Origin of the sequence: Janthinobacterium violaceinigrum (assembly GCF_009208555.1) — a bacterium.
GTDB classification, from domain to species: Bacteria; Pseudomonadota; Gammaproteobacteria; order Burkholderiales; family Burkholderiaceae_D; genus Janthinobacterium; species Janthinobacterium violaceinigrum.
Genome location: NZ_WFLI01000032.1, coordinates 1 through 56392, shown reverse-complemented (window position 1 = coordinate 56392; position 56392 = coordinate 1). Strand labels below are relative to the sequence as shown.

The 56392-nt window shown below is 62.5% G+C and carries 55 protein-coding genes and 1 riboswitch (1 of these 56 cut by a window edge); of the genes, 17 read left to right on the top strand and 38 right to left on the bottom strand.

Annotation, left to right across the window (positions count from 1 at the left end):
- Positions 1-130 carry the start of a DNA polymerase I gene (gene polA / locus GCN75_RS22275; protein ID WP_152284333.1) on the bottom strand. 2636 nt of this gene lie to the left of the window's left edge, so only the first 130 of its 2766 coding nucleotides appear in the window; the start codon lies at positions 128-130; the stop codon falls past the left edge of the window.
- Positions 131-432: 302 nt separating this feature from the next.
- On the opposite strand from polA, the gene GCN75_RS22270 reads away from it, so the two are divergent.
- The 3 genes from GCN75_RS22270 to GCN75_RS22260 all read left to right on the top strand — a co-directional run bounded on the left by GCN75_RS22270 (position 433) and on the right by GCN75_RS22260 (position 2662).
- On the top strand, positions 433-828 hold the full coding sequence (locus GCN75_RS22270; RefSeq protein WP_152284332.1) for a hypothetical protein: 396 nt from the start codon (positions 433-435) through the stop codon (positions 826-828).
- An 83-nt stretch (positions 829-911) separates the two neighbouring features.
- Positions 912-1868, top strand: coding sequence for a homoserine kinase (locus tag GCN75_RS22265; RefSeq protein ID WP_152284331.1), 957 nt, complete (start codon positions 912-914; stop codon positions 1866-1868).
- Positions 1869-1906: 38 nt separating this feature from the next.
- On the top strand, positions 1907-2662 hold the full coding sequence (locus GCN75_RS22260; RefSeq protein ID WP_405002833.1) for a BPSS1780 family membrane protein: 756 nt from the start codon (positions 1907-1909) through the stop codon (positions 2660-2662).
- Positions 2663-2726: 64 nt separating this feature from the next.
- Here GCN75_RS22260 and GCN75_RS22255 read toward each other — a convergent pair whose 3' ends face one another.
- Positions 2727-5036, bottom strand: coding sequence for a UvrD-helicase domain-containing protein (locus GCN75_RS22255; RefSeq protein ID WP_152284329.1), 2310 nt, complete (start codon positions 5034-5036; stop codon positions 2727-2729).
- Positions 5037-5148: 112 nt separating this feature from the next.
- Between GCN75_RS22255 and GCN75_RS22250 the strand changes: the two genes are divergently transcribed.
- Together GCN75_RS22250 and GCN75_RS22245 are read left to right on the top strand one after the other, a co-directional pair.
- On the top strand, positions 5149-5424 hold the full coding sequence (locus tag GCN75_RS22250) for a hypothetical protein (protein ID WP_152284328.1): 276 nt from the start codon (positions 5149-5151) through the stop codon (positions 5422-5424).
- Positions 5421-5942 (top strand): GNAT family N-acetyltransferase, encoded by a 522-nt coding sequence (locus tag GCN75_RS22245; protein WP_152284327.1) that lies wholly within the window; start codon positions 5421-5423, stop codon positions 5940-5942. Before GCN75_RS22250 ends, GCN75_RS22245 begins: the two co-directional genes overlap by 4 nt.
- A 4-nt stretch (positions 5943-5946) precedes the next feature.
- Here the strand turns inward: GCN75_RS22245 and GCN75_RS22240 are convergent, their stop codons facing one another.
- From GCN75_RS22240 to GCN75_RS22185, 12 genes are all read right to left on the bottom strand, one after another.
- Positions 5947-6792 (bottom strand): hypothetical protein, encoded by an 846-nt coding sequence (locus GCN75_RS22240; protein WP_152284326.1) that lies wholly within the window; start codon positions 6790-6792, stop codon positions 5947-5949.
- A 199-nt stretch (positions 6793-6991) separates the two neighbouring features.
- Positions 6992-8098 (bottom strand): S-(hydroxymethyl)glutathione dehydrogenase/class III alcohol dehydrogenase, encoded by a 1107-nt coding sequence (locus tag GCN75_RS22235; RefSeq protein WP_152284325.1) that lies wholly within the window; start codon positions 8096-8098, stop codon positions 6992-6994.
- 111 nt (positions 8099-8209) lie between these two features.
- Positions 8210-8842, bottom strand: a complete 633-nt coding sequence (locus GCN75_RS22230; RefSeq protein WP_152256208.1) for an ANTAR domain-containing response regulator — start codon at positions 8840-8842, stop codon at positions 8210-8212.
- A 67-nt stretch (positions 8843-8909) separates the two neighbouring features.
- The gene (gene thiE / locus GCN75_RS22225; RefSeq protein WP_152284324.1) at positions 8910-9545 is read right to left on the bottom strand and encodes a thiamine phosphate synthase; all 636 of its coding nucleotides are present in this window, start codon (positions 9543-9545) and stop codon (positions 8910-8912) included.
- A gap of 10 nt (positions 9546-9555) precedes the next feature.
- Positions 9556-10320, bottom strand: a complete 765-nt coding sequence (gene thiD / locus GCN75_RS22220; protein ID WP_152284323.1) for a bifunctional hydroxymethylpyrimidine kinase/phosphomethylpyrimidine kinase — start codon at positions 10318-10320, stop codon at positions 9556-9558.
- Positions 10320-11114 (bottom strand): thiazole synthase, encoded by a 795-nt coding sequence (locus tag GCN75_RS22215; protein WP_152284322.1) that lies wholly within the window; start codon positions 11112-11114, stop codon positions 10320-10322. The genes thiD and GCN75_RS22215 overlap by 1 nt, the downstream gene beginning before the upstream one ends.
- A 143-nt stretch (positions 11115-11257) precedes the next feature.
- Positions 11258-11461, bottom strand: a complete 204-nt coding sequence (gene thiS / locus GCN75_RS22210) for a sulfur carrier protein ThiS (RefSeq protein WP_152284344.1) — start codon at positions 11459-11461, stop codon at positions 11258-11260.
- A 20-nt stretch (positions 11462-11481) separates the two neighbouring features.
- Positions 11482-13395, bottom strand: coding sequence for a phosphomethylpyrimidine synthase ThiC (thiC, locus tag GCN75_RS22205; protein WP_152256204.1), 1914 nt, complete (start codon positions 13393-13395; stop codon positions 11482-11484).
- Positions 13396-13474: 79 nt separating this feature from the next.
- Positions 13475-13590: riboswitch (TPP riboswitch) on the bottom strand.
- A 108-nt stretch (positions 13591-13698) separates the two neighbouring features.
- Complete coding sequence (locus GCN75_RS22200) at positions 13699-13953, bottom strand: hypothetical protein (RefSeq protein WP_077399591.1); 255 nt, start codon at positions 13951-13953, stop codon at positions 13699-13701.
- A 47-nt stretch (positions 13954-14000) separates the two neighbouring features.
- Positions 14001-14807 (bottom strand): response regulator, encoded by an 807-nt coding sequence (locus GCN75_RS22195; protein ID WP_152284321.1) that lies wholly within the window; start codon positions 14805-14807, stop codon positions 14001-14003.
- A 28-nt stretch (positions 14808-14835) separates the two neighbouring features.
- On the bottom strand, positions 14836-16740 hold the full coding sequence (locus GCN75_RS22190) for a PAS domain-containing hybrid sensor histidine kinase/response regulator (RefSeq protein ID WP_152284320.1): 1905 nt from the start codon (positions 16738-16740) through the stop codon (positions 14836-14838).
- A gap of 45 nt (positions 16741-16785) precedes the next feature.
- The gene (locus GCN75_RS22185; protein WP_152284319.1) at positions 16786-17526 is read right to left on the bottom strand and encodes a Crp/Fnr family transcriptional regulator; all 741 of its coding nucleotides are present in this window, start codon (positions 17524-17526) and stop codon (positions 16786-16788) included.
- Between the two features lie 244 nt (positions 17527-17770).
- Here GCN75_RS22185 and GCN75_RS22180 point away from each other — a divergent pair, with 244 nt between their 5' ends.
- Positions 17771-19852 (top strand): putative bifunctional diguanylate cyclase/phosphodiesterase, encoded by a 2082-nt coding sequence (locus GCN75_RS22180; RefSeq protein ID WP_226941517.1) that lies wholly within the window; start codon positions 17771-17773, stop codon positions 19850-19852.
- Here the strand turns inward: GCN75_RS22180 and GCN75_RS22175 are convergent.
- On the bottom strand, positions 19849-20895 hold the full coding sequence (locus GCN75_RS22175; RefSeq protein ID WP_152284317.1) for a porin: 1047 nt from the start codon (positions 20893-20895) through the stop codon (positions 19849-19851). The two genes, GCN75_RS22180 and GCN75_RS22175, sit on opposite strands and share 4 nt — an antisense overlap.
- A 492-nt stretch (positions 20896-21387) precedes the next feature.
- Between GCN75_RS22175 and GCN75_RS22170 the strand changes: the two genes are divergently transcribed.
- The 4 genes from GCN75_RS22170 to GCN75_RS22155 all read left to right on the top strand — a co-directional run bounded on the left by GCN75_RS22170 (position 21388) and on the right by GCN75_RS22155 (position 27968).
- Positions 21388-24195 carry a valine--tRNA ligase gene (locus tag GCN75_RS22170; protein WP_152284316.1) on the top strand — a complete coding sequence of 936 codons (2808 nt, stop codon included), beginning with the start codon at positions 21388-21390 and terminating at the stop codon, positions 24193-24195.
- 115 nt (positions 24196-24310) lie between these two features.
- Positions 24311-24766, top strand: a complete 456-nt coding sequence (locus tag GCN75_RS22165) for a DUF2147 domain-containing protein (RefSeq protein WP_152284315.1) — start codon at positions 24311-24313, stop codon at positions 24764-24766.
- Between the two features lie 274 nt (positions 24767-25040).
- Positions 25041-26816, top strand: a complete 1776-nt coding sequence (locus GCN75_RS22160; RefSeq protein ID WP_226941516.1) for an Ig-like domain-containing protein — start codon at positions 25041-25043, stop codon at positions 26814-26816.
- A gap of 12 nt (positions 26817-26828) precedes the next feature.
- Positions 26829-27968, top strand: coding sequence for an OmpA family protein (locus tag GCN75_RS22155; protein ID WP_152284314.1), 1140 nt, complete (start codon positions 26829-26831; stop codon positions 27966-27968).
- A 55-nt stretch (positions 27969-28023) separates the two neighbouring features.
- On the opposite strand, the gene GCN75_RS22150 is transcribed toward GCN75_RS22155, so the two are convergent.
- From GCN75_RS22150 to tyrS, 11 genes are all read right to left on the bottom strand, one after another.
- Positions 28024-28482 carry a YaiI/YqxD family protein gene (locus tag GCN75_RS22150; RefSeq protein WP_152284342.1) on the bottom strand — a complete coding sequence of 153 codons (459 nt, stop codon included), beginning with the start codon at positions 28480-28482 and terminating at the stop codon, positions 28024-28026.
- A 32-nt stretch (positions 28483-28514) separates the two neighbouring features.
- Positions 28515-29570: a Holliday junction branch migration DNA helicase RuvB gene (gene ruvB / locus GCN75_RS22145; protein ID WP_071325394.1), complete on the bottom strand. Its 1056-nt coding sequence runs from the start codon at positions 29568-29570 to the stop codon at positions 28515-28517.
- A gap of 6 nt (positions 29571-29576) precedes the next feature.
- Positions 29577-30155: a Holliday junction branch migration protein RuvA gene (ruvA, locus tag GCN75_RS22140; protein ID WP_070222695.1), complete on the bottom strand. Its 579-nt coding sequence runs from the start codon at positions 30153-30155 to the stop codon at positions 29577-29579.
- Positions 30156-30308: 153 nt separating this feature from the next.
- Positions 30309-30848, bottom strand: a complete 540-nt coding sequence (ruvC, locus tag GCN75_RS22135; RefSeq protein ID WP_152256198.1) for a crossover junction endodeoxyribonuclease RuvC — start codon at positions 30846-30848, stop codon at positions 30309-30311.
- 190 nt (positions 30849-31038) lie between these two features.
- Complete coding sequence (gene purH, locus GCN75_RS22130; RefSeq protein ID WP_152284313.1) at positions 31039-32625, bottom strand: bifunctional phosphoribosylaminoimidazolecarboxamide formyltransferase/IMP cyclohydrolase; 1587 nt, start codon at positions 32623-32625, stop codon at positions 31039-31041.
- Positions 32626-32720: 95 nt separating this feature from the next.
- Positions 32721-32954 (bottom strand): helix-turn-helix domain-containing protein, encoded by a 234-nt coding sequence (locus GCN75_RS22125; RefSeq protein ID WP_008445162.1) that lies wholly within the window; start codon positions 32952-32954, stop codon positions 32721-32723.
- A gap of 179 nt (positions 32955-33133) precedes the next feature.
- Positions 33134-34186 (bottom strand): tRNA dihydrouridine synthase DusB, encoded by a 1053-nt coding sequence (gene dusB, locus GCN75_RS22120; RefSeq protein ID WP_152284312.1) that lies wholly within the window; start codon positions 34184-34186, stop codon positions 33134-33136.
- A gap of 162 nt (positions 34187-34348) precedes the next feature.
- Positions 34349-34993: a histidine phosphatase family protein gene (locus GCN75_RS22115; protein ID WP_152284311.1), complete on the bottom strand. Its 645-nt coding sequence runs from the start codon at positions 34991-34993 to the stop codon at positions 34349-34351.
- Between the two features lie 3 nt (positions 34994-34996).
- Positions 34997-35659, bottom strand: coding sequence for a YbhB/YbcL family Raf kinase inhibitor-like protein (locus GCN75_RS22110; RefSeq protein ID WP_152284310.1), 663 nt, complete (start codon positions 35657-35659; stop codon positions 34997-34999).
- A 44-nt stretch (positions 35660-35703) separates the two neighbouring features.
- On the bottom strand, positions 35704-36150 hold the full coding sequence (dtd, locus tag GCN75_RS22105) for a D-aminoacyl-tRNA deacylase (protein WP_152284309.1): 447 nt from the start codon (positions 36148-36150) through the stop codon (positions 35704-35706).
- Positions 36147-37412, bottom strand: a complete 1266-nt coding sequence (gene tyrS / locus GCN75_RS22100; protein WP_152284308.1) for a tyrosine--tRNA ligase — start codon at positions 37410-37412, stop codon at positions 36147-36149. The genes dtd and tyrS overlap by 4 nt, the downstream gene beginning before the upstream one ends.
- Positions 37413-37566: 154 nt before the next feature.
- Between tyrS and GCN75_RS22095 the strand changes: the two genes are divergently transcribed.
- Both GCN75_RS22095 and GCN75_RS22090 read left to right on the top strand, forming a co-directional pair.
- A complete protein-coding gene (locus GCN75_RS22095; RefSeq protein WP_152284307.1) occupies positions 37567-38934 on the top strand; it encodes a M23 family metallopeptidase in 1368 nt (455 codons plus the stop codon).
- Between the two features lie 157 nt (positions 38935-39091).
- Entirely contained in the window at positions 39092-40183 is a 1092-nt protein-coding gene (locus tag GCN75_RS22090; RefSeq protein ID WP_152284306.1) for an anhydro-N-acetylmuramic acid kinase, read from the top strand.
- A gap of 65 nt (positions 40184-40248) precedes the next feature.
- Here GCN75_RS22090 and erpA read toward each other — a convergent pair whose 3' ends face one another.
- From erpA to rplM, 5 genes are all read right to left on the bottom strand, one after another.
- Positions 40249-40611 carry an iron-sulfur cluster insertion protein ErpA gene (gene erpA / locus GCN75_RS22085; RefSeq protein WP_029496047.1) on the bottom strand — a complete coding sequence of 121 codons (363 nt, stop codon included), beginning with the start codon at positions 40609-40611 and terminating at the stop codon, positions 40249-40251.
- Between the two features lie 94 nt (positions 40612-40705).
- The gene (locus GCN75_RS22080) at positions 40706-41095 is read right to left on the bottom strand and encodes a bactofilin family protein (protein ID WP_131376556.1); all 390 of its coding nucleotides are present in this window, start codon (positions 41093-41095) and stop codon (positions 40706-40708) included.
- Positions 41096-41185: 90 nt separating this feature from the next.
- Positions 41186-42223, bottom strand: coding sequence for an N-acetyl-gamma-glutamyl-phosphate reductase (argC, locus tag GCN75_RS22075; protein ID WP_152284305.1), 1038 nt, complete (start codon positions 42221-42223; stop codon positions 41186-41188).
- 168 nt (positions 42224-42391) lie between these two features.
- Positions 42392-42784: a 30S ribosomal protein S9 gene (gene rpsI, locus GCN75_RS22070; RefSeq protein ID WP_010393285.1), complete on the bottom strand. Its 393-nt coding sequence runs from the start codon at positions 42782-42784 to the stop codon at positions 42392-42394.
- A gap of 9 nt (positions 42785-42793) precedes the next feature.
- The gene (gene rplM, locus GCN75_RS22065; RefSeq protein ID WP_010393282.1) at positions 42794-43222 is read right to left on the bottom strand and encodes a 50S ribosomal protein L13; all 429 of its coding nucleotides are present in this window, start codon (positions 43220-43222) and stop codon (positions 42794-42796) included.
- A 225-nt stretch (positions 43223-43447) separates the two neighbouring features.
- Between rplM and GCN75_RS22060 the strand changes: the two genes are divergently transcribed.
- A complete protein-coding gene (locus tag GCN75_RS22060; protein ID WP_071325403.1) occupies positions 43448-43876 on the top strand; it encodes an OsmC family protein in 429 nt (142 codons plus the stop codon).
- 160 nt (positions 43877-44036) lie between these two features.
- On the opposite strand, the gene coq7 is transcribed toward GCN75_RS22060, so the two are convergent.
- Both coq7 and GCN75_RS22050 read right to left on the bottom strand, forming a co-directional pair.
- A complete protein-coding gene (gene coq7 / locus GCN75_RS22055) occupies positions 44037-44681 on the bottom strand; it encodes a 2-polyprenyl-3-methyl-6-methoxy-1,4-benzoquinone monooxygenase (protein ID WP_152284304.1) in 645 nt (214 codons plus the stop codon).
- 85 nt (positions 44682-44766) lie between these two features.
- Positions 44767-45198 carry a hypothetical protein gene (locus GCN75_RS22050; RefSeq protein WP_152284303.1) on the bottom strand — a complete coding sequence of 144 codons (432 nt, stop codon included), beginning with the start codon at positions 45196-45198 and terminating at the stop codon, positions 44767-44769.
- 147 nt (positions 45199-45345) lie between these two features.
- Here GCN75_RS22050 and GCN75_RS22045 point away from each other — a divergent pair, with 147 nt between their 5' ends.
- The 4 genes from GCN75_RS22045 to GCN75_RS22030 all read left to right on the top strand — a co-directional run bounded on the left by GCN75_RS22045 (position 45346) and on the right by GCN75_RS22030 (position 52011).
- A complete protein-coding gene (locus GCN75_RS22045) occupies positions 45346-46125 on the top strand; it encodes an ABC transporter ATP-binding protein (protein WP_152284302.1) in 780 nt (259 codons plus the stop codon).
- A 3-nt stretch (positions 46126-46128) separates the two neighbouring features.
- Entirely contained in the window at positions 46129-47325 is a 1197-nt protein-coding gene (locus GCN75_RS22040) for an ABC transporter permease (RefSeq protein ID WP_152284301.1), read from the top strand.
- Positions 47326-47528: 203 nt separating this feature from the next.
- Positions 47529-48422: an ABC transporter ATP-binding protein gene (locus tag GCN75_RS22035; protein WP_152256184.1), complete on the top strand. Its 894-nt coding sequence runs from the start codon at positions 47529-47531 to the stop codon at positions 48420-48422.
- 10 nt (positions 48423-48432) lie between these two features.
- Positions 48433-52011 (top strand): ABC transporter permease/M1 family aminopeptidase, encoded by a 3579-nt coding sequence (locus GCN75_RS22030; RefSeq protein ID WP_152284300.1) that lies wholly within the window; start codon positions 48433-48435, stop codon positions 52009-52011.
- Between the two features lie 57 nt (positions 52012-52068).
- On the opposite strand, the gene GCN75_RS22025 is transcribed toward GCN75_RS22030, so the two are convergent.
- From GCN75_RS22025 to GCN75_RS22005, 5 genes are all read right to left on the bottom strand, one after another.
- Positions 52069-52452 (bottom strand): hypothetical protein, encoded by a 384-nt coding sequence (locus tag GCN75_RS22025; RefSeq protein WP_152284299.1) that lies wholly within the window; start codon positions 52450-52452, stop codon positions 52069-52071.
- Positions 52453-52620: 168 nt separating this feature from the next.
- On the bottom strand, positions 52621-54084 hold the full coding sequence (locus GCN75_RS22020) for a catalase (protein WP_152284298.1): 1464 nt from the start codon (positions 54082-54084) through the stop codon (positions 52621-52623).
- 93 nt (positions 54085-54177) lie between these two features.
- The gene (locus GCN75_RS22015) at positions 54178-54840 is read right to left on the bottom strand and encodes a DsbA family protein (RefSeq protein WP_152284297.1); all 663 of its coding nucleotides are present in this window, start codon (positions 54838-54840) and stop codon (positions 54178-54180) included.
- 82 nt (positions 54841-54922) lie between these two features.
- A complete protein-coding gene (locus GCN75_RS22010; RefSeq protein ID WP_193317603.1) occupies positions 54923-55792 on the bottom strand; it encodes an MBL fold metallo-hydrolase in 870 nt (289 codons plus the stop codon).
- 88 nt (positions 55793-55880) lie between these two features.
- Positions 55881-56392 (bottom strand): LysR substrate-binding domain-containing protein (locus tag GCN75_RS22005; protein WP_264372556.1); only part of this gene is annotated, 512 nt, incomplete at its 5' end.

Genomic DNA, 56392 nt, shown 5'->3' with positions numbered 1-56392 from the left:
GGCGCAGCATGTTGACCATGCCGTGCATGGCGCCCGTGGGATAGCCATCCGGGCTGCGCAGGTCGGGCAGCGCATGGAAGGCACGATAAAGGTAACTGGAACCGTCGACTAACAGCAGGGTGTTTTGCATAATGCCAATAAAATAAGGTGAGCCGCGTCCGCCGGGGAAAGCGCGGCGGGCGGGCGGAATATCGCCCAATTATCGCAGAGTTTGGGGCCGCGCCACCGGCCGCAATGCGTGCCGTTCCTGGCGTTTTGAGCACCCTGGCGGCCCCGTGCGGGCGCGCGGGCTGCCGCCGCCAGCCATTTCGGCACATTAATCAGCCGTATTAAACAGCATTGCCTACCAGTTTGTTACAATGCCTTATAGATAAATTGACGGCATTACACCACTGCACGCGCTGCAGTCCCACACATGGAAGCGAACCCATCATGATGCGTACATCGACACTCTGGACATTCCTCGCCCTGCCCCTGCTGGCATGTTCGGCCATCGCCAGCGCCCAGACGCCGGCCAAACCGAGCGACGCGCCGCCACAGCTCGAACGTATCGAGGAAATGGGCGAAGCGCCGATCACCGTGGCGCCGGCCGCAGCCAAGCAACAGATCACCGAGAAACGCGAAGCGGGCGTGACGTCCGAAGTGAAAGTCACCACGGGCGGCAGCACCTATTACATGAAGCCGGCCACGGGCGCCGACCAGGCCAACGGCGGCGCCCTGCGCGGCCCCCAATGGAAAGTACTGGAATTCGACCTGGGCAAGAAGAAACAGAAACAACGCGATGAAGAGGCCGCGGAAGCGCCAGCACCGCCCGCAGCAACGAAGTAAGCAGCCACTCTCTTCTGCCCTGCCCCGGCCATCTGCGGGGCAGCCGGCTTTTTTTGACCTTTTAGACCATTCCCCTCTTTCCCATGGCAGTATTTACCGCGCTACACCTGGACGATATCGGCCAGTGGATCACGCAATTTCCACTCGGCAAACCTCTGGCGCTCAAGGGCATCGCATCCGGCATTGAAAACAGCAATTTCTTTCTGAGCACGGAGCGCGGCGAGTACGTGCTGACGATCTTTGAAAACCTCAGCTTCGAGCAATTGCCGTTCTATCTGCAGCTGATGCGCCATTTGGCGGACCGGGGCGTGCTGGTGCCCGCCCCCATCGCCAATGCCGATGGCGAACTGGTGACGGCCCTGCAAGGCAAGCCGGCCGCCATCGTCAGCAAACTCGACGGCAGCTCGCAGATGGCGCCGCAAGCCGTGCATTGCGCGGCCGTGGGCGCCATGCTGGCGAAGATGCACCTGGCAGCGCAGGATTTCCCCCTGCAGCAGCCGAATTTGCGGGGACTGGACTGGTGGAACACCACCACGCCGCTGGTCTTGCCCCACCTCGACGATGCCAAGGCCCATTTGCTGCGCGCGGAAATCCACTTCCAGGATGCCTTTGCTGCCTGCGATACCTATAAAGCCATCCCGCGCGGTCCCGTGCATGCCGACTTGTTCCGTAACAACGTCATGTTTGACGGCGAACAACTGACGGGCTTTTTCGACTTTTACTTTGCCGGCTGCGACACCTGGCTGTTCGACGTGGCCGTCACCGTCAACGACTGGTGCGTGGACCTGGCCACGGGCGTGCTCGACACGGTGCGCGTGCGCGCCCTGCTGGACGCCTACCAGGCCGTGCGCCCGTTCACGCATGAAGAACAGACGGCATGGCAGCCGATGCTGCGCGCCGCCGCGCTGCGCTTCTGGCTGTCGCGCCTGTACGATTATTACCAGCCGCGCGAAGCGGAAATGCTGACCCCGCACGATCCCTCGCATTTCGAACGCATTCTGCGCGAACGTATTGCCACACCTGCACCGGAACTGTTTTAAACATGGAAAAATTACCTGCAAGTACAGGCTGGCTTTGGGTGAAACAAGGATTTGGCCTGTTTCGCAAGCAACCTGGCGGCATGTCGATGCTGTTTCTCGGCTATATGTTCTGCATGCTGGCTGTCAGCATCGTGCCCGTACTGGGCCAGATGCTGCCCGTCATCCTCGTCCCCGTGTTTTCCGTGGCCTTCGTGCAAGGCTGCCTGCATATCGACCAGGGCAAGCGCGTCTTGCCCAGCCTGCTGATCTCGGGCTTCCGCAAACCGGCGTTTCCCGCGCTGTTCGGCCTGGGCGTGCTGTACATCCTGATGGCCATCCTTGCCATCGGCGCGTCCACCCTGGTGGACGACGGCTTGCTGTGGCAGCTGGTCACGGGACAACTGACGGAAGAAGCGGCGCGCGCCGCCATCCCCGAATCGCGCCTGGGCCTCGGCATCCTGCTGGCCATCGTGCTGTACGTGCCGGCCGCCATGGCGTTCTGCTTTGCGGCGCCGCTGATCTACTGGCAAAAAACCGGCCTGGGCAAGTCGCTGTTCTTCAGCTTTTTCGCCGTCTGGCGCTCGCTGTCGGCCTTCATCGTCTTTGCCGCCACGTGGTTCGCCATCAGCATCGTCACCAGCCAGTTGCTGGCCGTCATCTTTGGCCGCACGCCACTGATGATGCAGCTGATGATGCCGCTGTCGATGATACTCACCATCATCATGCATTGCTCGTTCTACGCGGCCTACCGCCAGATCTTCGGCGTGCCTGTCGATGAGAGCAAGACCGTGTCGCTGGACAAGCCGAACGACTGATTTTCACGCCACATACAAAAAGGGCAGCCTGCGCAGGCTGCCCTTTTTTATGGCCGCTCGTGTCTCAACGCCCCAATCGCTCCAGCTTGGCGATGCCCAGGTCCAGCACCTTCATGCCGTGCTGGCCGAAGTTGATCTGCGCGCGCGCATTGCCGCCGCCGCCTTCGATATTGACGATCACGCCTTCGCCGAACTTGGCGTGCGCCACCGATTCGCCGATGCGCCAGCCGCCGCCCGTGGCTTTTTGCGCGATCTTTTGCGCAATCGCATTGTCCGAACCCAGGCTAGCCACCTTGGGCGCCTCGTCCCAGGCCGATTTGCGGTTGCCGAACCAGTTCGCCTGTACTTTCGGCGACAGCCATTTCAAGGATTCTTCCGGCAATTCGTCGAAGAAGCGCGACTTCATGTTGTAGCGCGTCTGGCCATGCAGCATGCGCGTCTGCGAAAAACTCATGTACAGCCGCTTGCGCGCGCGCGTGATGGCCACGTACATCAGCCGGCGTTCCTCTTCCACGCCGTTGTCTTCCTTCGAGCTGCTTTCGTGCGGGAACAGGCCCTCTTCCAGGCCGGTAATAAAGACGTTGTCGAATTCCAGGCCCTTGGCCGAGTGCACGGTCATCATCTGCAGCGCATCCTGGCCCGCCTGCGCCTGGTTGTCGCCCGCTTCCAGCGACGCGTGCGACAAGAACGCGGAGAGCGGCGACATCACGGCCGGCAGCGGCGCGTCCGCGTCCAGGATTTCGATGCCGTCCTGGTTCACCACGGGCGCAGCGGACTGCGCCTGGGCGCTTGGTCCCAGGTGGGCGGGCGCGCCCTGGCCAAAACCTTCCTCGGAAATGAACTGGCTGGCCGCGCTGACCATCTGCTCCAGGTTCTCGATGCGGTCGGCGCCTTCCTTTTCATTCTGGTAATGTTGCAGCAAGGTACTCGCTTCCAGCACCACGCGCACCATTTCCGGCAACGACAATTGCTGCGTTTCAAAACGCACGCCTTCGACCAGCTTGACGAAGCCGGCCAGCACGCTGCCCGCCTTGCCCGCCACATACGGCACGGCCGCGTACAGCGAGATGCCGTACTGCTCCGACGCGGCCTGCAATTGCTCGATCGAGCGCATGCCGATGCCCCGCGTGGGGAAATTGACCACGCGCAAGAAGGCGGAATCGTTGTGCGGATTGTCCATCAATTGCAAATATGCAATTGCGTGCTTGACCTCGGCGCGCTGGAAATAGCGCTGGCCGCCATACACGTGATATGGAATCGCGGCCGAAAACAGCGCATGTTCGATCACGCGCGACTGCGCGTTCGAGCGGTACAAGATGGCGATTTCGCTGCGCGAGGCGCCATCGGCGATCAGGCTTTTCGCCTCTTCGATGATCCACTGCGCTTCCTGCAGGTCGGAACTGGCTTCATACACGCGCACCTGCTCGCCATGGCCCGCGTCCGTGCGCAGATTCTTGCCCAGGCGCTTGCTATTGTTCGCGATCAACACGTTGGCGCTGTCGAGGATGTGGCCGTGCGAACGGTAGTTCTGCTCCAGCTTGATCAAGTTCTTCACCTGGAACTCGTGCTCGAAGGCGCTCATATTGCCCACGTTGGCGCCGCGGAACGCGTAGATGCTCTGGTCATCGTCACCGACGGCAAACAAGGCGCCGCCATCGCGGCTGCCGTGGCCGGCCAGCAATTTCAACCAGTTGTATTGCAGGTTATTCGTATCCTGGAACTCGTCCACGAGAATGTGGCGGAAGCGCGCCTGGTAATGTTCGCGCAAGGGCTGGTTGCGGCTCAGCAATTCGTACGTGCGCAGCAGCAGTTCGGCAAAATCCACGACGCCTTCGCGCTGGCACTGGTCGTCGTACATCTGGTACAGCTCGACCATCTTGCGCTCGTGCGCGTCGTACGCTTCCACGTCCGTGGCGCGCAAGCCCTGGTCCTTGGCATTGTTGATGAAATACATCACCGTCTTCGGCGGGAATTTTTCATCGTCAATATTGTTCGCCTTCAACAAACGCTTGATCACCGACAACTGATCCTGGGAATCGAGGATCTGGAACGTCTGCGGCAAGGCCGCGTCGCGGTAGTGCGTGCGCAGCAAGCGGTTGCACAGGCCGTGGAAGGTGCCGATCCACATGCCGCGCGTATTGATCGGCAGCATGGCCGACAGGCGCGTGAGCATTTCCTTGGCGGCTTTGTTGGTAAACGTCACGGCCAGGATGCCGGGCGGCGATACCTGCTGGGTCTGGATCAGCCACGCGATGCGGGTAGTCAGCACGCGGGTCTTGCCCGAGCCGGCGCCCGCCAGGATCAGCGCATGCTGCGCCGGCAAGGTGACGGCAGCCAATTGTTCGGGATTGAGGTTGTGAAGAAGATTTTGCATGCCGTGATTATACCGGCATGGCTAAAAATACTGTGCATTTGTCCAGCGGTCGCGCCAGTTTCGCCGTGCGCGCTACAATCGGCGTCACGCCATTACTGCAGAAATCGCCTCCATGACACCTCCCAGCCACATCGACGGCGCCCGCGTACTGGCGTGGGCCTGGTCCGACCTGCCTTTCGGCCACGTTGCCACGCAAGATGGCACGGCCCCGCTCGCCATCCACGGCCTGGCCCTGTGCCAGTATGCGGGCGAAGCGTCCGTCTACCGCTTCAGCTGCGATGCGCAGTGGGACACTGTGCAGGATGCGCTCCACGACAGCGTAGACGAAGCCAAGGCACATTTGCCGGCGCAATACCGCGCCGTGGCCGCCGTGTGGCACACGCCATGAGCTACGCCATCCGCGCAGCCAGCGGCGCCGACCTGCCCCTGCTGGCCCAGGTCGAACGCAGCGCCGCCGCCCTGTTTGCCCAGGCCGGCCCCGACCTGGCATGGCTGGCGCAGGGAGAACCCTTGCCATTGAACACCTTGCAAGCGCTGCAGCGGCAGGGCGGCGTGTGGATCGCTGCCGCCGGGCATGCGGCGCCGGTGGGTTTCCTGGCCACCGAAGCGCTCGACGGCCAGCTGTTTATCGTGGAATTGTCCGTCGCCCTGCCCCAGCAACGGCAGGGGCTGGGGGCGCGCCTGCTGGACGCGGCGGCGGACCACGGGAAAACGCTGGGCTGCGCCTCCCTGACGCTGAGCACGTATCGCCACCTGCCGTGGAACGCGCCCTACTATGCGCGCCACGGTTTCAGCGAAATCGGCGCCGCGGCGCTGGGCGCGGGCCATGCGCGCAAGCTGGCGCGCGAGACGCAGGACGGGCACGATCCGGCGCAGCGCTGCCTGATGCGCAAGCTGCTGGGCTGAGCGCTTAACGCACCAGCTTTGCCTTGCCTTCGCTCAGCGATTGCGCAATCGCCTGCCGCGTGGTCTTGTCGGCCGCCTTGGCTGCTTTCTCTTGCTGGCGGCCAAGGTCGCTCATTTGCTTGCCCAGCGTTTCCATGGGCTTGCTGCGCTGTTCCATCTGGCGCGAAATCGCTTCGGTCTGCTGGGCTTCGCTCTCGTGTATGGCGGCGATGCGGTCGTTGGCCTCTTCCATTTTTTCCTGGGCATCTTCCATCTGCTGCTGCAAGCGCTCCACATCGCGCTCGGCCGTACGGCGTGCCGCATCGCTCGTCGCCAGCGCCTGGCGGCGCGACGCCTCGCCCAGCTTGCGGCCCAGTTCCTGCTGCTGGCGGCCCAGGAGACGCAGCTCTTCCGATTCGCGCGTACCGACCTTGCCCTGGCGCGCGCCCATCTTGCTGCCCAATTCACCCATCGCCTTGCCATGCGCACTCATCTGCGTACCCAGGCCAGTCATCTGTTCGCCCAACAGCTGGGATGGCTTCCAGGCTTCGTTGATGCGTGCCAGCAACACGGGATCTTGCACCACATAACTCTTGCCCTGGTCGCGGAACCACAGGAATTGTCCCTTGATGGATTGCTTCAACTGCTTGATCTGCTGGTTGTCGACATCGCTGCCGCTCATGGTGACGCTGTCCTTGCGGCTATCGACGAGGGCATAGCCGTCGCTGCTTTCCACGGTAATACTGATCTGCTTGCTGGGCGCGGCAGGCGGGGCCGGCGGTGCGGGCGGCTGGGGCGGCTGCACGGCCAGCGCGCTGCCGCCAAGCAGGATGCCGGCCAGGCTGAGGATCAAACGGTGGGAAGTGGACATGGCTGCCTCGCGTAGATGGTTGGAGCATCCACTCTAGCCAGGCGCGGCGGGCGGCTCCAGCGCCGTGCGACAGGCTGCACAAATGCTGGCCTGGACGGCAGGCTTGCGCGACGGGCGGCAAAGCACGGGCAAAAAAAAACGGAGGCCGAAGCCTCCGCAAAAACGCCGTGGTACGGCGTATTTCAATCTGTACGGCAGATCAATACAGCACGACGGAACGGATCGACTCGCCGCTCTTCATCAAGTCGAAACCTTGATTGATATCATCGAGCTTCAAGCGGTGCGTGATCAAATCGTCGATATTGAGCTTGCCTTCCATATACCAGTCGACGATCTTCGGCACATCCGTGCGTCCGCGCGCGCCGCCGAAAGCGGAACCCTTCCACACGCGCCCCGTCACCAGCTGGAACGGACGGGTGGAAATTTCCTGGCCGGCCGCGGCCACGCCGATGATGATGGACTGGCCCCAGCCCTTGTGGCAGCACTCGAGCGACTGGCGCATGGTGGTGGTATTGCCGATGCATTCAAAGCTGTAGTCGGCGCCGCCGTCCGTCAGCTGCACGATGGTGTCCACAACGTTTTCCACCTCGTTGGCGTTGACGAAATGCGTCATGCCGAACTTGCGGGCAATTTCCTGGCGCGCGGGGTTGATGTCCACGCCGATGATTTTATCCGCGCCGACCATCTTCGCTGCCTGGATCACGTTCAGGCCGATGCCGCCCAGGCCGAACACGACCACGTTGGCGCCCGCTTCCACCTTGGCCGTGAACAGCACGGCGCCCACGCCCGTCGTCACGCCGCAACCGATGTAGCACACCTTGTCGAACGGCGCGTCTTCGCGGATTTTCGCCAGCGCGATTTCCGGCACGACGATGTAGTTCGAGAACGTGGACGTGCCCATGTAGTGGAAGATGGGCTTGCCGTCGATGGAGAAGCGCGACGTCGCGTCCGGCATCAGGCCGCGGCCCTGCGTGGAGCGGATCGACTGGCACAGGTTGGTCTTTTGCGACAGGCAGAACTTGCACTGGCGGCATTCGGGCGTGTACAGGGGGATGACGTGGTCATCCTTCTTCAGGCTTTTCACGCCCGGGCCCACGTCGACGACGATGCCGGCGCCTTCATGGCCCAGGATCGATGGGAAGATGCCTTCCGGATCGGCGCCCGACAGGGTGTAGTAATCGGTATGGCAAATGCCGGTGGCCTTGATCTCGACCAGTACCTCGCCCTCGCGCGGGCCGGCCAGGTCGACTTCTTCGATCGTCAGCGGGGCGCCCGCCTTCCATGCAATCGCTGCTTTGGTTTTCATGTGTGTCCTGTCAATAGTTGAACCGGGCGCGCGAACGCGCCGTATCCTCACATCATAACAAGCCAGGGCGAAAAGCAGGCGCCTGGGAGATGCCTATCCGGCTTCCCTGCCTTACTTGCTTTTTGCCCGGTTGAGGAAGGCACCGTGCAAGCCGTTCAGGGTTTCTTCGGCCAGCAGCAGCTGGCTGGCGATTTCATTGATCTTGCGGCGGCTGGAACGGGCATGGTCGCGCAGCACTTCGAAGGCCGTGTTGCGGTCCGTCTGGAATTTGCCCATCAGCAAGCCCACGGCCAGGCTCGTTTCGCGGCCCGCAGCCAGCGCGGCGTTCAGGTTCAGCTCGGTGCGGCGCAGCTGGCGGATCTCGTCGGCGCGCGCCAGGCCCGCTTCGAACGCGGGCATCAAACGGCCTTCGTCGACGGGTTTCACCACGTAGCCGACGGCGCCGTAGGCGGCCGCCTGCTTGCCCGATTCGCTGTCGCCGCTGCCGGACAGGAACATGAACGGCACGGCCGTTTCGCCGTGCAGGCGCTTGGCCAGTTCCAGGCCGGACATGCCCGGCATGTGGATGTCGAGCAAGGCCAGGTCCGGCTCGCGCTGGGCGATCAGCTGCAGCGCCACTTCGGCCGAATTGGCCAGGGCCGTCTCGTAACCGGCATGGCGCAGGACTTCGCCGAGGAATTCCAACAGGAGCTGGTCATCGTCAACGATCAGGATAAGGCGTTTCGCGGCGGCTGGCTGACTCATGGGTAAAGGGACCTCGGTAATGAATGATGCCCTTATTATATGCCGATTATTCGCGAAATCCGCCCCCTCACGCGTCCCCCGCCTGCGCAAACAGCAGATTGAATTGCTGCACTGCAATATCCACAGCATCCGCTTGGTGTCCGTTGCCAAATACGCTGCTGATGGCCGCCACCATGTCGGCGCCGCGCGCGACCAGCGGCGCCGCGTTCGCCGGCGTCATGCCGCCAATCACCACGCACGGTAAGCGGATCTCGCGCTTGGCTTGCAGCACGATATCGAGGGGCGTCGTCACCGGGTATTTTTTGACCAGCGAGGGATAGAAGCCGCCGAAGGCCACATAGCTGGCGCCGCCCGCCTCGGCTGTCCGGGCCAGGGCCATGTCGCCATAGCACGAGGCGCCCACGAGCTTGTCCGCGCCCAGGCGCGCGCGCACCTGCGCAACGGACGCATCCGTGCCACCCACGTGCACGCCATCCGCGTCCAGCTCTTCGCACAGCTCGAGAAAATCGTTGATGATGAAAGGCACGCCATATTTGCGGGCCAGGGCCAGCAAGGCGCCCGCCTGCTCGCGCCGCTGGTCCGCCTCGGCGCTCTTGTGGCGGTATTGCAGCAGGGCCACGCCTTCCTGCAAAGCTTGCTCGCTCACGTCGAGCAGGCGGTCGGTGTCATCCCAGTTCGGGGTAACGAGATACAGTCCACGCATGATGTTTTCCTTATTCATACAATCGTTGCGGCATCAATTGACCTGGCGCAATCGCATACGCGCCGGCCAGGGCCGCATGGCAATAACGTTGCGCCCGCTCCAGCGCTTGCGCCAGCGGCTGGTCCAGCGCCAGGCACGCCGCGATGGCGGACGCCAGAGTACAGCCGCTGCCGTGAAATTCGCCAGGCAGGCGCGGCCAGCGCCACGCACGCTCCCCGCCGGCACCGTCAATCCAGCGGTTGATCACGTCCCCGCCATCGCCATGGCCGCCCGTCACCAGCACGTGGCCACAGCCTTGCGCGCGCAGGTTTTCTGCGCCGCCCAAGGCTTGCGCTTCCGGCCCGTTCGGCACGATCACGGTCGTGACCGGCAGCAAGGGCGCCAGCGCCAGCACGGCATCGTCCCGGCTGAGCACATCGCCATGGCCGCTGGCCAGCACGGGATCGAGCACCAAGGGCAAGCTGGGGCGGGCCAGCCGCAATTGCGCGATCAGTTGCGCGATGACGGCCGCATTCGCGGCACTGCCGGGGATGCCGATTTTCACGGCATCGATGGCGATCTTGGCGATCAGCGCCTGCGCCTGTCTGCGCAGCAATTCCGGCGCCACAGGCTCGACAGCAAACACGCGGTCGTTGTCCTGCACCGTCAAGGCCGTGATCACGGGCAAGGCATGCGCGCCCTGCGCCGCTATGGCCACGATATCGGCGGCCAGGCCGGCGCCGCCCGAGGGATCCAGGCCCGCAAACACGAGCACGGTGGGGCGCCGCCGCGCCATCACGCCAGCCGGCCCGCCATCGGCGACGACGGCGAAGCGGCGAATTTACGGGGCATGCGCCCCGCCAGGAACGCTTCACGCCCGGCGCGCACGGCCAGCTTCATGGCGCGCGCCATGCGCACGGGATCGCGCGCGCCCGCAATGGCCGTATTCATCAGCACGCCATCGCAACCGAGCTCCATCGCGATGGCCGCGTCCGACGCCGTGCCCACGCCCGCATCGACGAGCACGGGCACTTTTGCCTGGTCGATGATCAAGGACAAATTCCACGGATTCAAGATGCCCATGCCCGAACCGATCAAGGACGCCAGCGGCATGACGGCCACGCAGCCGATGTCTTCCAGAATCTTCGCCTGGATGGGGTCGTCGCTGCAATAGACCATCACGTCAAAACCATCCTTGACCAGCGCCTCGGCCGCGACCAAGGTTTCCGGCATGTGCGGGAACAGGGTCTTTTCATCGCCCAGCACTTCCAGCTTCACCAGATTGCGCCCGCCCAAGAGTTCCCGCGCCAGTTGCAGGGTGTAGACGGCATCTTTCGCGTTGTAGCAGCCGGCCGTGTTCGGCAAGATCGTGTACTGGTCCGGCGGCACGACATCGAGCAGGCTGGGCGCATTCGGATCCTGTCCGATATTCACCCTGCGGATCGCCACCGTGATGATCTGCGCCTCGGCCGCGTCCGTCGCTTCGCGCGTCTGCGGCAAATCCTTGTACTTGCCGCTACCCACCAGCAGGCGCGATTGATACTGTTTTCCCGCGATGGTCAGCAGGTCGTTGTTTGTTGCGGTATTCATGTGCTTTTCCTTAAGTTTTTAGACGTCCAAAGAAAACCGTAGCGAGCGGCGATGATTTGTGGCCGAGACGCGCAACCGTGCTGAAGCACGGTGAGCATCGCAGGCCGCAAAGCGCGGCGCGCAGTAGGTTTACTTGGACGTTTTCAACCGCCGCCGATGGCGCGGACAATTTCCACCTGGTCCTGCGTCTGCAAAACCTGCTCCGGCCACGCCTTGCGCGGCACCACGTTGCGGTTGACGGCCAGCGCCAGCGCCTGGTTTTCCAGCGACAGCGCGGCGATCAGCTGGTCGAGTGTCTGTCCCGGCGGCACCTGGTGCGGCGCGCCGTTGAGCGTGATATTGATCAATGCCGTCATCACGCCCTCCTTCAGACCTTGCGGTACAGCTCGGCGCCATTCTTGATGAATTCGATGGCCTTGATTTCCATGCCCTGCTTGAGCGCCTTGTCTTCCGCGATGCCCATGCCGGCCGCGTATTCGCGCACTTCCTGCGTGATTTTCATCGAACAGAAATGGGGGCCGCACATGGAGCAGAAATGCGCCACCTTGGCCGAATCCTTGGGCAGGGTTTCATCGTGGAATTCGCGCGCCTTGTCCGGGTCCAGGCCGATGTTGAACTGGTCGTCCCAGCGGAATTCAAAGCGCGCTTTCGACAGGGCGTTGTCGCGGATTTGCGCGCCCGGATGGCCCTTGGCCAGGTCGGCCGCATGCGCCGCGATCTTGTACGTGATGATGCCGTCCTTCACGTCCGCCTTGTTGGGCAAGCCCAGGTGTTCCTTCGGCGTCACGTAGCACAGCATGGCCGTGCCATACCAGCCGATCATGGCCGCGCCGATGCCGGACGTGATGTGGTCGTAGCCGGGCGCGATATCGGTCGTCAGCGGTCCCAAGGTGTAGAACGGCGCTTCGCCGCACTGCTCCAGCTGCAAGTCCATGTTTTCCTTGATCAGCTGCATGGGCACATGGCCCGGGCCTTCGATCATCACTTGCACGTCGTGCTTCCAGGCGATTTGCGTCAGTTCGCCCAGGGTCTTCAGTTCGCCCAGCTGCGCCTCGTCGTTGGCGTCGTAGATGGAGCCGGGACGCAGGCCGTCGCCCAGCGAGAACGACACGTCATACGCCTTCATGATTTCGCAGATCTCTTCGAAATGCGTGTAGAGGAACGATTCCTGGTGGTGCGCCAGACACCATTTCGCCATGATGGAGCCGCCGCGCGACACGATGCCCGTCAGGCGCTTGGCCGTCATCGGCACATAGCGCAGCAGCACGCCCGCGTGGATGGTGAAGTAGTCGACGCCCTGCTCGGCCTGCTCGATCAGGGTGTCGCGGAAGATTTCCCAGGTTAAATCTTCGGCCTTGCCATTGACCTTTTCCAGCGCCTGGTAGATGGGCACGGTGCCGATGGGCACGGGGCTGTTGCGGATGATCCATTCGCGCGTTTCATGGATATGCTTGCCGGTAGACAAATCCATCACATTGTCGCCGCCCCAGCGGATGGCCCAGGTCATCTTTTCCACTTCCTCGCCGATGGAAGACGTCACGGCCGAATTACCGATATTCGCGTTGATTTTCACCAGGAAATTGCGGCCGATAATCATCGGTTCGACTTCCGGATGGTTGATGTTGGCGGGAATGATGGCGCGGCCGCGGGCGATTTCCTCGCGCACGAATTCGGGCGTGATTTCGGCAGGGATGCTGGCGCCGAACGACTGGCCCGGGTGCTGGCGGCCCATCAGCTCGGCCAGGCGCTCGCCCATGGGGCCGGAAGCCTTGAGTTCGCGCAAATACTCCTGGCGGCGCATGTTTTCGCGGATGGCGACGAATTCCATTTCCGGCGTGATGATGCCTTGGCGCGCGTAATGCATTTGCGTCACGTTCTTGCCGGCGATGGCGCGGCGCGGCTTGCGGTGCAAATTAAAGCGCAGCTCGGCCAGCTTGGGGTCCGCCAGGCGGGCGATGCCGTAGTCGGACGTGGGGCCGGCCAGTTCTTCCGTGTCGGCACGCTCGGCGATCCATGGCAGGCGCGGCGTATCGAGACCCGAGCGGATGTCGATCTGCACGTCCGGGTCTGTGTACGGGCCGGACGTATCGTAGACGTAAATGGGGGGATTCTTTTCGCCGCCGAACGACGCTTCCGTGTCGGACTGGCTGATCTCGCGCATGGGCACGCGGATGTCGGGACGGCTGCCTTGCACGTAGATCTTGCGCGAATTGGGCAGCGGCGCGATGGCGGCTTCGTCGACCGTGGCGGTGGCGGAGAGGAATTTCGGATTGGCGTTCATTTTGGCTCCTTGGCTAGACTATTTTTAAGCCTGGAGCCAGCTAAGGAGGTTCGGAATTGCGCACGCGGAAAAGCGGGGTGCAGTCATCCTAAAGCTTCCCTTCGCTGGCATTATCCAGATCAGGTTCGGAGGGTATTTCTCACCCGCGCTTGCACCGTGTTTCCACAGCGAAAGGCAGGACCCCTAGCGTTTGCCGCCTTGCGGCAGCGAGCCAATTATACGCGGTTCACGCCGCGTGGCCAGATGATTTCTTGCAGCTGTCGTCTTTGCGCATCTGCTGCAATGCAACAGATGCCATCGCGTTTATTTCTTCTTGCCCCAGCGCCAGCTGGTCGGTTCGCCCTTCAGCTGGCAGATGAAAATGAGCACGGCAACGATGGCCACTTCATAGACGATGTAGCCCACCAGCATGGTTTGCGGCGGAAACAGGAAGGCGCCGCAGGCAAACAGCGCCAGCGCGGCCAGGAACACCAGCCAGCCCTGCCAGGTGATGGGCAAGCCCCAGCCCCAGCCATAGGTCTTGGCGGGGAACCAGTAGGAGGGAGATTTGTCAGTCATGATTTTTCCTGGTCAATATCGATGCACCCAGTATAAATCATGCGAAATCAAACAGCGCGCAAGCGCTCCGTGACGTCGAGACCGATGCCCCGGTAGCCGATGAAGCGGCTGCCATTGTCGAACATCGGTTCACCGCTGACCTGCAGATACTGCGTGCTGCCGTCCAGGTTGGCGCGACTGTAGATGAAGTCGAGGAAGGGTTCGCGCGCGGCAATCTTGGCGTCGAGCAGCGCGCGTTCGGTGGCGTTCCAACGCTGCGGCTCTTCCTCGCTGCCGATGCCCAGCATCTCGGCCACGGGGCCGGAAAAGCGCGTCAGATTGCCCTGCGCATCCTGTTCCCAGTACCAGTCCGACGACAGTTCCGTGAAGCGCTGGAAACGCGCTTCGCTTTCGCGCAACTCCGCCGTGCGCTCTTCCACCATCTGTTCCAGCGACTTGTTGTACTCGGCCAGCTTGCGGTACAGCAATCGCACTTCCAGCATATTGTGGATGCGCGTTTTGACTTCCACCAGGTCGAAGGGCTTGCTGACGAAATCCTTGGCGCCCGCCTGCAGCGCGCGCAGCTTGTGGCCGGGCTGGGCCGTGATCACCAGCACTGGCAGGTAGCTGCCCGCCTCGATGTCGCGCAAGCCTTCCATCACCTCGAAGCCATCCATTTCCGGCATCTGCAAGTCGAGCAGGATCAGGTCGTAGCGGTGCTCCTGGTGCAGGGCGCGCACGGCTTGCGGGTCCATGGTGGACGTGATGCGCGTATAGCCGGCATTGCGCAGCACCTGCTCGAGCAGCATGACATTGGCCTCCTGGTCATCGACGATGAGGATGCTGGCGTTCAGGATCTCGGTGGCTTGAAGCATGGCGGTATTCCTAAAATTGAGTGCTGAATTAGCGTACTGCATGATTGTCGTCGGCCAGGCCGTGCGCGGCCGCATGGTGCAGGGCCACGTCGAGCGCATCCATGAATTCGACGACCTTGATGGGCTTGGTCAGATAGCGGAAGAAGCCCGCCTCCAGGCCTTTCTCGATGTCGCGCGGCACGGCGTTGGCCGACAGGGCCATCACGGGAATGTGGCGGGTCAGCGGATCGTCGTGCAGGATATGCAGGGCGCCGTAGCCGCTGATGCCGGGCAGGTTGATATCCATCAAGATCACGTCCGGTTGATACGTGCGCGCCAGGTCGATGCCCAGGTGCGCATCGATGGCCGTCAGCAGTTTCAGGTCGCTGCGGCGGGCGATCAATTGCTCCACCAGCGCCAGGTTGGCGGGATTGTCTTCCACGTACAGCAGGGTACGCTGGCTTTCCTGCGGCTCTTGCACCTGCGGCAAGGCATTGCCCTCGCCCAGCACCAGCGACGGTGCATTGCTGGCGGCCAGCTCGAACCAGAAGGTCGTGCCCACGCCCACCGTGCTGTCGACGCCAATGGCGCCGCCCATCAGTTCGACCAGCTGCTTGGTGACGACGAGGCCGATACCGGTGCCCTCTTCCGTGCTGTTTCCCTGTCCCAGGCGGTTGAAAGGCTGGAACAATTGACTCATCTGTTCGGCATTCAGGCCGGCGCCGCTGTCGCGCACGCTGACCCGCACCCTGTCGCCGTGCCGGCTGCATTCGACGGTGACGGTGCCGCCGCCCTGGTTGTACTTGATGGCGTTCGACAGCAGGTTGACCATCACCTGCTTCACGCGCGTGCGGTCCGCATGCACATAGAAGGCCTGGCCGCAGCGGGGAAACTGCATGGAGATGCCCCGCTTTTCCGCCTGCGGCGCGATCATCGCCTGGCAATCCTGCAGCACGTCGAGCAGGGACATCGCTTCCTGCGACAGGGTCACCTTGCCCGATTCGATCATGGCCAGGTCGAGGATTTCATTAATCAAACGCAAGAGATACCAGCCGCCCTTGAGGATCTGCTCGATCGAGCGCTGTTGCGGCGGGCTGGGCGGCGGCACGTCGGACGCCATCAGCTGGGCAAAGCCCAGCACGGCATTGAGCGGCGTACGCAATTCATGGCTCATGCTCGACAGGAATTCGGACTTGGCGCGGTTGGCCTTTTCCGCCACCTGGCGCGCCTTTTTCAGCTCGGCATTGTTGGTCTCGACAAGCGAGCGCGTGTACGCCTGCTGCTCCTGCAGGCGCTGGTCCAGCAGCGCCTGTTCCGCCTCGACCTGCTTGCGCGCCGTGTTGTCCGTGCCGATCAGCAGGTAGCCGATGACCTTGTTCTGCGCGTCGCGCAAGGCCGTCACGGAGACGATGGCGGGGAAGCGGCTGCCATCCTTGCGGATGTAGGTCAATTCGTAGATGTCTTCGATGCCGCGCGTGGCCTTGAACACGAGCGCTTCCACGCCGGGCGTGATGACGGTGTCGAGCTCGGCGCTGAGGGCGGCCGCACGCGCGATGATTTCTTGCGCGTCAGAAATTCCCGCCGGCGTCAGCTTGTCGACCACGTCGCTGGCTTCATAGCCGAGCATGCGTTCGGCGCCCACATTGAAAATCTGGATCACGCCCTGTGCATCGGTGGCGATGCACGAGAAATTGGCGCTGTTGAAAATCGCATCCTGCAAGGCGCCCGCCTTGAGCAGCTGGCGCGGCAGGCTGGCCGCCACCGTGCGCCGGTACAGCGCCACCAGCAGCATCAGCAGCAAAAATACCAGCGCGTCGATGACGCACGCCGTTTCAAACGGCGCGCGCCAGGCCAGCAAGCCCACGGCCAGCAGCACGATGGCGCTGAACGAAAACGCCAGCGCCATGGGCCAGCGCGACGGCGCGCGGGAGGGATTTTTTTCGACAGATTGCATGAGCTAGCCTGGGCGGTAAGGACGGAATAGGGGAAGGTGCAGTGTTCAGGACGTTTGGCGCTGGCGCACGTCCGACAGCAGGCGCGCGAATTCCTTTTTGACCACGCCATAGCATTCGCACACATGGCCTTCGAGGCCCGCGCGGTCCAGCACGGAGATATGGCCGCGCCGGTAGCTGATGAAGCCGCGCTGCTGCAAGCGCCCGGCCGCTTCCGTCACGCCTTCGCGGCGCACGCCCAGCATATTGGCGATCAGTTCCTGCGTCATGGTCAGTTCGCGGTTCGGCAAACGGTCCATGGTCAGCAGCAGCCAGCGGCACAGCTGCTGCTCCACCGTATGGTGGCGGTTGCACACGGCCGTCTGCGACATTTGCGTGATCAGCGCTTGCGTATAGCGCAGCAGCAAACGCATGACGGGACCGGCGCGGTCGAATTCCTCCATCAGCAGGTGCGCCTTCAGGCGGTAGCCGACGCCGCCCGTCTGCACGACGGCACGGCTGGGAGTCGAATTGCCGCCCATAAACAGCGACACGCCCACCACGCCTTCATTGCCCACGCCGGCGATCTCGGACGAGCCGCCGTTTTCCAGCAGGTAGTGCAGGGAAACGATGGCCGTGGTGGGGAAATACACATGCTGCAGCTTGTCGCCCGAATCGTAGATCACGTCGCCGAGCAGCATGGAGACTTGCTCCAGATGGGGGGCCAGGCGCGCGAAATCGGCGTCGAGCATGGCGGCGAGCAAATGGTTTTGATTCGGGTTGTGCAGCTGGGCATGCGGACTCGACATGGGCAGGATTCCTGGTTTCCAGTCGTCAGCTAGGGGATAGATGGGAGACGTCCGAACGAGGGCCGCCATGTGCAGCAGCGTAACACAGCGCCAGCACAGTGCCGCCACTATATTTCCTGCTGGCATGGCTGTCCGTTCGGTAGCGAACGGACGCTGCTTTGCCCCGCGCCCTACAGTCCATCACTGCCAGGGCTGCCGGATCACGGATCACGGATCGGCGCGGGCGCTGCCACCGGACGCCATCATGCAATCATTCTTCAAACGCATCTCCATTTCCGTTTCCACCTCGGCCCTGCTCACCCTGGCGTTCGGGCTGTGCCTGACGGCCCTGTGCTACGCCTCGGCACGCCAAATCGAAGCGGAAAGCACGCGGCTGCTGCTGCAATACCACGCCAGCGGGCACACCTTGGGCGCCGCCCTGCTGCCCGCCAACGGCATGGGCCTGGACGCCAACCGCCGCGGCTCGCTGTACGTGCTGCTGGGCGGAATCCTGTCTAGCCTGCTGGCGGCCGCGTATGTGTATCAGCTGGTGTCACGCAACAGCGTGATTGCCCGCATTACGGGCGAACGCACGGCGGCGCTGCAGTTTGCCAATCTGCGCCTGTCCGAAGACATCGCCGCGCGCATGCACAATGAAAAATCGCTGCGCTTGCGCGAACGCATCATCGAAGTGTCGGCCAATGCCATCATCCTGTGCAGCGCCGACGCACCGGGCTACCTGATCGAGTACGTCAATCCCGCCTTCGAGCGCATCACCGGCTATGCGGCCGGCGAAGTGATCGGCCAGCGCCTGGAAGACTTGCAGGGACCGGAGCAAGGCCGGCAAGACATGCACGCCATTGCGGCGGCCCTGCGCGAGCAGCGCGAAGGCAAGGCCATCGTGCGCAATTTCCGCAAGGATGGCAGCTGCTACTGGAGCGAGCTGTTCGTCGCGCCCGTGCGCGACGATGGCGATGGCCCCGTCAGCCACTTTGTCGTGGCGCAATACGACATCAGCACCGTCATGCGCTTCGAACAGGAGATGGAATTCCAGGCCAGGCACGATATCCTCACGGGCCTGGCTAACCGGGCCCTGCTGCGCGAACGGCTGGAGCAGGCGATGGCCGTGACGCGGCGCAGCGGCCTGCCCCTGTGGGTGGTCTTCATCGACCTCGACCGCTTTAAATTCGTCAACGATACCCTGGGCCACGACGCGGGTGACAGCGTGCTGAAAAACGTGGCCGAACGGCTGCGCGACGCCACGCGCGAAGTCGACACGGTGGCGCGCCTGGGCGGCGACGAATTCGTGCTGCTGCTGCCCCAGCATGGCGGCGGCGAACCGGGTGCGGTCACTCTGCAGCGCATCCTCGACGCCGTGGCGCAGCCGCTGCAGCTGGGCGAGTACGAATTCATCCTCAGCTGCTGCATGGGCGTGGCCGTGTATCCCGACGATGGCCAGGATGCCGACACCTTGATCAAGCATGCCGACATCGCCATGTACCGCGCCAAGGAACAGGGACGGGGACACTGGCAATTCTATGCCGCGAGCATGAATGCGGGCACCCTGGAGCGGCTGGGACTGGAAAGCGAGCTGCGCCACGCCCTGGAACGGGGGCAGTTCCACCTCGAGTACCAGCCCCAGCTGGATCTGGCCAGCGGCGCGGTGGTGGGCATGGAAGCGCTGCTGCGCTGGACCCACCCGCAGCTGGGACGGATTCCGCCGGCCAGCTTCATCGGCCTGGCCGAGGAAATGGGCTTGATCATCCCCATCGGCGACTGGGCCCTGCACACGGCATGCGCCCAGGCGCGCGCCTGGCAACTGGCGGGCCATGGCCCGCTGCGCCTGGCTGTCAACCTGTCGGCGCGGCAATTCAAGCAAAAGAACTTGCTGCACGCGGTGGCGCAGGCGCTGGCCGCAACGGGGCTCGCTGCCGCCCATCTGGAATTGGAATTGACTGAAAGCATGGTCATGCATGACGTGGAACAAGCCACATCCATCATGGCCAACCTCAAGGCGCTGGGCGTGCAACTGTCGATCGACGACTTCGGCACCGGCTATTCCAGCCTGGCCTACCTGCGCCATTTCCCCATCGACGTACTGAAAATCGACAAGTCTTTCGTCAGCGACATCGCGCACGGCGACGACGCGGCCATCGTGCGCGCCATCATTTCGCTGGCGCACAGCCTGCGCCTGAAAGTGATTGCGGAAGGCGTGGAAACGGCGCAGCAGTTGGCCTTCCTGCGCGAGCACGGCTGCGACCAGATGCAGGGCTACCTGTTCAGCCGCCCCCTGACCGCCGCCGCCTTCGAAGAACTGCTGCTGGAGAGAAAACTATTGCCGGCTTAGAAGGCGTGGCGCAAGCCGATGTTCAGCGCGCGGTTGCCCGTGCCCACTTCCGTGGCGTTGCCCACCATGTAGGCGGCGTCGTTGCGGTTGCGGATCTGCGCGTAGGCAACATACAGCTTGCTGCGCTTGGACAAGGCATACGTGGCGCCGATGGCCAGCTGCTGCGCGTCGCGGTTGGCCGCATTGCGGTCATCCTTGTGGATGAACGAAGCCAGCAAGGTCGTCGCGCCCAGCGGCACGGACACGCCGACGATGGCGTCGCGGCTGTCGGTGGACTGGGCCGGCGCCTGCGCCGCACCATACGGATTTTCCGCAAAGAACATGGTGCTGCCGTCGCCCGTGTTGCGGCCATAGCCGGCAAACGCCGTGGCCACGCCGAAGTTGTAGTTACCGGCCAGAATGGTGTTGTTGACGTCGGCCTTGCCGACGTCGCCGCCACGGCTCTGGCGCGCCAGGCGCAAGGTCAGGGGGCCGTTGACATAGCCGAGGGCCAGGCCCAGCGAACGCTGATCTGCCGCAACGCCCGTGTGTTCGCCAAAACCGTACATGACGGTGGCCGTGACGCCGCGCAGCTCGGGCGACGTGTAGCGCACGGTATTGTCGATGCGCGTGGCCGAATAGCCGGCCAGGTTGGTCGAGGCACCCGCCATGCCGCCCTCGAAGGGGTCGGCCACGTCCGTCAGCGCCTGGCTTTGCAGATTGTACTGGCGGCCCACGGTGAGCATGCCCAGCGGGCTATTGAGGCCGACAAAGGCCTGGCGGCCGAACAGTTGGCCGGCCTGGTCCGAGCGGCCCGTATCGCCCTGCACGCCCGCTTCCAGGGTGAACACGGCTTGCCAGCCATCGCCCAGCGACTCCGTGCCGCGCAGGCCCAGGCGCGAGCCGGCCGATACGCCACTGGTGAGCTTGCTGATGCCGCGTTCCTGTACCAGGGCCGCGTCCATCAAACCATACATGGTGACTGAAGACGGATCGACGGACGACTGGGCGTGGACGGCGGGCAAGGCGCCCAGGGTGGCGAATGCGAGACAGATTTTTTTCATGATGGTTTTCCTTATGCAGGCAAAACCGGGAAAGCGTGCGGCCATGGCATAGCCACAGGCGACAGGGCGCGCCGTGGATCAATGCCGTATCGAAAGACGACTGGCCAGATAACAACATTCCTGGCTAAGCTGTGGCGGCGCGGCCGGTGAACGATGGCGCGCGCGAGTCCGCCGTGAATGGTGCACCGCTGGCGGTGCGCGTGGCTCAGGCGCCCGGCCCGCAGGGGACGCACTGAATGGCTGGCATCGCAGATGCGCTGGCCTTGTGACGCAGACGGGAGTTGGATAAAACTGCGTCCGCTGGCGCCGTCCGCGAAGATGAGGCAGGAGGCGCCGAGGCCGGCATTATAACATCGTCAGCTGTTTTACCCCCGTTCCCTTGCCCGGCGATGGCCCTGCAAGCCGCCAAAACACTGAAAAATGGCTGTTGCCACGGTGCAGGCGATGCCGCGTCATCTATAATGGTTCCTTTTGCCAATCACACGCCAAATCATGGAATTAGCCAAGTCTTTCGAGCCCGCCGACATTGAACAATTCTGGCGCACCGAGTGGGAACAGCGCGGTTACTTTACCGCCACCCTCGATGCGGGAAAACCTTCCTTCAGCATCCAGTTGCCGCCGCCGAACGTCACCGGCACCCTGCACATGGGCCATGCGTTCAACCAGACCATCATGGATGGCCTGACCCGCTACCATCGCATGCTGGGCCACAACACGGCCTGGATTCCCGGCACCGATCACGCGGGCATCGCCACGCAAATCGTCGTGCAACGCCAGCTGGACGCGCAAAAGATTTCGCGCCATGACCTGGGCCGCGAGAAATTCGTGGAAAAAGTGTGGGAATGGAAAGAAAAATCCGGTTCCATCATCACCGGCCAGATGCGCCGCCTGGGCGCCTCGGCCGACTGGCAGCGCGAATACTTCACGATGGACGAGCCGCGCTCGAAAGTCGTCACCGACGTCTTCGTGCGCCTGTTCGAACAGGGCCTGATCTACCGCGGCAAGCGCCTCGTCAACTGGGACCCCGTGCTGGGCACGGCTGTCTCCGACCTGGAAGTGGTGTCCGAGGAAGAAGACGGTTCCATGTGGTACATCAAGTACCCGCTGGCCGACGGCAGCGGTTTCCTGACGGTGGCTACCACCCGTCCTGAAACCATGCTGGGCGACGTGGCCGTGGCCGTCGATCCGACGGACGAGCGCTACCTGCCGCTGGTGGGCAAGATGCTGAAACTGCCGCTGACGGACCGCGAAATCCCCATCATCGCCGACGAATACGTCGACAAGGAATTCGGCACGGGCTGCGTCAAGATCACCCCAGCGCACGACATGAACGATTACGCCGTGGGCCAGCGCCACAAACTGGCGCAGATCGTCATCCTGACCCTGGACGCGAAGATCACGGACGATGCGCCCGAGGCCTACCGCGGCATGGACCGCTTCGCCGCGCGCAAGCAGATCGTCGCCGACCTGGACGCGCAAGGCTTGCTCGAGCAAGTCAAGCCCCACAAACTGATGGTGCCGCGCGGCGACCGCACGGGCGTCGTCATCGAGCCGATGCTGACGGACCAATGGTTTGTCGCCATGAGCAAGCCGGCCCCGGAAGGCACTTTCTTCCCAGGCAAGTCGATCGCCGAAACGGCGCTGGACAAGGTCGCCAGCGGCGAAATCAAGTTCGTGCCGGAAAACTGGAGCACCACCTACAACCAGTGGCTCAACAACATCCAGGACTGGTGCATCTCGCGCCAACTGTGGTGGGGCCATCAAATCCCCGCCTGGTACGACGACAAGGGCAATATCTTTGTTGCCAAAACGCAAGCCGAAGCGGAAGCGAAAGCCCTGGCTGCCGGCAGCACGGGTCCGCTGAAGCGCGACGACGACGTGCTCGACACGTGGTTCTCGTCGGCGCTGGTGCCGTTCTCGACCATGGGTTGGCCTGAAGAAACGCCGGACATGAAGGCCTTCCTGCCCTCGTCCGTGCTGGTCACCGGTTTCGACATCATCTTCTTCTGGGTCGCGCGCATGGTCATGATGACGGCGCACTTCACGGGCAAGGTGCCGTTTGAAACCGTCTACGTGCACGGCCTCGTGCGCGATTCGACGGGACAGAAGATGTCCAAGTCCAAGGGCAACACGCTGGACCCGATCGACCTGATCGACGGCATCGACCTGGAAGGCTTGATCGTCAAGCGCACGACGGGCCTGATGAACCCGCGCGACGCGGAAAAGATCACCAAGGCGACGCGCAAGGAATTCCCGGAAGGCATTTCCGCCTACGGCACGGACGCCGTGCGCTTCACCATGGCCAGCTATGCGTCGCTGGGCCGCAACATCAATTTCGACCTGGGCCGCTGCGAAGGCTACCGCAACTTCTGCAACAAGATGTGGAACGCCACCCGTTTCGTCATGATGAATACGGAAGGCAAGGATTGCACGCCAAACGACGCCGACCTGTCGCAGGCGGACAAGTGGATCATTTCCTTGTTGCAAAAAGCGGAACTGGACGTGGCCAAGGGCTTTGAAGACTTCCGTTTCGACAATATCGCCGCCACCATCTACAAATTCGTGTGGGACGAGTATTGCGACTGGTACCTGGAAGTAGCCAAGGTGCAAGTGCTACAGGGCACGGAAGGCCAGCAGCGCGCCACCCGCCACACCCTGCTGCGCGTGCTGGAAGTGGTGCTGCGCCTGGCCCATCCGATCATCCCGTTCGTCACGGAAGCGCTGTGGCAGACGGTGGCGCCATTGGCCGGCAAGACACTCAAGGCCGAGGGTGATTCGATCATGATGCAGCCGTATCCGATCGCCAACACCGACAAGATCGACGAGTCGGCCGAAGCGTGGATGCAGCAGCTGAAAGCCTTGACGGACGCCACGCGCAACCTGCGCGGCGAAATGCAGATCTCGCCATCCGTGCGCGTGCCGCTGATCGTCGAGGCAGGCAATGCTAGCGAGAAAGAAGCGCTGGCCTCGTACGCACCGTACATCCAGTCGCTGGGCAAGCTGGCCGACGTGCAGATCGTCGATGCGTTGCCGGACTCGCCAGCGGCCGTCGCCATCGTCGGCACCACCAAGCTGATGCTGAAAGTGGAAATCGACGTGGCTGCCGAACGCGAGCGCCTGGGCAAGGAAATCGCCCGCATCGAAGCGGAAATTGCCAAGGTCAACAGCAAGTTGGGCAATGAAAGCTTCGTCGCGCGCGCCCCGGCCGCCATCGTTGCGCAAGAAAACGAGCGTTTGCTCAGTTTTTCGGCGACAATTGAAAAACTGCGCGAACAGTTTGCTAAACTAGCCAGCGCATAAGGCAAGTTTGGAAGAATTGCGCGGCGTCATCCGTGACGCCGCGCAGCACTGCTGGTCTTGCCTTGGTATATACACTGTTCGTGCCCCGATCAAAAAAAACCATTGGAGACTAGCGATGCATACAATATTCAAAGCAAGCGTATTGGTGGCCACCCTGGCCATCGCCGGCAGCGCCGCCGCGCGCGACGGCAACTACACCCCTGTCGGCACGTGGAAAACCATCGACGACGCCAGCGGCAAGCCGAAATCCCTCGTCGTCATCACGGAAAACAACGGCGTCTTGCAAGGCAAGATCGAAAAGCTGTTCCGCGGCCCGACTGAAGACCAGAATCCCAAGTGCGACAAGTGCACGGGCGCCAACAAGGACCAGCCCATCATCGGCTTGGTGATCCTGTCCGGCCTGAAATATGACGGCAAGGAATGGACGGGCGGCGAAATCACGGACCCGGCCAGCGGCAAGGTCTACAAGAGCAAGGCCGAACTGATCGAAGGCGGCACCAAGCTGCAAGTGCGCGGCTATGTGGGCGTGCCGATGTTCGGCCGTTCGCAGACGTGGGTGCGCGAAGAATAGGCAGCACACGCCCTGCCCACCGAAGCCGGCCCTGCGCCGGCTTTTTTACGTCTCCCCAGCGGCAAACCTGTTGTTATCCAGGCCGAACGCCTCTCCTTTCCGCCTATTTCCACGCCAAGGCAAGCTATGCGCGCCACCGAACATACTTGAAGTTTCCTAAATGAAATAGTGCATGCCTGTGACGCCATCGCCTTGTAGCGAAGGGCGGCATGGCTCTGCCGGATGACCTCATCCGCGGATGCCCGGCAATGATTGCCATGCACAAAGGAACCATATGAATCTCTTCAAGCGATATCTGAACCCGCTGCTCGTCTCGGCAGGTTTGCTGGCCATGGCTGCCCTGGCCGGTTGCGGCGGCGGCGACCAGGGACGCGATCCCATCCTCGGCGTGCCGGCTGCCACCTTGTCCAGCCTGGCCGTCACGCCCGCCACGGCAACGGTCGCCATCGGCGCCGGCCAGCAATTCACGGCCATCGCCACGTATAGCGACGGCTCCGCGCAAGACGTCAGCGCCAAGGCGGCCTGGACGTCGGCCACGCCGGCCAGCGCGACCGTCAATGCCGCCACCGGCCTGAGCACCGGCATTGCTGCCGGCACCTCGACCATCGCTGCCGCGTTCGGCGGCAAGAGCGCGGCGGCCCAGTTGACCGTCTCGCCCGCCACGCTGACGGCGATTGCCATCACGCCGCTCACGCCCTCCATCGCCATCGGCGCAACGCAGCAATTCACGGTGAGCGGCAGCTTCAGCGACGGCGCCACGCGCGACGTCACGGCCGTGTCGGCCTTTGCCTCCGCCAGCCCCGCAACGGCCAGCATCGCCGCCACCGGCCTGGCCTTGGGCAAGGTTGCCGGCAACACGCAGATCACGGCCACCACGGGCACGCTCACGGCCAGCACGGTATTGACCGTCACGCCGGCAACCTTGCTGTCCATCGCCGTCACGCCGCAAAACCCCGTCATTGCCGTCGCCGCCACGCGCCAGCTGGCCGTCCTGGCCACGTATTCGGATGGCAGCACCGTCGACGTCACGACCGGCAGCAGCTTTGTTGCCGCCACGCCCGCTTTCGCCACCGTCGCCAGCGGCGGCCTGGTCACTGGCGTTGCCTTTGGCAGCAGCGTCATGAATGCCAGCTTCAATGGCAAGACGGCCAGCACCACCGTCACCGTGCCTGCCCTCACCCTGGTCAGCATCGCCGTCACGCCCGCCACGGCCAGCGTCGCTGTCGGTGCCCAGCAGCAATTCATTGCCACGGCAACGTACTCGGACAGCTCGAACGCCATCGTCACCAACAGCGCCGCCTGGACGTCGGCTACGGTTGCCAATGCCACCGTGCTGAACACGGGCGTCGCCACGGGGATCGCCGCCGGCACCAGCAACATCACCGCCACGGCTGGCGGCCAGTCGGGCAGCGCGCTGCTGACCGTCACGGCAGTGCTCGTCCCGCCCGTCCTAAACCCGATCGTCCTGGGCCGCGCCGCGCCATTCGGCGTGCTGGCCGGTACGTCCATCACGAACAATTCGGGCGGCACCACTCTGATCACGGGCGACGTGGGCGCGCCATCGCAAACGGTCGATCCGACCCAGGCGGCAGGCTTTACCAACTACAAGTCGGGCGCCATCCTGGCCGGCGCCATGACGGATTTGCAAGCGGCGATCACGGATGGCAATAGCCGGACCTGCGACGTCAGCTTTGCCGGCGGCATCGACCTGGGCGGCCAGACCTTCGGTCCGGGCGTGTATTGCTACGCAGGCGCCATCAGCATCACGGGCACCCTGACCTTGAACGGTCCCGGCGTGTACATCTTCCGCACAGCATTGACGCTCGATTCGACCGTCAATTCGGTGGTGGCCCTGAACAATGGCGCCACGGCCGACAACGTCAGCTGGCTGCCCGTCGGCCCCACCACCCTGGCCGCCAACAGCGTCTTCAAGGGCAATATCCTGGGCCAGTCGGCCGCCATCACGGTGGGCGACAACACGACCCTGCTCAACGGCCGCGTGCTGACGGCCGCTGCCGTCACCCTGCGCAACAACCAGATCACCAAATAACAGGACATGACCATGACTATCGCACACACACTGGGCGCCCTGAGCGTGATGGCCGGCGCCTTGCTGGCAAGCCAGGCGGCGCAGGCGCAGGACAACAGCTTCATCAACCCGGACTGGGCCAACAGCGCCTGGTACCTCGGCGCGGGCGTAGGCCAGTCGCGCGCCACCATCGACGAACCGCGCCTGCGCGCCAGCCTGGCCGCGCATGGCGAAACCGTCACCGCGTTCAACAAGGACCAGCGCGACACGGGCTATAAATTGTTTGTCGGCCGGCAACTGAACCAGTATTTCGCCGTGGAAGCAGGCTACTTTGACCTGGGCAAGTTCGACTTCCGCTCGACCACCAGCGGCAATGGCGTGCTGAACGGACAAGCGGCCTTTCGCGGCGTGAACCTGGACTTGCTGGGCCAGCTGCCGCTGTCGCAGCGCGTATCGTTGCTGGGCCGGGTCGGCATGCACTACACCAAGACGAATACGGAATTCAGCGGCAACCGCCTGCTGGGTTCGGCCAACACGCATGCCAGCGAGCGCAAGCTCAATGCCAAGCTGGGCCTGGGTCTCGAATACAAGTTCAGCGAAGCGCTGGCCCTGCGCGGCGAAGTGGAACGCTACCGCCTGAACGACGCCGTGGGCAACCGCGGCGATGCGGACCTGTATTCCGTCAGCCTCGTGTATAAACTGGGCCGTCCCGCCAGCGCCACGCCCGCCTACCAGCCGGCGCCCGAAGCCGCTCCCGTCGTCGCCATGCCGGCCCCCGTCACCGTCGCCGCACCGGCGCCAGTGCCCGTCGCGGAAAAAGTGTCGTTTGCCTCGGAAGCATTGTTTGATTTCGATCAATCGACGCTGAAGCCACAAGGCAAGGCGGCGCTGGACCAGCTGCTGGCCCAGTTGAACGGCATGGATCTGGAAGTGATCGTCACGGTCGGCCATACGGATGCCGTCGGCTCCGCCGCCTACAACCAGAAACTGTCGCAGCGCCGCGCCGAAGCCGTCAAGGCTTACCTGGTGGCGCAAGGCGTGGAAACGAACCGCGTCTACACGGAAGGCAAGGGAGAGACGCAGCCCGTGGCCGACAACGCGAGCGCCGCCGGCCGCGCCAAGAACCGCCGCGTGACGGTGGAAGTGGTGGGCACGAGAAAAGTTTCACGCTAACTTGTACGCACCTGTAAAAAAACCGGCTTGCGCCGGTTTTTTTTCGCCTGCCGCTTTACGCCGGCTTGCGGTGATGCTTGCTCAAATGCCGGTCCAGGCTGTTGGCAAACTGTTGCCGGTCCGACTGGCTGAAGGCGGCCGGGCCGCCCGTGTCCACGCCGCCGCTGCGCAATTCTTCCATGAAGGCGCGCATCGTCAGTTGCTGGGCGATATTGTCCTGCGTATAGAACTCGCCGCGCGGGTTCAGGGCAAAGCCGCCCTTCTTCAACACGTCGGAAGCCAGCGGGATGTCGCCCGTGATGACCAGGTCGCCCGGATTGAGCAGGCGCACGATTTCCTGGTCCGCCACGTCGGCGCCGGACGGCACTTGCACGGTGCGGATGAAACGCGAGGGCGGCACGCGCAAGCCCTGGTTGGCCACCAGGGTGAGCGGCAGTTCCAGGCGGTCGGCCACCCGGTACAGGATTTCCTTGATGACGACGGGACAGGCATCGGCGTCGATCCAGATCTGCATTCCCGGCACGGTCTGCTGGCTTCCTTCCGCCATCACAATTCCCACGCTTCGCCGCTGGGGCCCATGCGCGGGGCGCTGACGCCGAAGTGCAGATATGCGGCTGGCGTGGCGACCCTGCCGCGCGGCGTGCGCTGTAAAAAGCCTTGCTGGATCAGATACGGTTCCAGCACGTCTTCGATGGTATCGGCCGCTTCGCCGATGGCCGCCGCCAGGTTGCCGATACCGACGGGGCCGCCGCCGAACTTGAACAGTACGGCTTCAAGCAGCTTGCGGTCCATCACGTCGAAGCCCACGGAATCGACGTCGAGCATGGCCAGCGCGCGGTCCGCCACCACCTTGGTGATCTCGCCATTGCTTTTGACTTCCGCGAAATCGCGCACGCGGCGCAGCAGGCGGTTGGCGATGCGGGGCGTGCCGCGCGCGCGCTGGGCGATCTCGTGCGCGCCTTCCGGGTCGATCGGCGCCTTCAGCAAGGCGGCGCTGCGCGTGACGATCTTCGTCAGCTCGCCCGTGTTGTAGAACTCGAGGCGCGCCACGATGCCGAAGCGGTCGCGCAGCGGGTTGGTCAGCATGCCGGCGCGCGTGGTGGCGCCCACCAATGTAAACGGCTGCAGATCGAGTTTTACGGAACGGGCGGCCGGGCCTTCGCCGATCATGATATCTATTTGGTAATCCTCAAGCGCCGGATACAGAATCTCTTCGACGACGGGCGACAGGCGGTGGATTTCATCGATGAACAGGACATCGTTCGCTTCCAGGTTCGTCAGGATCGCCGCCAGGTCGCCCGGACGCTCGAGCACGGGGCCGGACGTCTGGCGCAAATTGACGCCCATTTCGCGCGCGATGATGTGCGCCAGGGTCGTCTTGCCCAAGCCAGGCGGACCGAACAGCAAGGTGTGGTCGAGCGCTTCCTTGCGCTGGCGCGCAGCCGTGATGAAGATCTCGAGCTGGTCGCGGATCTTTTCCTGGCCCACATACTCGTCGAGCTGCTTGGGGCGCAGGGCCCGTTCGATCGCCTCTTCGTTGTGCGAGATGGGCGCCGCGTCGATGATGCGCTGTTCCGTGAAGCTGTCGGTCTGGATGCTCATGCCTTATCAGCCTTTCGACAGCGCTTTCAGCGCCAGTTTGATGCCATCGGACACGCCGCTGCCGGCCGGCACGTTTTTTACGGCCGCCAGCGCTTCCTTGTCCGAATAGCCGAGCGCGACCAGCGCGTTGAGGATATCCGATTGCGCATCGGGCGCCGCGTGCGCGCCGCCGGCACCGATATCGGCGCCCAGCTTGCCCTTCAATTCCAGCAGCAGGCGTTCGGCCGTCTTCTTGCCGATGCCCGGTACTTTCACCAGGCGGCCCGAATCCTGCAGGGTGATCGCTTGCGCCAGGTCGGCAATCGTCATGCCCGAGAGAATCGACAGCGCCATGCGCGCGCCCACGCCCGTGATCTTGATCAACTGGCGGAACACGGCCCGCTCGGCCGCATTGCCGAAACCGAACAGCAGATGCGCATCTTCGCGGATGGCCTGGTGCGTGAACAGCACGACTTTTTCGCCCACGTGGGGCAGGTTGTAAAAGGTGCTCATCGGCACATCGACTTCATAGCCGACGCCCTGGCAATCGACCAGCAATTGTGGCGGATTCTTTTCAAGCAAAATACCGGAGAGACGGCCTATCATCGCGTGTTCCTAATGAAATTAAATTGTAAACAAAAGCTTCTGGCGTGTTGCGGCTGTCAGGCCATGTTCAGGGCAAGGCGCACTGCCGAAGACAGTACGAATAGTACGGCAAGGCAGTGCAACGACGCCATGGACGTGGCATGGCAGTCGCAACTATCCGACCAGGCGGCCGCGCTTCATACGCAAGCCCTGCAGCTGGGGCGCCAGCGCGCCGAGCATGGCCAGCGCATCGACGCTGTTGGCGTGGCAAATGGCCACGCCCAGGGCATCGGCCGCATCCGTGCCGGGCAAGCCGGGCAAGGACAGCAGGCGCGACACCATTTCCTGCACCTGTTCCTTGGCCGCCTTGCCATGGCCCGTGACGGCCTGTTTCACCTGCAGCGCCGTATATTCGGCCACCGACAGGTCGGAATTGACCAGCGCGCAAATGGCCGCGCCGCGCGCCTGGCCCAGCAGCAGGGTCGATTGAGGGTTGACGTTGACAAACACTTTTTCGATGGCTGCGCAGTCGGGCCGGTAAGTGCCCACGATTTCGCTCACGCCCTGCAGGATGATCTTCAGGCGCGGCGGCAATTCCCCTTCGGAACCCGTCTTGACGGTACCCGACGCGATATAGCGCAGCTTGTTGCCGTGTTTTTCAATGACCCCAAAGCCGGTCGTGCGCAGGCCAGGATCGATGCCAAGAATAATCATCGCCAGATTCTATAATGAATACGGCAGGCACCGGTGAATAACCGGTGCCTGCCGTTTGGCCACCTTCAAAGAAGGTGGGATAAACCGTAGCGAGCGGCGATGCGGCGTGGCCGAGAAGCGCAACTGTGCTGTAGCACAGTGAGCATCGCAGGCCGCGCCCCACGCCGCGCAGTAGGTTTAGACCGCCTTCTTAATGACGGAAGTGACGCGTACCCGTGTAGAGCATCACGACGCCGCGCTCGTCCGCCGCATCGATCACTTCCTGGTCGCGCATGGAGCCGCCCGGGTGGATGACGCAGGTGGCGCCCGCGTCGACGACGACGTCGAGGCCGTCGCGGAACGGGAAGAAGGCGTCCGACGCCACCACGGAACCTGTCAGGCTCAGGCCTGCGTTCTGTGCCTTGATCGAAGCGATGCGGGCCGAATCGATGCGGCTCATCTGGCCTGCGCCCACGCCCAGGGTCATGTTATTGCCGCAGAAGACGATGGCGTTCGACTTGACGAATTTCGCCACTTTCCAGGCGAACATCAGGTCCGACAATTGCTGCGGCGTTGGCTGCAGTTTGCTGACCACGCGCAAGTCGCCGATGCCCACGTTTTTCGCGTCCGGCGATTGCACCAGCAAGCCGCCACCGACGCGCTTGAAGTCCATGGCGTTGACGCCTGCACCCAGCGGGATTTCCAGCATGCGCACGTTTTGCTTGCTCGACAGAATTTGTTTTGCTTCGGCGGAGAACGACGGCGCGATCAGCACTTCCACGAACAGCTTGGCGATTTCACCAGCGGTGGCGCCATCGAGTTCCGTATTGAAGGCGATGATGCCGCCGAATGCCGAGGTCGGGTCCGTCTGCAGCGCGCGCGCGTACGCTTCGGCCGCATTCTTGCCCAGGGCAACGCCGCACGGGTTCGCGTGCTTGACGATCACGCAGGCAGCGCTTTGCTCGAAGCCGCCCAGGCTCTTCACGCATTCCCAGGCCGCATCGGCGTCGGCGATGTTGTTGTACGACAATTCCTTGCCTTGCAGCTGGCGGTAGTTGGCCAGCGCGCCATCGGTGGTGACCAGGTCGCGGTAGAAGGCGGCGCTCTGGTGCGGGTTTTCACCGTAACGCATGTCTTGCACTTTCTCAAATGCAACGTTCAGGATGTGCGGATAGGCGCCGCGCTCGGCGTGCACCTTCGTCGGGCCCAGGCTGGTCAGGTAGTTGGTGATGGCGCCATCGTATTGCGCCGTGTGCGCAAAGACTTTTTTCGCCAGCATGAATTTGGTGTCGTAGCTCACGTCGCCGGCCTTGCCGTCGGCCGAGCGCATTTCCGCCAGCACGGCGTCATAGTCGGTCGGGTCGCAGATGACGACCACGTCCTTGTGGTTCTTGGCTGCCGAACGCAGCATGGTCGGGCCGCCGATATCGATGTTTTCAATCGCGTCTTCCAGGGTGCAATCCGCCTTGGCCACCGTGCCCTGGAACGGGTACAGGTTGACCACCACCATGTCGATGGTCGGCATGTCGTGCTCGACCAGTTTCGACATATGTTCAGGGAAATCGCGGCGCGCCAGGATACCGCCGTGCACTTTCGGGTGCAGGGTCTTCACACGGCCATCGAGCATCTCCGGGAAACCCGTGTAATCGGCAACTTCCGTGACGGGAACACCGTTATCTGCCAGCAATTTGGCAGTGCCGCCCGTGGACAGGAGGTTGACGCCGAGGGCGGACAGGGCGCGGGCGAATTCGAGAACGCCGGTCTTGTCGGAAACGGAGAGGAGAGCTTGTTTGATCATGGCTGTGGCTAGGTGGTTAAGTGTTCTTGGCGAATGGCGCAAGCCCGTGCGGGGCTGCGGCGGATTCAAATCTTGGCGTCACTTGCATGCCGGCATTACAGCAAACCGTGCTCCTGCAATTTCTTGCGCAGGGTATTGCGGTTGATGCCCAGCATCTGCGCGGCGTGCGACTGGTTGCCATCGGCGCGTGTCATCACGACTTCCAGGATGGGCTTTTCCACGGTCAGCACGACCATGTCGTAGATATTCGATGCTTGCTGTTCGCCCAGGTCATTGAAGTAATCTTCTAGACTTTTCTGTACGACTTCCTGAATGCTTTCTTTGCTCATTTGTATGCTTCAACCGGCTGAACACCTGACAATCCGCTGCCGCGTCGCTCATGCGGGCCGCCTGCTGCCGTCTTGTCTCGGTGTTGTAATTAATATTGCATGACGCTCTGTATAGGCGCTCGCCCTTGTATTGCTTTTCACTTACTGCGTAACTTATACGTAACTTTCTTGCTATCTGCTCATGCTGCCGTGGCCATCGGTTTGATCACATCGATTAGGCCACTTTCACTGGATTCGGCGAGGCGGTATTGTAACCGTTCGCCAAATTTCCATTGCGACTCAAAAAATTGATCGACGGCCAGCAATTGCGCGTCCGTCGACTCCAGCAAATTCATTTGCTGGCGGAACGCTTCGCCGCCTTCCAGGTCTTTCACGTACCAGCCGATGTGCTTGCGCGCCGTGCGCACGCCGAGGAATTCGCCATAAAACGCGTAATGGGCGCGCAAATGCTCATCCATCAGGGTACGCACTTCATCCACGTACGGCGCCGGCAGCAAGGTGCCCGTGCGCAGGAAATGATCGATCTCGCGGCAAATCCATGGCCGGCCCTGCGCCGCGCGGCCGATCATGACGGCATCGGCGCCCGTTTGATCCAGCACAAAGCGGGCTTTTTCCGGGCTGGTAATGTCGCCATTGGCTACCACGGGGATACCCACCGATGCTTTCACAGCGGCAATGGTTTCATATTCAGCATCGCCCTTGTAGCCGTCGGCACGCGTACGGCCGTGCAAGGTCAGCATCTGGATGCCCGCTTGTTCGGCGATGCGGGCAATGGTCAGGGCATTCTTGTTGGAACGGTTCCAGCCCGTGCGGAACTTCAGGGTGACGGGCACGTCGACGGCATTGACGACGGCGTGCAAGATCTTCTCGACCAGGCTTTCATCTTGCAACAGGGCCGAACCGCACCAGCTGTTGCACACCTTCTTCACGGGGCAACCCATGTTGATGTCGATGATCTGCGCGCCCCGGTCCACGTTGAACTTGGCGCAATCGGCCAGGTCTTGCGGATCGGCACCGGCGATCTGCACGGCCTTGGGCTCCATTTCGCCTTCGTGGTCCGTGCGGCGCGAGCTTTTTTCCGTGGCCCACAGGCGCGGATTCGACGCCGCCATCTCCGACACGGCATAGCCGGCACCGAGCTGCTTGCACAACTGGCGGAAAGGCCGATCCGTCACGCCCGCCATGGGAGCGACGAAAACGTTGTTGCGCAGAATGTGAGGGCCGATTTGCACTGAGGAACCTGGAATGGACGGAGGAACCTGCTATTTTAACCGATTCCCTGCCTATTTAATAAGCACTATTTTTTGTACTTCAGTGCGCCTGGAAACCCGTCCCGCTTGTGCAGCACAGCAAAACAGGGGATCGGCGAGCCCGTCCGGCGACTCGCCCGGCTCTTAGCCCAGCTCGTCCATCGCGGGTGCGCTCAGGTGTTCGATATTTCCCCAGTGCACTAAATGCAGCTTGCCATCCGCATACGAAAAGCGGTTGACGCTGGCATTTTTCACCTGGAAGTCACGTGGACTGTCGAGCGTCATGCCGACGGCCTCGCGGTAGGCGCACTCGAGCACGCCGCCGTGCGCCACGATGGCGATCGTCTGGCCATCATATTGCCCCGCCCACCGGGCAATGGCGCCATTTGCCCGCGCATAGAACTGACGGAAACTTTCGGCCTGGCGCTCGCCCGACGGCATCACGGCGTCGATCTGGCGCGATTGCCATTGCGCATATTCGTGCGGATAGCGTGCGGCGATGTCCGCGTACAGCAAGCCTTCGAAGGCGCCATAGCAGCGCTCGCGCAGCAAGGGGTCCGTTTGCACGGGCAAGCCTTTCACGTCGGCCACGGCTTGCGCCGTCTGCTGCGCGCGCTGCAGATCGCTGGCGATGATGGCCGCCAGCGGTTCGTCCGCCAGCGCCTGCCCCAGCGCCCCCGCTTGCGCCAGGCCCGCCTCGTTCAGGGCGATGTCGATATGGCCCTGCAGGCGGCGGTCCGCATTCCAGGCCGTCTCGCCATGGCGTATCAGTAAAATCGTGGTGCTCATGCGTTATTTCTTCAGGGTAAGTGCCAGCTCGGGGTTGAGCGAGTAGGCGACGACGAGCTGGGCTTCGTCGAGGATGTGGCCGTAGAGGGCGGCGTGGGCTTGCTGCCCCGTAAACCGCTCGGGCAATGCCAGGTGCGGCACGTCGAGCGCATACAGGCGGAAAATATAATGATGGATGCGCTCGTCATTCCATGGCGGACACGGACCGTCGTAACCATAGTAATCGCCGCCCATGCCCGCATCGCCGGCAAACCAGGCCGTGTAATCATTGATGCCTTGGCGCAACGCATAGGTGCCGCTGCTGTCCGGCCAGGACACGGTGGGGGCTTGCTTGCCGCGCGCCGTGATGCCGCTGGAAAACTGCCCTGCGGCAATCGAGCGCATGGCAGTCGGCAAATCGAGCAAGCTCCAGTGATAAAAATCGCCGCGCGGCGCCGTCAGCGGCAGGGCCTGGTCTTCAACATTGGCCAGGCTGGCGTCTTGCGGCGCATCGGGGTCGATGCAGAACAGGGCCAGCGACTCGGTGCCGTTCGGCACCTCGTCCCAGGCCAGATGGGGATTGCGGTTGCCGGCGAGGCGCACGCGGCTGGCCGGATCGATCTCGGCAAAGGCATGGTCGGCCGGCATCAGGCCGCCATCACGAAACGTCTCGCTCCACAATCTCATCGCTTGCTCCTCTTTATAATTTTTGCTTTGCGCTCACTTGGCGCTTATTTGGCATTCACTTGCAGCCAGAAGGTGACCGGCCCGTTATTCGTCAGCGACACTTGCATGTCGGCGCCGAACTGCCCTGTCTGCACGCACGCGTGACGGCTGCGCGCCTGCTCCACGAAATGCGTGAACAGGCGCAAGCCATCCTGCGGCGCGGCCGCCGGCGTAAACGAGGGGCGCGTGCCGGACTTGGTGTCGGCCGCCAGGGTAAACTGAGGCACCAGCAGCAAGCCGCCGGCCACGTCCGTCACGCTGCGGTTCATCTTGCCCGCCTCGTCGGCAAACACGCGATAGCCGAGCAGCTTGGCCAGCAGGGCGTCCGCTTCCTTCTCCGTATCGCCCCGCTCGGCGCACACGAGCACCATCAGTCCCGCGTCGATGGCGCCGATGGTGGCGCCCGCCACATCGACTTTCGCCTGCGTGACGCGCTGCAGCAGCGCGATCATGCCGTCAAGGTGACGCGCGCGAAACTGCGCTTGCCAACTTGCAACACGAACTGGCCGGCCGCCACTTGCAGAGCCTTGTCGCTGATGACGGTGCCGTCGATGCGCACGCCGCCCTGGTCGATCTTGCGCATGGCTTCCGACGTCGATGGGCACAGGCCCGCCTGCTTGAGCAATTGCGGGATACCCAGCGGCGCGCCGGCCAAGGCCACTTCCGGGATATCGTCGGGGATGCCGCCCTTCGAGCGGTTGACGAAGTCGGCCAGCGCCTCTTCCGCCGCCTGCTGCGAGTGGAAACGGGCGACGATTTCTTGCGCCAGCGCAACCTTGGCATCGCGCGGATTGCGGCCTTCCTCGACTTCGCGCTTCAGCTGCGCCAGTTCGGCGATCGAGCGCCACGACAGCAGCTCGTAGTAGCGCCACATCATGACGTCGGAAATGCTCATCAGCTTGGCGAACATGGTGTTGCCCGGCTCGGTGATGCCGATGTAGTTATTCTTCGACTTGGACATTTTTTCCACGCCGTCCAAACCTTCCAGCAGAGGCATGGTCAAAATACACTGCTGCTCCTGTCCGTACTGCTTTTGCAGTTCGCGGCCCACCAGCAGGTTGAACTTCTGGTCCGTGCCGCCCAGTTCCAGGTCCGATTTCAGGGCCACCGAGTCGTAGCCTTGCATCAGCGGGTACAGGAATTCATGTACGGAAATAGGAATGCCGCCCTGGAAGCGCTTGGTGAAGTCGTCGCGCTCGATCATGCGCGCCACCGTGTAGTGGGAAGCGAGCTGGATGATGCCGCGCGCGCCCAGCGGATCGCACCACTCGGAGTTATAGCGGATTTCGGTCTTGCTGGCATCCAACACTAAAGATGCTTGCGCGAAATACGTCATCGCGTTAATCTCGATCTGTTCCTTGGTCAGGGGCGGACGCGTGACGTTGCGGCCCGAAGGGTCGCCGATCATGGACGTGAAGTCGCCGATGAGGAAAATGACTTGATGGCCCAGGTTTTGCAGCTGGCGCATCTTGTTCAGTACGACAGTATGGCCCAGATGCAAGTCGGGTGCAGTCGGGTCCAGACCCAGTTTGATGCGCAGTGGAACACCGGTTTTCTCGGAGCGTGCTAATTTTTGCGCAAATTCGCTTTCGATCAAGAGTTCGTCGACGCCACGCTTGGTAATCGCGAGGGCTTCTTGTACTCTGTCCGACAGCGGAAGCGCGGTCTGAGCGGCGTTAGCCTTTGTAGGCGATGCGGTGGTGTTGATTTCCATAAAATTTGACTGTAGATCTCAAAATGGTAGTAGGTTTGCGGAGTTTGCTATAATGCTCGATCCCATCAATCTTGCCGTATGAAAACGAACCAAAATAACAATAACAAAGAGCACTAGTTCACGAATCGTTCAAGGGCAAATTTTAACTGATTGCATGAACCCTATACATAAAATCACAGGCTCACGCTTGTACACACAGCTGACGACGACACGCAAGGCACGCATTATCGGTGCCTCCGCAGTGCTGCTCGCCGTGGCCGCCTTCGGCGCGGTCGCTGTGTCGCCCATGGCGCCCGACGCTTCCGACTTGCCGGTCACGTCCATCGCCCAGAACCTGGAAATGCCGGATCTCGCCTCGCAAATTTCCGCGATGGAACAGGTAGACCAGAACTTCACCCACGAAGAAAAAGTCCGCGCCGGCGATACCCTCGCCACCTTGCTGACCCGTCTCGGCGTGGATGATGCGGCGGCCGCCAATTTCATTAAAACCGACAAGATCGCGCGCGGCGTGATGTTGCTGAAATCGGGCAAGCGCGTACAGGCGCAAACGACCGAAAACGGCGACCTCAACTGGATGCGCGCCACGCTCGTCGACGGTACGGACAAATCGGTCAAGAACATCCTGATCACCCGCAAGGGCGACAAGTTCGTGGCCACGGAAGTGGCAGCCCAGCTGGAACGCCGCGTTGAAATGCACGCGCGCAAGATTACTTCCACCCTGTTCGCCGCCACCGACTCCAGCCTGGACGGCACCCGCCTGCCAGACTCGATTTCCGCGCAAATCGTGGAAATGTTTTCCACCAATATCGACTTCCGCTCCGACCTGAAACGCGGCGACTCGTTCAACGTGGTCTACGAAACGTTCTGGCAAGATGGCGAATTCGTCCGAGCGGGCCGTATCCTGGCCGGTGAATTCACCAACCGCGGCACGACTTACCAGTCCGTTTGGTTCGAAGACCCAGCCAGCAAGCAAGGCGGCGGTTACTACAGTTTCGACGGCAAGTCCCTCAAAAAAGCCTTCCTGAAATCCCCCCTCGAATTTTCCCGCATCTCGTCCGGCTTCTCCATGCGCGTGCACCCGATTTCCGGCAACTGGAAAGCGCACAAGGGCATCGATTTTGCTGCAGCCACCGGTACGCCTATCCGCGCGTCGGGCGACGGCGTGGTCGATTCCGTCGGCATGCAAAATGGCTACGGCAATGTCGTTGTCCTGAAACACTGGGCCAACTACACGACCGCCTATGCACACATGAGCCGCTTCGCTTCCGGTCTGAAAAAAGGTCAAAAAGTGAGCCAGGGCGATGTGATCGGCTACGTCGGCACCACGGGCTGGTCCACGGGCGCCCACTTGCACTATGAATTCCGCGTCGCTGGCGTGGCACAAGACCCAAGCAAGCTGAACGTACAAGCCCAGGCGCCATTGACGGCTGCCGAGCTGAGCCGCTTCCGCATGGTGTCGGCCGACATGATGCACCGCTTCACCCTGCTGCGTCCGAACGACACGGCACTGGCTGCGCGTTAATCGACACTGCCTTCGGGCAACAAACAAAGGCACCGCCCATGCAGTTGGCCGGTGCCTTTGTTTTTTCCCGCGCGCTTTTGTTTTTTCCTGCGCGCTTTTGCGCCCGGCACAAATGCGGCACAATGCACATCATCACTGACGCATTCAAGGAAACACCATGCTGTATATCGGTTTAATGTCGGGCACCAGCCTCGATGGCGTCGACGGCGCGCTGGTCGACTTTTCCGACGAGGGCACGCGCAGCCTGGGCGACGCGTATATCGCCTTTCCCGCCAGTTTGCGCGCCGACCTGATGGCCTTGCAAAGTGCCGGCCAGAATGAAATCGAACGCGAAGCGCTGGCGGCAAACCAGCTCGTGCGCCATTACGCCGATTGCGTTGCCATGCTCCTCAGCAATGCAGGCATCGGCCCGGACGCCATCGCCGCCATCGGCGCGCATGGCCAGACCATCCGCCACCGCCCGGAACTGGGCTTTACGCGCCAGCTGAACAACCCGGCCCTGCTGGCCGAGCTGACGGGCATCGACGTCATCGCCGACCTGCGCAGCCGCGACGTGGCGGCGGGCGGCCAGGGTGCACCGCTGGTACCCGCCTTTCATCAGGCCATTTTCAACCTGCCCGGCCATACGCGCGTGCTGGCCAATATCGGCGGCATCGGCAACATCAGCGTGCTGCACGCGGATGGCACGGTGACGGGCTACGATACGGGGCCCGGCAATGCGCTGATGGATGGCTGGGCCTTGCAGCACCTGGGCCAGCCCTACGACGCCAACGGCGCCTGGGCCGCCACGGGCCAGCCCATCCCTGCCCTGCTGGCCGAGCTGCTGAACGAAGCCTACTTTGCCTTGCCGGCGCCGAAAAGCACGGGCCGCGACCTTTTTCATGCCGACTGGCTGAACAGCAAGCTGGCCAGCCATCCCCATGCCACGCCGGCCGACGTGCAGGCGACATTGACCCAACTGACGGCCGCCAGCCTGGCGCAAGCCATCGTGCGCGACGGGGCGCAGGCGGAGACGGTATATGTGTGCGGCGGCGGCGCGCAGAACGCCAGCCTGATGGCGGCGCTGGCCGCCGAATTGCCGGGCATGGCGGTGGAATCTACCGAAGCGCTGGGCGTGGCGCCCAGCCAGGTCGAAGCCTTGGCATTCGCCTGGCTGGCCTGGCGCTTTACGCAGCGCAAGCCGGGCAACTTGCCGGCGGTGACAGGTGCGCAGGGATTACGGGTGCTGGGCGCGCTGTACCCGCGCTGAGCCGGCGTAGAAACACAAATAGCGGATCATCGATCCGCTATTTTCTTGCTTGCCCAGTTTAGTGCTTAAACGGAGAACGACGAACCGCAACCGCAGGTAGACGTGGCTGTCGGATTCTTGATTACGAACTGCGCGCCTTCCAGGTCATCCTTGTAGTCGATTTCCGCGCCGACCAGGTACTGGTAGCTCATGGAATCGATCAACAGCTGGACGCCGTTCTTGACCATGGTGGTGTCATCTTCGTTGACGATTTCATCGAAGGTGAAGCCGTACTGGAAGCCGGAACAGCCGCCACCCTGCACGAATACGCGCAATTTCAGGTCGGGATTACCTTCTTCCTCGATCAGCTGCGCGACTTTTTCGGCGGCGCTATCGGTAAAGATGATAGGCGATGGGATCACATCTTGCATTTCAGCGACTGCATTCATTTCAGACTCCTCAGAAAACATAGCCTCATTATAGACTGTTGGCACAACTCTCGCTGCGGCGGCCGCTGGCGCGGCTGGCTGGTGTTGTTCCTGCTCACATTTCCGAGACGGCCAGGTGCAGCACGGGGTCGGCGCTGTCGTGCCGGCTGAGCTTGCCTTGCACCAGGGCGCCGCTGTGCATTTCCAGCACCTTGTAGTAGACCTCTCCTACAATGCGGGCTTTCGGCTGGATTTCAAGCATTTCGGACACATACACGGGACCATTGATCTCGCCGCTGACAACCAGGCTCGAGCAGCGCACTTCGCCATCGATGCGCCCTGCCTCGCCCAGCACCACATAGGTGGGGTCGCCCGGCTCGCCCGTGACGTTGCCGCGCACATGGCCATCAATGCGCAAGCCGCCGCAAAACAGCAAGTCGCCTTCGATCCGCGTGGAAGCGCCGATCAAGGTGTCGATGGGGTTTTTCGCATTGCGCTCGAACATGAACGTCATCCTGTCGGTGTACGTGGCAGTCCAATTTATCACAGGTCCGGCAAAAAGGCGCCGGACCTGCGCAAGCCCCCGTGCCTAAATTTACGGCAGCAGGGCGATGTGTTGCAAACCGGCCGTTTCTTTCAGGCCAAACATCAAGTTCATGCACTGTACGGCCTGGCCCGATGCGCCCTTGACCAGGTTGTCCTGTACCACCAGCACGATGACGGTGTTGCCGCCTTCGGGACGGTGCAAGGCCAGGCGCAGCATGTTCGAGCCGCGCGTGGAGCGCGTTTCCGGATGCGAGCCGAATGGCATCACGTCGACGAAAGGCTCATCCTTGTATTGCTCTTCAAACAAGGATTGCAATTCTTCATTGCTGACATCCTTGTTCAGTTGCGCGTACAGGGTCGAATGCATGCCGCGGATCATCGGCACCAGATGCGGCGTGAAGGTCAGCGCCACTTTCTCGTCCGTGAAACGCTGCAATTGCGCCGTCGTTTCCGGCAGGTGGCGGTGACCGGCCACGCCGTAGGCCTTGAAGCTGTCGCTTGCCTCCGAGAACAGGATGCCGATCTCCGCCTTGCGGCCGGCGCCGGACACACCCGACTTGCAGTCGGCGATCAGGCCGCCCGCATTGACGAGGCCCGCCTTAAGCAGCGGGTAAAAGCCCAGCTGCATGGTGGTCGGGTAGCAGCCGGGGTTGGCGATCAGCTTGGCCTGCTTGATATCTTCGCGGTTCAGTTCCGGCAAGCCGTACACGGCCTGGGCTATCAGCTCGGGCGCCGTGTGGGGAATTTTGTACCATTGTTCGAACTTGGCCTGATCTTTCAGGCGGAAGTCGGCGGCCAGGTCGATGACTTTTACGCCGGCGGCCAGCAAGGCTGGGGCTTGTGCCATCGCAACACCATGCGGAGTGGCAAAGAAGACCACGTCGCACTGTTCCAGATTTGCCTTGTCCGGCGAGGAAAACGCCAGTTTCACATGACCACGCAGGGAAGGATACATGTCAGCAACGGGCAAGCCATCTTCCTTGCGCGAGGTAATCGCCGTCAATTCGACATCTGGATGGGTAGCAAGCAAGCGCAGCAATTCCACGCCCGTGTATCCAGTGCCGCCGACGATGCCAACTTTGATCATGTTCTTTCCTTGTATATAGATTGCATAAAGATGAAGGGAAACGCCCCCATGGGGGTTTTCCGCGTATTTTACAGCGCAACGGCGCAAGCCGCTGAAATGCAAAAAAGCCGCGGGACCGAAGTCCAGCGGCTTTTCGTCCAGCACCCGGAAGGTGCTGCAGCGTAAGAATTAACGCTTCGAGAATTGCTTTGCGCGACGTGCTTTGCGCAGACCAACTTTTTTACGCTCGACTTCACGTGCATCGCGGGTCACGAAGCCGGCTTTCGCCAGTTCCGGTTTCAACGCTGCATCGTAGTCGATCAGAGCGCGGGTGATGCCGTGACGAACTGCACCAGCCTGGCCCGACTCACCGCCGCCATGGACGTTGACTTTGATGTCGAAACGCTCGACATTGCCGGTCAGTTCCAGTGGTTGACGGATGACCATCAGACCCGTTTCGCGCGAAAAGTATTCGTTTGCTGGTTTGCCGTTAACAACGATCAAGCCTGTGCCAACTTTGATAAAAACCCGAGCCACTGCACTTTTGCGACGGCCGGTTCCATAATTGTAATTACCGATCATGTCAGTTCCTTAGAGAACAAGTGCTTTAGGTTGCTGAGCAGCGTGCGGATGGGAACCTTCCGCGTACACTTTCAGCTTCTTGATCATTGCGTAGCCGAGTGGGCCTTTAGGCAGCATGCCTTTGACCGCTTTCTCAAGCGCGCGACCTGGAAAACGCTGTTGCATTTTCTGGAAGTTGGTTTCGTAGATGCCGCCTGGATAGCCAGAGTGACGGTAGTAAATTTTCTCAGTAGCTTTGGTACCGGTCACACGCAGTTTGCCTGCGTTGATGACGACGATGAAGTCGCCGGTATCGACGTGAGGAGTAAATTCTGGTTTGTGTTTGCCGCGCAGTCGGAGTGCCACTTCGCTGGCAACACGTCCGAGGACTTTGTCCGTCGCGTCAACCACGAACCAATCGCGCTGGACTTCATGTCCTTTAGCGGAAAATGTTTTCATGTTGACTTCCTAATAGATTACACGCTCAAATGGTGGTTCCGCCGATGTTGCTGTGCGGACTCTGCCTTATTTACTTTTCCTGAGCGAACGGAAAGCCGACAAGTATAAGCGGCTTTGCCGTGCCGCGTCAAGCCGCAATGCAGGCCGGCTGCGGCCCCGCGGGCGGCACATGGACAGGCATTCCTCTATTACAATACAAAACGCTTACAATTTTCGGAGAGTACGATGGAATGCAAAGTCAGCTGGAATGGCCCGTCGGGCATGAGTTTTCGGGCAGAAACGGGTTCCGGCCACCTGGTGACCATGGATGGCGCGCCCGATGGCGGCGGCCACAACCTGGCGCCACGCCCCATGGAAATGGTCTTGCTGGGCACGGGCGGCTGCACCGCCTATGACGTGGTACTGATCCTGAAACGGGGCCGCGAAGCCGTGAGCGGCTGCGAAGTGACCCTGAAGGCCGACCGCGCCGAGACCGACCCGAAAGTGTTTACCAAGATCCACTTTCACTTCACCGTGCGGGGCAAGGCCCTGAAACCGACGGCCGTGGAACGGGCCGTGGCCTTGTCGCATGACAAATATTGCTCGGCGTCGATCATGCTGGCGAAAACGGCGGAGATTACCCATTCCTTCGAGATCATCGAAGAAAGCGCCTGACCAAACCTACTGCGCGTCGGTATAGGCGGCCTGCGATGCTCACCGTGCTCCAGCACGGTTGCGCTTCTCGACCACCTCTCCCTTCCGCTCGCTACGGTTTTGTCAGGCGTTTCACGGCTCGGGCATGCATAAAAAAGGCGCTCTTCAGAGCGCCTTTGTTTTAAATGTAATACGCCGTTTTCGTCATCACTTTCCCCATGATGCCCATCAGCGCCTTCACGGGCGCCGGGGTATCGATGGCGCCCAGTCGCTGGGCGGCGGCGCCGTGTTCCACTTCGTCGATGGCCATCTGCTTGACGATGGCGCGCGATTTCGCGTCCTGCGGCGGCAATTCTTCCAGGTGGCTGGCCAGGTGCGCTTCCACCTGGCGCTCCGTTTCCACCACAAAGCCCAGGCTGCGGCCGTCGCCCATGCGCGCGGCGATGGTGCCCAGCGCAAACGAACCCGCATACCACAGGGGATTGAGCAGGCTCAGACGCGAGCCCAGCTCCGTCAGGCGCTGCGCCGTCCAGGCCAGGTGGTCTTCCTCTTCGCGTCCCGCTTCATCGAACTGGGCGCGGATGGCGGGGCTGTGCGCATAGCGCGCCTGCGAGTTGTACAGGGCTTGCGCGCACACTTCGCCCACATGGTTGACGCGCATCAAGCCGGCGCTATGGCGCTGCTCGGCCGCGCTCAGCTCCGCATCGGGTGCGTGCGCGGCCGGCGACGGGCGCGAAGCGGAAGCCACGCCCGCCATGACGCGCAGGGCCTTGTCGGCGCCAACAATCAAACGGTCCAGGGGATCAAAGTAGCGGTGCGCGGTCATCGTGGCTATTCATGTAGAGGAAAACATGAATTATAGGACGATCGGGGCCAGCCGTACCCACGCCGCGCGCAGGGTGAACGGGGCTTTATTGACTTGTGCGCGCTTTTTCCTGCTCGATCCAGTCCACCACGGGGCCGACGGCGTCCAGGCCGGACAGGCTTTTCGCCACGCCCAGGTTCAGAGAAATCAGGAAGGAAATGCTGTCGACGGGAATGTCCGGGCAGTGTTCGGCAAACGCGGCGCGAAAACGCGGCGATTGCAGCACGCGCAAGACTTTTTCGCCGCTCATGAATTGCAGCACGCTGGCAATGCTGTGCCCGCCGCCTAGCGAATGGTAGATGAAGCGGTTATAGCGGGCGTCGATCTCCTTGAAATCGAGCGTTTCTTCCGTCATCAGGCCCGCCAGGTAGTACAGGCCCAGGCTGACGCGGAAGAAACCGATGGCTTCGGCGCTGGTCATGCCGGCGCGCGCCACGGCCAGTACCTTGTCCTGCATTGCCTGATCGATCGTTTGCATTGCGCTCTCCCGCGCCGTCCGCCGGCGCCCACCGGGCCAGCTTGCATGAAGATGCTGTTTTTTTCAATAGACCAAACGATATTTCCATCTTGCAAGTTACATTTTTTACATGCTACTCTGATTCTTCCTTACGATTGGATCAAACACATGATTGAAGTCAAGCATCTGGCAAAACGATTCCGCATGCCGCCCCACAAGGGCAAGGCCGTGCACGTCAGCGATCCGCGCGAACACGACGGCTGGTTTCACGCCGTGCGCGACGTCAGTTTCAGCTGCGCCCCCGGCGAAGTGCTGGGCCTGCTGGGGCCGAACGGCGCCGGCAAGACCACAACCCTGCGCCTGCTGTCGACGGCCCTGCAGGCGGACGCGGGCAGCGCCCTCGTCAACGGCGTCGACGTGCTGCAGCAGCCCTTGGTGGCGCGCCAGAGCATCGGTTTCCTGTCCGGCTCGACGGGACTGTATGGCCGCCTGACGGCGCGCGAAAACGTGGAATACTTCGGCCGCCTGCACGGCATGCCGGCCGACAAGCTGAAGCGCCGCTGCGACGAACTGTTTGCCCTGCTGCAAATGGAGGAATATGGCGGCAAGCGGGCCGACCAGTTGTCGACGGGCATGAAGCAGAAGTGCGCGATCGCCCGCACCGTCGTGCATGAGCCGCAGGTGGTGATCCTCGACGAACCGACGACGGGCCTCGACGTGATGTCGGCCAAGATCCTGCTCGACTTCATCGCCAGCTACAAGGCGCTGCGCGTGCCGCTGATCTTTTCCACGCACCACCTGCACGAGGTGGAAAAGCTGTGCGACCGCGTCTGCATCATCAACCGCGGCACCACCGCCTTCAACGGCACGGTCAACGAACTGCGCCACCTGGGCGGCAGCGCGGACTTGTACGACGCCTTTGTCAGCGTCATCAACCAGGGAGCCTGAGCCATGTGGACCATTTATCTGAAAGAGTTGCTGGAACTCACGCGCGACCGCAAGACGCTGATTTTCACCATCCTGATCCCCATCTTTGCCATGCCGCTGATCTTTGGCGGCTTCGCTTATGTATCGAGCAATATGTTCAAGAACGCCAAGACGGCGGAAATGCGCTACACCTTGTTCGGCAAGGACCATTCGCCGGGCTTGAGCGCGCGTTTTGCGCAGCAGCACAACTTGCGCGAAGTGCCACTGGCCAGCGAGACGGAGATCCGCCGCGCCATCGGCGACGACACCATCAAGTTTGCCGTCGTCATTCCGCCCCATTTTGAGGATGCATTGCAGCAACATCAACAAGCCAAGGTGACCTTGCACTACAACAGCGCCAGCACGGTCGATGTGACCCAGCAGCGGGTGCGCGAAATCGTCGACACCTACAACGCCAGCCTGCGCGAAGGGGCGCTGTCGGCCCTGAACCTGAGTCCGGCCCAGCTGGCCTTTGCCCTGCACCCCATCGTGCTCGACAAGCAATCGACGGCCAACGAGCGCGAGCAGATGGGCGCCATCGTCGGCGGCATGCTGCCCTACTTGCTGCTGATGGTGTGCCTGACGGCGGCCATGTATCCGGCCATCGACCTGGGCGCGGGCGAAAAGGAGCGGGGCACCCTGGAAACCCTGCTGCTGGCGCCCGTGCCGCGCAGCGCCATCGTGCTGGCCAAGTTCCTCGTGCTGTTTACCGTCGGCATGACCTCGGCCGTGCTGATGGTGGGCAGCATGGGCGCCCTGCTGGCCATCTTCGGCAGTTCGCTGGAAGGCCACATGGCCGTCATGGTGCGCAGCATCGGCTTGCCCGACCTGGCCATGGTGACCCTGATGCTGGTGCCGACGGCGGCCATCTTCGCCTCGCTGCTGCTGTCGATCTCGATCTACGCGAAAAGCTACAAGGAAGCGGCCGGCATGATCACGCCGCTGATGCTGTTCGTCATCCTGCCCACGGTGGCGGCCATGCTGCCGGGCGTCGAGCTGAACTGGATGTGGGCCATGGTGCCGCTGACGAACGTGTCGCTGGCCATGAAGGAATTGGTCAAGGGCACCATGGATTACCGCATGTTTGGCGTGATCCTGGCGTCGACCACGGTGATCGCGGGCGCGCTGCTGATGCTGTGTCGCTGGTGGTTCAACCGGGAATCGGTGCTGTTTCGTAACTGATGGTCACGCGGCGCGCCGGCGGGGCGAAACAGGCCCCCATGCACGGCCCAGACGGGCGCGCCGCCCACCCCGTCCAATTGCACTCTGGGCACACGAAAATGCCGTGTATCGCATGCAACTGCCCAGTACGTCTTAAATTCAATACAATGCCAGCATAGAGAAGCCCTGCACCATCGGGCTGCAACGCATGAGTTAGGAGTTGTATGGAATTGCAGATTCGCAAATTGTCGAAGACCTACGCGAATGGCGTGGTGGCGCTGGATAACGTGTCGCTGACGATACCGCCGGGGATGTTTGGCTTGCTGGGCCCGAATGGCGCCGGCAAGTCGACCCTGATGCGCACCCTGGCCACCTTGCAGGAGTGCGATTCCGGCTCCATCTTCTTCGGCGACTACGACGTGCTCGACGACAAGGACGAGATCCGCCGCATGCTGGGCTACCTGCCGCAAGACTTCGGCCTGTACCCGAAAGTGACGGCCTACGAGCTGCTCGACCACTTTGCCACCTTGAAAGGCCTGTCGCAGCGGGCGCGCCGGCGCGAAGTCGTCGATGGCCTGCTGCAGCAAACCAATCTGTTCGACGTGCGCCACCAGCGCCTGGGCAGCTTTTCCGGCGGCATGCGCCAGCGCTTCGGCATCGCGCAAGCCCTGCTGGGCGACCCGAAACTGATCATCGTCGACGAACCGACGGCCGGCCTGGACCCGCAGGAGCGCGTGCGCTTCCACAACCTGCTGTCCGACATCGGCGAAGACAAGACGGTGATCCTGTCGACCCACATCGTGTCCGACGTGGCCGACCTGTGCGCCAACATGGCCATCATCAACAAGGGCCATTTACTGCTGTGCGGCAAGACCCAGGAACTGATCGACGAAGTCAGCTGCAAGATCTGGGCGCGCTTTGTCGAGAAGAAGGAGCTGGCCAGCTTCCAGCAGCGCCACGCCGTCATTTCCACGCGTTTGCTGTCGGGCCGCACCCTGATCCACGTCTACAGCGACACGGACCCGGGCGACGGCTTCGAGGAAGCCATCGGCGACCTGGAAGACCTGTATTTCGCCACCATTGCCGGGCGCCACCGCGTCGCCCCGCAGTGCGACTGAGGGGGCGGCCATGTTTGCCATCGCCCGCTTTGAAGCGCGACAGCGGCTCAAGCTGCTGTCCACCTGGGTGTACTTCGTCATGTTCCTGGCGCTGGCCATGCTGTGGATGGCCGCCGCCGGCGGCGTCTTCAAGGAAGCGAGCATCAGTTTCGGCGGCAAGTTCCTGATCAACGCGCCCCGCTCGCTGGCGTTTACGTGCAGCCTGCTGGGCTGCTTCGGCGCCGTCGTGGTGGCCGCCATGATGGGCCGCTCGGTGCAGCAGGATTTCGAATACGGCATGCAGCATTTCTTCTTCAGCGCGCCGATCCGGAAATACCAGTATGTTTTCGGCCGCTTCCTGGGCGCCTACCTGGTGCTGGCGGTGGTGTTTTCCAGCATCGTGCTGGGCGCCTGGCTGGGCGCCTGGCTGCCCGGCATCGACCCGGAACGGCTGGGGCCGCAGCGCGCGCTGGCCTACCTGATGCCGTATGTGTTCACCCTGCTGCCCAATCTGTTCATCTTCGGCACCATCTTCTTCGTCATCGCGGCCCTGACGCGGCGCATGCTGCCCGTCTACATCAGCTCCGTGGTGATGCTGATCGGCTACCTGGTGGCCCCGTCGCTGGCGCGCGACCTCGACTACAAGACCCTGGCCGCCCTGATCGACCCCTTCGGCACGACGGCGCTGATACGCCTGACGGAATACTGGCCGAATGCGGAGCGCAACACCCGCCTGGTGAGCCTGGAAGGCGTGTACCTGCTGAACCGCGCCATCTGGTCCGGCTTCGCCCTCGTGGCCTTGCTGCTCGGCTACTGGCGCTTCCAGTTCCACGCCACGACGGACGCGGGCGCCAGCAAGCGCCGCAGCGACGGCGACGTGCCGCTGCGCCTGTCGAACGCCTCGCTGTCCACGCAGGAAGCGCCCGACTTTGCGCAGCGCAGCCTGGCCGCCCTGCTCCTCAAGATGAGCTGGCTGAACCTGCGCGAAACCATCAAGAACATCTATTTTGTCGTCATCGTGCTGGCCGGCGTGCTGACCATGTATGGCGGCGCGCTCGACATGGGCTCCATCTACGGCACGAATACCTATCCGGTCACGGAAAAGGTGCTGGAAATGGTCAGCGCCTCGTTCGCCCTGTTCATGCTGATCATTACCACCTTCTATGCGGGCGAACTGGTGTGGCGCGAACGCGAGGCGGGCACGCACCTGATGCTCGACGCCCTGCCCGTGCCGAACTGGCTGCCCCTGCTGTCGAAGCTGTTTGCGCTGATCGGCCTGCAAGCACTGCTGAGCCTGGTCATCATGCTGTGCGGCATGTCGATCCAGGTCTTCAAGGGCTATTACCGCCTCGACCCTGGCCTGTACCTGGAATCGCTGTTCCTGTCGCACCTGCCGTCCTACGCGCTGATCGCCGTGCTGGCCATCTTCCTGCAGGTAGTGATCAATCACAAATACCTGGCGTATTTCGCCATGATTCTGTACCACATCGCCAGCATCAGCTTTTCCTCGCTGGGCCTGGGCGACCCGCTGCTGCTGTACGGCAACACGCCGGATTTCGTGTATTCGGCCATGAACGGCGCCGGCCACTACCTGCTGCGCGAGCGCTGGTACTTGCTGTACTGGAGCGGCGCGGCCGTCATGCTGACCGTACTGTCGCTGCTGTTCTGGCCCCGCGGCGCGCAGGACAGCTGGCGCATCCGCCTGCGCCTGGCGCGCCACGGTCTGACGCAAGGCGTGCTGGCCAGCTTTGCCGGCGGTGCCGTGGTCTTCGTGGGCGCGGGCGCCGTGCTGTTCTACGTCTTCCATGTGGCCAACGATTACAAGTCCGAATTCGCCCGCGATGCGGACCGCGCCAGTGCCGAGCGCCAGTACCGCAAGTTTGCCGCCACGCCGCAGCCGAAAATCACCGACGTGAAACTCGACGTGGCCATCTATCCGGCGCAGCGCACCCTGGCCGTCACGGGCCGCTATGTGCTGCAAAACAAGACCAGCCTGCCGATCAGCCACATTTTTGTGCAGCAAGATCCCACCGCCACCATGCGGCTGCGCTTCGATGCGCGCGTGCATCCGGGCCTCGATGACGGCAAGCTGGGCTTTTACAGCTACCGCCTGGCCGCGCCGCTGGCGCCGGGCGCCAGCCTGGGCCTCGATTTCGACATTTCCTATGCCCCCCGCGGCATCTTCGGCCTGGGCCAGGACACGCCCGTGGTGGCCAACGGCACCTTCTTCACGAATGCCGTGCTGCCGCACATCGGTTACCAGCCGCAGCTGGAGTTGACGGACCCGCGCGACCGCAAGAAACACGGCTTGCCCGCGCGCGAGCGGGCCTTGCCGCGCGACGATGCGCGGGGGCTGGCCGACAATTACGTCAGCATTGATGCCGACCGCATCAACTTCGACGCCACCGTCAGCACCGTCGACGGCCAGACGGCCATCGCGCCGGGCATGCTGGACAACGACTGGATCGCCAAGGGCCGCCACTACTTCCATTACACGATGGAACAGCCGATCCTGAACTTCTATTCGTTCCAGTCGGCCCGCTACGCCGTCAAGCACGAGCGCTGGCAAGACGTGTCCATCGACGTGTATTACCAGCCCGGGCATGAATACAATCTCGAACGCTTCGTGCGCGGCAGCAAGGAAGCGCTCGAGTACTACACGAAAAACTTCGGCCCCTACCAGCACAAGGTGCTGCGCATCGTCGAGTTCCCCCGCTACGCCACGTATGCGCAATCGTTCCCCAACACCATTCCGTATTCGGAAGGCCTGGGCTTCATCGCCAAGGTGGACGACAAGAATCCGAAAGACCTCGACTATCCGTTCTACATCACGGCGCACGAAGTGGCACACCAGTGGTGGGCGCATCAATTGGTCGGTGGCAACACGCGAGGCGCCACCGTGCTCAGCGAAACCCTGGCCGAATACTCGGCCCTGATGGTGATGAAGAAAACCGTGGGGCCGGCCAAGATGCGCCGCTTCCTGCGCTATGACCTGAATCAATACCTGATGGGGCGCAGCGAAGAGCGCAAGAAGGAATTGCCGCTGGCCGACAATGAAAACCAGCCCTACATCCACTACCACAAGGGCAGCCTGGCCATGTACTTGCTGCAAGACATGATCGGCGAAGACAAGGTCAACGGCGTGCTGCGCGACTTGCTCAAGACCTATGGCCAGAAAGGCCCGCCGTATGCCAGCGTGACGGCGCTGATTGCCGGCTTGCGCCAGGTCACGCCGCCCGAGCAGGCTTACCTGATCGACGATTTGTTCGAGAAAATCGTGCTGTTCGATAACCGCGCCCTGTCGGCCACGGCCGTCAAGCGCAGCGATGGCAAGTACGCCGTCACCCTCAAGGTGCAGGCGAGCAAGTTGACGGCCGGCGAACAGGGCGAGGAACACGACGCGCCCCTGCACGACTGGATAGAGATCGGCGTCGACGACGCGAACGGCCATCCGCTGCTGCGCGAACGCCTGCGCATGACAGCGCGCGAAGCGAGCTATACCGTCATCGTCGGCAGCCGGCCCGGCAAGGCGGGCATCGATCCCGACAACAAGCTGATCGACCGCAAGCCGGACGACAATATGGTCACCGTCGAGCTCGAAGAGCCGTAACGCAAAATGGCCGCCCAACGCATTGTTGGACGGCCATTTTTCGATGTCACACGGGAATCAGGCTGCGGCGCTGCGCGTCACCAGGCTCAGGCTGATGCCCATTTCCGTCAGGTGCTGCATGTCGGCCAGGCTCAGGTCGAGCGGCGCATCGACGGTGTCGTCGCCATTGAGTTCCAGCTGCAGTTCGGCCACGATGCGCGGCATGGTGAACGTGACGCCGCGCGAGCGGCATTCGGCCAGGTAGCTGCGTATGCGCGAAGGCAACACTTGCGATTTGGAGGCTTGCGCGATCAGTACGTCGAAGCCGGAATCGAGATGCACGCGGCCCGCGCCCTTCGCCTCGCCCTTGCGCCATTGCCGCTCCGGATCGGTGGGCAAGACTTCGAGGATGGATTTGAGCGTGGGGTCATCCCCATGCACCGACAGCTTCGCCATATTCATATTGCAAGACTTTCTAGTCAGGACGCCGCCAGGAAGACGACGCGATCATCAGATCGACAAGTCTACGCATGGAAGGCAAATATGTCCATACGGCAATATTTGGTATCCCCTTCTAATTTGTGCTGCATCAAACAGGCGGAACAGGACTGTTCCGCCTGCAACACTCCATTACAGTGCCACGCCACGCGCCTGCAGGGCGGCCCGCACGCCGGCGCCATACGCGGCATCGGCCCGGTCGAAGTGGCCCAACTGGCGCTGCAAGGTTTCCGGCCGCACCTGGCTCAGCGGTCCTGCCAGATTGTCGAACAGGTTTTGCTTTGCCTGGGCGGACATCAGACGGAACAGATTGCCGGCCTGCGTGTAGTCGTCTTCCACGCCGCGGCCATCGAAGCGCGCCGCGCTGCCCGCCAGCGCCAGCGCCCCTTCGCCATGGCCGAGGCCTTGCGGCTGCGTGCCTGCCGCCGCCACGTTCGCATAGTTCTGTGCCGCGCCGCCATTGTGGATGGCCATGCTGCCGTCGCGCTGCTGGTTATGGAAGGGGCAGCGGGCCGCGTTCACGGGCAAGTGCTGGTGGTTCGTGCCGACGCGGTACAGCTGGGCATCGTGGTAGGCGAACAGCCGGCCTTGCAGCATCTTGTCCGGCGAATACCCCATGCCGGGCACGGCGTTGGCGGGCGAGAAGGCCGCTTGCTCGACTTCCGCGTGGTAATTGTCCGGGTTGCGGTTCAGCTCGAAAATCCCCACGGGCAGCAGCGGGAAGTCTGCGTGCGGCCACACTTTCGTCAGGTCGAACGGGTTCCAGCCCGTGCGCTGCTCCCACTGGGCCAGTTGCTCTTCGGTCGCCACCTGCAGCTTGACTTCCCACTGGGGAAAATCGCCGCGTTCGATGGCGCCGAACAGGTCGCGCTGGGCGTAGTCGGGGTCCGCGCCGGCCAGGCGGCCCGCTTCCGCCGCAGGCAAATTCTTGATGCCCTGGCGCGTCTTGAAGTGCCACTTCACGTACACGCGCTGGCCGTCCGCGTTGATCAGGCTATACGTGTGGCTGCCGAAGCCATCCATGTGGCGGTAGCCGTCCGGCGTGCCGCGGTCCGAGAACAGCATAGTGACCTGGTGCAGGCTTTCCGGCGCATGGCTCCAGAAGTCAAACATCATTTCCGCCGATTTCAAATTGCTTTGCGGATCGCGCTTTTGCGTGTGGACAAAGTCGGGGAACTTGATCGGGTCCTTGATGAAGAACATGGGCGTGTTGTTGCCGACCAAATCCCAGTTGCCCTCTTCCGTATAGAAGCGCACGGCAAAGCCGCGCGGATCGCGTTCCGTGTCGGCACTGCCGCGCTCGCCACCGACGGTGGAAAAGCGGGCAAACGTGGCCGTCTGCTTGCCCACTTCACTGAACAGCTTGGCCTTGGTATGGCGCGAGATATCGTGCGTGACGGTAAAGGTGCCGTAGGCGCCCGAACCCTTGGCGTGCACCACGCGCTCGGGAATGCGCTCGCGGTTGAAATGCTGGAGCTTTTCGATCAGGTGGAAGTCTTGCAGCAGCAGGGGGCCGCGGGGACCGGCGCTGATGGAATTCTGGTTGTCGGCGACGGGGATGCCCGACGCGGTGCTGAATGGCGGCTGTTGGCTCATGGCTGCTTTTCCTTCGTTGTTGACTGATGCAAACAGTGTAACGAGTGCAACAACAAAGGAAAAGCTAATTGATTTTATCGAATCGATAGATATTTACAATGCACAGCCATGGGCGTCGCACACGCCGCCCAGCTGCGCCTGCAGCTTCGCCGGCTGGCCCAGGAATTCCCCGATATCGATCACGGACAGCTTGCCGTTGCCATCGTCGAGCACGAAGGTGGGAAAGCCCTGGCCGCCCACGCGCGCCAGCAAGGCGCGGCTGGCATCGATGTGCCGTTGCGTGGCGGCGCCCGCCTGCCGCGCATACGCGGCCTCGAATGCGGCGCCGTCCATGCCCAGTTCCTGCGCCAGCGCCAGCAGCACGGGCAGGTCGGCAATGCGCAAGCCATCCACGTAATGGGCGCGCTGCACGCGCTGCAGCATGTCCAGGCCCTTTCCGGCCAGCACTTCCGCAGCCAGGATGGCCGTGATTGGCGGTTCCGAATCCATCATGGCCGTGGTGTCGTTGAGCAAGCCGTTGACATAGGCGTCGCCGAACGGCTGGCCGGACAATTGCTCGATGCGCCGGTCGTGCGGCAGCACATAGCCGCGCCAGGCGGGCGTGATCTGGCGGCGATTGCTGCCCGTCATCATGCCGCCGCCGTGGAAGGCCACCGTCAGTCCGGGCACGGCGCGCGCCGCCTCGACCAGCGGCGCGGCGCCGTAGCACCAGCCGCACAGGGGATCGAAAATGTAATGCAGTGTAGGGTACGCCATGCTGGCTCCTTGATGCTTGAATGCGTTTCAGTCCAGGCGGCGCGGCCCGTGCAGGCGCCGCGCCACGGTGTTTACTACCGATTTACCACTTCATCTCGCCCTTGGCCACTTTCGCGCTCGTTTCCAGCGCGCCATCGAGGCCCAGGTTCGGGTAGTGCTGCTTCATGGCCTCGATCAGGGCGGCGGAATTGGCCGCCTTCGCCGTTTCCCCTTCGAACGTCACCAGGTAGTCGCGGGTAAAGCCGATGCTGTCAGGCGTCATGCTGGAACCCACCTTGAAGTGGCCGGGCACGACGGTGACAGGCTTCAGGGCGGCGATGCCGTCCAGCGTCTTGAGCCAGTCCTGACGCGATTGCAGGCTTTGCGTATCGGCCGTCCACACGTGCAAGTTACCAAACAGCACCACGCCACCGACGACGGCCTTGATCGACGGAATCCACACATAGGTGCGCGATGGCGTCGGGCCGGCGATGTCCAGCGACTGGCCTTCCAGGCTGATGCGCTTGCCTTTCAACGCGTCCGGAATGACGATGCCGTGCGGCGCATTGTCTTTCAGGATGGGGCCCCAGTACGCGACCTTGGCGTCGGCCTTGCGGCGGATCTCGGCCACGGTTTCCGGCGTGGCGACGATTTTTGCCTGCGGGAACGCTGCCTTGATCACGTCGAGGCCAAAGTAAAAATCGGGATCGCTGTGGCTGATGTACACCGTCGTCAGCTTCTTGCCGCTGGCGCGGATCTTTTCCACCAGTTTTTGCGCTTCGGTGCGCGAAAATTGCGCATCGATCAGCACGGCGTCATGCTTGCCCGCGACCAGCACGGAAGCGACGGGGAAGATGGCCGCTTCACCCGGGTTGAAGACTTCCAGGGTCAGGGGAGCGCTGGCGGCGGCCGAGGCGGCGCCGGCGGCAAACACGGTGGAAACAAGAATGCTGGCAATGGATTTGGAGAACATGATGTGCCTTCACAAGATGATTGGGATGCATGCATCTTACGTTGCTTAATCCGGCAGAAAAACCCAATAAACCGCAATAGTTTGTTGCTTAATTCGATGCAATCGTCAAAGCAAGCGGCAACTGCCGCGCCATTTCGCACAGCCATTGCCCCGCCAGCGCGCCATCCCACACGAGCAGCACCTGCTCTCTGCAATCGACGCTGCCGGCCAGTTCGAGCTGCAGCAGACCGTGCGCGCGCACGGCGAAGTCGGGCAGGTAGGCCAGTGCCCGTCCCGATTGCACATAGCCGAGCAGCAACTGCGCATCGTCGCTCCAGTAGCGGATGGTCCGCCCGGCCGCGCCGCGCCAGCCATCGGCATGGCGGCCCCGCTCTTCGCCGCACAGCAGCGAATGCGTGGGACTGGCAAACGCATGCGGCAAGACGTCCTGCATGCGGCAAGGCACGGAAGCGGACGCTGCCGGCACGCCGCGCGCCAGCGCATGCGCACGCCCAGCCGCCAGCAGCATGCGCATGCTGCCCAGCGCCGTGCATTGCCAGGCGGCAGGCCAGTCGGCGCCGCGCTGGGCGACGGCTTCCTGCGTCACCAGCGCCGCGTGGC

Bases quoted from the DNA above. Each gene is read 5' to 3' on its own strand.
- GCN75_RS22270 (WP_152284332.1), top strand. From the start codon at position 433: ATGATGCGTACATCGACACTCTGGACATTCCTCGCCCTGCCCCTGCTG.
- GCN75_RS22265 (WP_152284331.1), top strand. From the start codon at position 912: ATGGCAGTATTTACCGCGCTACACCTGGACGATATCGGCCAGTGGATC.
- GCN75_RS22255 (WP_152284329.1), bottom strand. From the start codon at position 5,036: ATGCAAAATCTTCTTCACAACCTCAATCCCGAACAATTGGCTGCCGTC.
- GCN75_RS22250 (WP_152284328.1), top strand. From the start codon at position 5,149: ATGACACCTCCCAGCCACATCGACGGCGCCCGCGTACTGGCGTGGGCC.
- GCN75_RS22245 (WP_152284327.1), top strand. From the start codon at position 5,421: ATGAGCTACGCCATCCGCGCAGCCAGCGGCGCCGACCTGCCCCTGCTG.
- GCN75_RS22240 (WP_152284326.1), bottom strand. From the start codon at position 6,792: ATGTCCACTTCCCACCGTTTGATCCTCAGCCTGGCCGGCATCCTGCTT.
- GCN75_RS22235 (WP_152284325.1), bottom strand. From the start codon at position 8,098: ATGAAAACCAAAGCAGCGATTGCATGGAAGGCGGGCGCCCCGCTGACG.
- GCN75_RS22230 (WP_152256208.1), bottom strand. From the start codon at position 8,842: ATGAGTCAGCCAGCCGCCGCGAAACGCCTTATCCTGATCGTTGACGAT.
- thiE (WP_152284324.1), bottom strand. From the start codon at position 9,545: ATGCGTGGACTGTATCTCGTTACCCCGAACTGGGATGACACCGACCGC.
- thiD (WP_152284323.1), bottom strand. From the start codon at position 10,320: ATGGCGCGGCGGCGCCCCACCGTGCTCGTGTTTGCGGGCCTGGATCCC.
- GCN75_RS22215 (WP_152284322.1), bottom strand. From the start codon at position 11,114: ATGAATACCGCAACAAACAACGACCTGCTGACCATCGCGGGAAAACAG.
- thiC (WP_152256204.1), bottom strand. From the start codon at position 13,395: ATGAACGCCAATCCGAAATTCCTCTCCGCCACCGCCACGGTCGACGAA.
- GCN75_RS22200 (WP_077399591.1), bottom strand. From the start codon at position 13,953: ATGACTGACAAATCTCCCTCCTACTGGTTCCCCGCCAAGACCTATGGC.
- GCN75_RS22195 (WP_152284321.1), bottom strand. From the start codon at position 14,807: ATGCTTCAAGCCACCGAGATCCTGAACGCCAGCATCCTCATCGTCGAT.
- GCN75_RS22190 (WP_152284320.1), bottom strand. From the start codon at position 16,740: ATGCAATCTGTCGAAAAAAATCCCTCCCGCGCGCCGTCGCGCTGGCCC.
- GCN75_RS22185 (WP_152284319.1), bottom strand. From the start codon at position 17,526: ATGTCGAGTCCGCATGCCCAGCTGCACAACCCGAATCAAAACCATTTG.
- GCN75_RS22180 (WP_226941517.1), top strand. From the start codon at position 17,771: ATGCAATCATTCTTCAAACGCATCTCCATTTCCGTTTCCACCTCGGCC.
- GCN75_RS22175 (WP_152284317.1), bottom strand. From the start codon at position 20,895: ATGAAAAAAATCTGTCTCGCATTCGCCACCCTGGGCGCCTTGCCCGCC.
- GCN75_RS22170 (WP_152284316.1), top strand. From the start codon at position 21,388: ATGGAATTAGCCAAGTCTTTCGAGCCCGCCGACATTGAACAATTCTGG.
- GCN75_RS22165 (WP_152284315.1), top strand. From the start codon at position 24,311: ATGCATACAATATTCAAAGCAAGCGTATTGGTGGCCACCCTGGCCATC.
- GCN75_RS22160 (WP_226941516.1), top strand. From the start codon at position 25,041: ATGAATCTCTTCAAGCGATATCTGAACCCGCTGCTCGTCTCGGCAGGT.
- GCN75_RS22155 (WP_152284314.1), top strand. From the start codon at position 26,829: ATGACTATCGCACACACACTGGGCGCCCTGAGCGTGATGGCCGGCGCC.
- GCN75_RS22150 (WP_152284342.1), bottom strand. From the start codon at position 28,482: ATGCAGATCTGGATCGACGCCGATGCCTGTCCCGTCGTCATCAAGGAA.
- ruvB (WP_071325394.1), bottom strand. From the start codon at position 29,570: ATGAGCATCCAGACCGACAGCTTCACGGAACAGCGCATCATCGACGCG.
- ruvA (WP_070222695.1), bottom strand. From the start codon at position 30,155: ATGATAGGCCGTCTCTCCGGTATTTTGCTTGAAAAGAATCCGCCACAA.
- ruvC (WP_152256198.1), bottom strand. From the start codon at position 30,848: ATGATTATTCTTGGCATCGATCCTGGCCTGCGCACGACCGGCTTTGGG.
- purH (WP_152284313.1), bottom strand. From the start codon at position 32,625: ATGATCAAACAAGCTCTCCTCTCCGTTTCCGACAAGACCGGCGTTCTC.
- GCN75_RS22125 (WP_008445162.1), bottom strand. From the start codon at position 32,954: ATGAGCAAAGAAAGCATTCAGGAAGTCGTACAGAAAAGTCTAGAAGAT.
- GCN75_RS22115 (WP_152284311.1), bottom strand. From the start codon at position 34,993: ATGAGCACCACGATTTTACTGATACGCCATGGCGAGACGGCCTGGAAT.
- GCN75_RS22110 (WP_152284310.1), bottom strand. From the start codon at position 35,659: ATGAGATTGTGGAGCGAGACGTTTCGTGATGGCGGCCTGATGCCGGCC.
- dtd (WP_152284309.1), bottom strand. From the start codon at position 36,150: ATGATCGCGCTGCTGCAGCGCGTCACGCAGGCGAAAGTCGATGTGGCG.
- tyrS (WP_152284308.1), bottom strand. From the start codon at position 37,412: ATGGAAATCAACACCACCGCATCGCCTACAAAGGCTAACGCCGCTCAG.
- GCN75_RS22095 (WP_152284307.1), top strand. From the start codon at position 37,567: ATGAACCCTATACATAAAATCACAGGCTCACGCTTGTACACACAGCTG.
- GCN75_RS22090 (WP_152284306.1), top strand. From the start codon at position 39,092: ATGCTGTATATCGGTTTAATGTCGGGCACCAGCCTCGATGGCGTCGAC.
- erpA (WP_029496047.1), bottom strand. From the start codon at position 40,611: ATGAATGCAGTCGCTGAAATGCAAGATGTGATCCCATCGCCTATCATC.
- GCN75_RS22080 (WP_131376556.1), bottom strand. From the start codon at position 41,095: ATGTTCGAGCGCAATGCGAAAAACCCCATCGACACCTTGATCGGCGCT.
- argC (WP_152284305.1), bottom strand. From the start codon at position 42,223: ATGATCAAAGTTGGCATCGTCGGCGGCACTGGATACACGGGCGTGGAA.
- rpsI (WP_010393285.1), bottom strand. From the start codon at position 42,784: ATGATCGGTAATTACAATTATGGAACCGGCCGTCGCAAAAGTGCAGTG.
- rplM (WP_010393282.1), bottom strand. From the start codon at position 43,222: ATGAAAACATTTTCCGCTAAAGGACATGAAGTCCAGCGCGATTGGTTC.
- GCN75_RS22060 (WP_071325403.1), top strand. From the start codon at position 43,448: ATGGAATGCAAAGTCAGCTGGAATGGCCCGTCGGGCATGAGTTTTCGG.
- coq7 (WP_152284304.1), bottom strand. From the start codon at position 44,681: ATGACCGCGCACCGCTACTTTGATCCCCTGGACCGTTTGATTGTTGGC.
- GCN75_RS22050 (WP_152284303.1), bottom strand. From the start codon at position 45,198: ATGCAAACGATCGATCAGGCAATGCAGGACAAGGTACTGGCCGTGGCG.
- GCN75_RS22045 (WP_152284302.1), top strand. From the start codon at position 45,346: ATGATTGAAGTCAAGCATCTGGCAAAACGATTCCGCATGCCGCCCCAC.
- GCN75_RS22040 (WP_152284301.1), top strand. From the start codon at position 46,129: ATGTGGACCATTTATCTGAAAGAGTTGCTGGAACTCACGCGCGACCGC.
- GCN75_RS22035 (WP_152256184.1), top strand. From the start codon at position 47,529: ATGGAATTGCAGATTCGCAAATTGTCGAAGACCTACGCGAATGGCGTG.
- GCN75_RS22030 (WP_152284300.1), top strand. From the start codon at position 48,433: ATGTTTGCCATCGCCCGCTTTGAAGCGCGACAGCGGCTCAAGCTGCTG.
- GCN75_RS22025 (WP_152284299.1), bottom strand. From the start codon at position 52,452: ATGAATATGGCGAAGCTGTCGGTGCATGGGGATGACCCCACGCTCAAA.
- GCN75_RS22020 (WP_152284298.1), bottom strand. From the start codon at position 54,084: ATGAGCCAACAGCCGCCATTCAGCACCGCGTCGGGCATCCCCGTCGCC.
- GCN75_RS22015 (WP_152284297.1), bottom strand. From the start codon at position 54,840: ATGGCGTACCCTACACTGCATTACATTTTCGATCCCCTGTGCGGCTGG.
- GCN75_RS22010 (WP_193317603.1), bottom strand. From the start codon at position 55,792: ATGTTCTCCAAATCCATTGCCAGCATTCTTGTTTCCACCGTGTTTGCC.